The organism is Candidatus Protochlamydia naegleriophila, from assembly GCF_001499655.1.
Lineage (GTDB): Bacteria > Chlamydiota > Chlamydiia > Chlamydiales > Parachlamydiaceae > Protochlamydia > Protochlamydia naegleriophila.
This window is the reverse complement of the sequence record NZ_LN879502.1, coordinates 2364524-2422194: the sequence shown is the minus strand read 5'-3', so window position 1 is coordinate 2422194 and position 57671 is coordinate 2364524. Positions and strand designations below refer to the sequence as shown.

Here is a 57671-nt window from a genome sequence, read left to right as displayed (position 1 = left end):
GAGGAGGCTCAAAACGCTTAAAAGAGGAGCTTAAAGCAATCGATAGAAGACCAAATTGAAGAACAACCAAGAGGAGCGATCGTGATTACCTATCAAGAGTTTGAAAAGGTGGACATACGCGTAGGTACAATTATTCAAGCCGACCTATTTCCGCAGGCTCGTAAACCTGCTTATCAGCTGCGCATTGATTTTGGCGAGAAGATTGGGATCAAACGATCTTCCGCACAAATAACGCAGCACTATCAACTGCAAGAGCTCATCGGCAAGCAAGTTTTAGCCGTTGTCAATTTTGCTCCTAAGCAAATTGGCCCTTTTGTATCTGAAGTCTTAGTATTGGGATTAAGCGATCCGATCGGGCAGATTGTACTAATTGCGCCTGACAAGCAAGTTCCAAATGGTGGAAAACTCCATTGATTTTAATGGTAGGAGAGCCTTAGATGAAAAAAAGAGCTCTTTTACCCATTCTTTGCTTGCTATCAGGGGGCCGCTTTTGTATGAAATTCTTTTGTCTCTTAAATAAATTTCCTTTTATGTAAACGATTCTCTCATAACCTTTGTCAAAGGAAGATACCATCATGAACATTGCGAGCTTTCCATTGTATGGCACCTCTATCTGGTCTTTAACCGAAGAGGAAAGGATCCATCTCGAGTCAGTCGAAAAAAGCAGCCCTAGCACCTCTCATATAGATGAAGCCGATGAAATGGAGTGTATTTTTACTGCTCTGCCCTTTGCAGACAGCGATAGTGATGTTGATATAGAGGAAGTTTTGCCGAACGAAGAGGATTATTCAGGAAAAGGCAAGCTTAGCCAATCCTCAGTCATGTCTACGGCTGGTTTTAAAGAGTGGCTGCATACTTCCTGGCATTCGATTGATGGGGCTAATCCAGAAGCAACAAAAGAGGCCGAAACCATTGATTTCTCCACTTGCCAAGAATTTACCGAGTCGAAGCGCAAATACCGGAAGATCACGTATCATAAGATGTCGCAGCCTTATGCTGCTAACCTATTTCGTTCCGAGTCTTCTAAATTCTGAGATGGTTAAATTTTTAAAAGAAAACTTACTAAAAAACGGAGCGTTTCGCTACTGTAAGCCTATGGGTTATTCCCCTGAGTATTGGATTTGCGCTTGGAAAATGCAGCGCTAAATCCAATACTCAGGTCATTTGAAGCTCTTTCGCACTGATCACGAGAGGGGGCTTAATCCTCTGAGTCCTAGATGGTGGAGATGAAGTCAATTATGGCTACGGATAAAGACGATACAGGCAAACAGGGAGATGTTAAGCTAGTATTCTCTCCTTGGTATTACAGTAAATTTTTCAAGTATGCCTTTGGAACCTTGCTCGTTTTAACCATCATTTTGATCTTCTACCACGTTGCCTCCATCTTGACGCCGATTGTCAATTTTATGTCGTCTCTATTTATTCCGATCGTCTTCTCTTTTCTTTTTTACTATTTGTTGCGGCCCATTGTTCATTTTTTTGAAAAATTCAAAATCTCCCGCTTCTTTAGCATTTTGATTACCTATGTCTTAATCGGCATTGCCTTAGTCGTTTTTTTTGCTTACCTCTTCCCTATTCTAGCCGCGCAGATTGCAGCGATTGCCAATACGTCTGTTACGACGCTTGAAAAGTTTAAGAACTCTTCCCAATCCATTGTTCTTTGGACGGGTTTGAAATTTAATTTAGAAGGAGAGATTCAGCAAAGGCTGCTCAATTTGATTCAGCATGGAACAGCTATTTTGAGCCAAAACCTTTTAGACATTGTGGGGTATATCACCCGCATTGCAACCATTTTAGCCGTTATTCCCTTCATTGTCTTTTATTTGCTAAAAGACGATCACCTATTTGCAAAAGGCTTTATGCAACATCTTCCCGGAGATTTTGGGGAGGAGGTTCACAAAATATTGGGTAACATTGATGAGACATTGTCCAACTATATCAATGGACTCGTTTTGATTTCTTTTAGTGTAGGATCCATGTTGTTTGCCGGCTACATGATCATCGGCTTAAAGTATGCCCTCATCCTTTCCATCATGGCTTTGATTCTTACATCGATTCCCTACTTAGGCCCTTTTTTGGCCATCACACCTGCCATGCTGATCGGTTTATCAGAGAGTCCTGCCATGACCCTAAAGGTCATTGCGGTGTTCATCATTGTGCAGCAAATTGAATCAAATATTATTTCCCCTCAAATCATGGGACAGCGGCTCAAAATCCACCCTCTTACCCTCATTCTGTTGCTATTGGCTGCCGGCTCTTTATACGGTTTGATTGGATTGCTGCTAGCCACTCCTTTTTATGCCATTTTCAAGGTCTTGGCAGAGAATTTGTATAAAATCTATCTACTGCGGTACACAAGAATACAAGCGAAATTATCTAATCCTTAAGGAGTTGTTATGATTGCGAATGTTTCAAAGACAAGAGAGGTTATTCTGGCTTCTCGTCCCGTTGGAATGCCAAGCGAAGCCAATTTTAGTTTGAAAGAAGAGCCAATTAGAGAGCCTCTTGAGGGTGAGGTGTTGATCAAGACGCTGTATCTATCGGTCGATCCATATATGCGTGGCCGCATGAGGGAAGGAGCTTCTTACATCACTCCATTTCAACTCAATCAACCCTTGAAGGGAGGTGGCGTTGGGCGGGTGGAAAAGTCGAGGAGCCATCTTCTAAAAGAAGGAGATATTGTCACGGGCTTTTTTCCCTGGGCTGACTACGTCACCTTGCCTGAAGATGGGCTTCGCAAGATTGATCCTCAGCAGGCGCCCATTAGTACGGCTTTAGGGATTCTTGGCATGCCGGGTCTAACGGCGTATTTCGGCTTGTTTGACATTGGTAAGCCCAAAGAAGGGGAGACAGTTGTTATTTCTGGCGCTGCGGGGGCGGTTGGGTCGGTTGCAGCTCAATTGGCTAAAATAAAAAGATGCCGGGTTGTGGGCATTGCGGGAGGCGGCCAAAAGGTCCGCTATCTGAAAGACGTACTGCATCTTGATGCCGTCATCGATTACAAAGCCGAAGACATGGGATCTGCTCTCAGAGCGAGCTGTCCTAATGGGATTGATGTTTATTTTGACAATGTAGGAGGAGCTACGACCGATCATGTGCTCAATCACATCAATAAACATGCACGCATAGTGCTTTGTGGGCAAATCTCTACGTATAATGCTGACAAACCGGAGCTCGGTCCTCGGAATTTATTGACGCTGATTACTCACAGCGCCTTGATGCAAGGCTTTATTGTTTCGGACTTTGCAGCGCGCTTTACAGAAGGCCTTATCAAGCTTGGAAATTGGTTAAATGAGGGGGAGTTGCGCTACGAAGAAACGGTCATAGATGGATTGGAGAATCTTCCCAAGGCTTTCATGGGGCTGTTTAAAGGAGAAAATCTAGGCAAGCAGCTTGTGAAAGTTGACTGAATTGTTCAACTCGCGATCGCGTGCAAATCTGCAATCGCGTGAAGCTTCGCAAAATAGATATGCATGATCAGTCCGATTGCATAGTCCCACAGCTTGCATAGGAGATGATATTGGCCTCGTTCATTTTCTTGCGAACAACTAATTCGTTTTTTCGAGTTCCGCCAATACTTTTTTCTCTAGCTCTTGTGGTGATTTAAATTTGGGCATGAGGATTTTGCGCACCAAAGTATCTTTGCCTTTATGCTTTTCAATCGTCAAAGAGAGCTTTTCCTGTTTGAGCAGAGTAAATCCTTGGCGTGAGGCAAAGACTCTGATTCGTGTGAGATGATAGAGCCAAAGGGCAGGTTCAGGAGCCGCGCCAAAGCGATCCTGTACTTCGGCCCAAATGGCATCGACCTCTTCGAATGAAAAAGCTTCGCCAAGGCGTTGGTAGATTTCCATTCGGAGGCTTACCTCATTGACATACTCTTCTGGCAGGCGTGCGTCGACGGCAAATTCAATTTTAATATCGCTGATGATGCTTGGAATCTTGCCTTGCAAGGCTTGAATGGTTCGCTTGAGCATTTTGCAATAGAGGTGGAAACCAATAGATGACACATGCCCCGACTGTTCCAATCCTAAAATATCTCCAGCGCCTCTAATCTCCAAATCGCGCATGGCAACTTTCATTCCTCCACCATAGCCGCTTGCTTCTGCCAAGGCTTGCAGACGTTTGCGGCTAAGCTCTGGCAAGACCCTTAAATTGGGGACGAGAAAGTAGGCATAGGCTCTTCGATTCCATCTGCCGACACGCCCTCTTAATTGATAGAGTGCTGCCAGCCCGAAGTGGTCGGCCCTATCGATTAAAATGGTGTTGGCATTGGGAATGTCGACTCCATTTTCCACAATGGTGGTGGCGATTAAAATATCGGCCTGTCCGCTTTTAAAGGCATGAAAAGTGGCATCAATTTCATCAGCATGCATCTGCCCATGAGCGACTAAAATCTTTGCTTGCGGAAGAAGTCCTTTAATGCGTGCGCTCACGGTATGAATCGATTCGACCCTATTATGGATGACGAACGCTTGGCCGTCACGGGAAAGCTCCCGCAAGAGCGCATTTTGAATGGTCTGATCGGTCGGTTCGGTGATGATCGTCTTGATTGGAAGGCGGTCCTGAGGCGGTGTATTGATGACCGACATGTCTCTTGCACCAATCAGCGACATGTAAAGCGTACGCGGAATAGGCGTAGCAGATAGTGTCAGGCAGTCGACGCCAACCTTGACTTTTTTGAGATGTTCCTTGGCTTTGACTCCAAAGCGCTGCTCTTCGTCGATGATGACAAGGCCTAAATCTTTAAATTTGACGTCCTCGCTGATGATGCGGTGGGTACCAATGACAATGTCGATAGAGCCGTTGGCAACCCCTTCTAGCGTTTCCCTGATTTGCTTTGGGGACCTAAATCGGGATAGAACGCCAATATTGAGCGGAAAATTTGCCATCCGATCGATAAAGTTGTCGAAGTGCTGCATGGCCAAAACGGTTGTGGGGACTAAGACAGCAACTTGTTTGCCTCCATCCGTTACCGCTTTAAAAGCGGCGCGCATGGCAACTTCTGTCTTGCCATAGCCTACATCGCCGCAGATGAGCCGATCCATGGCCTTATTTGACATCATATCTTGCTTAATGCTTTCTATGGCTGCCAATTGATCTTCTGTTTCTACAAAAGGGAATTCATCCTCAAAAGTTTGGAAGTCGGCTGTGTCTTCTGGATAAGTAAAGCCTTCTTTGATAGCTCTCTCTGCATAGTTTTTGAGAAGCTCAGAGGCGTAGCCCAAAATGGCTCTTTCAGTGTTTTCTTTAGTCTTTTTCCAGCGAGTGCTTCCAAGAGTGTGGAGCTTGGGTATTTCTTCATTGGCTCCAATGTATTTGGTGATGAAGTGAGCCTGGTTGAAAGGGACATAAAGCTTGGCATTTTCGGCATATTCGATCGTAAAAAATTCGCTTGGAATGCCTAAATGATTGGGCCTTTTTTCCATCCCCAAATAGCGGCCAATCCCATTATTGAGGTGGACAACCATTTCACCTGGAGTGAGATCATACGTTTCAGAAGGCGAGGTGTGGTAGGTGCTGCGAAGTTTTTGCCTGCGGATTTTATAACGGTGAGTCAGCTCAGCCAGCGGCAGGACCACGATGTCTTGATCTTGAACAACAAAGCCGCTCGATAAATAGCCGATTTGGTAAGAGGTGTGCTTGGGCAAATGAATAGAGGCTGCTTTGAGACGCTCATGCAAGTTGGATTCTTCCAGTTCGCTTGCGCATAAAAAGAGGAGCTGACAGGTATCATGGGGCAGGGAAGAAAGGCGAAAAAGAATTTCATCACTGCTTGGCTCCCCTTCTTCTTGTGAGAAGAGATAGTCTCCAATTGTGTTAAAGGGATGGCGCCAACGCTTAACGTTCCATTCGCGGTTAAACATGTGGAAGCTAAGCTGATGAAAAGGTGTTTTTTGCGAATAATAACCTTGGCTTTTGGCATCGATTTGCCGCACTTCACTGAGCTCTTCGATCGGCTTTTGAGACCAGAAAAGCTTTTGAAAAGAGGCTAGCTGATTTAGAAAGTCTTCAATAGAACTGAAAAACTTATTATGAGCCCCTAAACTAATTAAAGAAGCATAGCGGTCTTCTAAAGCCAGAAGATCGTCGAAAACCACTATCGTTTGAGGCCCAAGATAGTCCAAAATGGAGGCTTGCTCGGCCGATTGATTGAGAAGCTCTAACTCTACAGCGGGTGCAATATCGATCTTTTCGACCGTTTTGACCGACTTTTGCCCTACCGGATCGTAAATGCGCATCGATTCCAGATCATCCCCCCAAAATTCCAGGCGGTAAGGATCGGGCGAGGAGACAGGGAAGATATCGATGATCCCCCCGCGCACGGCAAATTCCCCCTTGTCCGAGGCGATAAACTTGCGTTGATATCCCATCTGCAAAAGTTTGTGAATCAATCCTTCAAAAGTTGGGCTTTGACCGGGCTTGAGCGTTAGGTATAAGTCTTGAAAAGAAGCAGGCGAAATGAGCCTTTGCAAGCATGCTTGCAAGCTTGTCAAAATGATGTGGGGCTCGGAAGACGTTTGAATCTCTTTCAATAGCTTATAGCGCTCCCCCACGATGTCAGGACTTGGCGGAATGTTTTCAGAGGGGAGCGTTTCCCATGAGGGAAAGTCGACGACTGGACGATTGGTAAAGAAAGCAAAATCGTGAAAAAGACGGCTCTCTTCCTGGCTCGCTCCAGTCAGAATTAAAATATGCTTGCCCGTGGTTTGCTGGGCAACAGCTGCAACTAAAGATTTAGGTGCGTTCCATAATTCTTCGACCAAGATAATGTCGTTGGAATGTTGAAGGGCTTGTTCGAGTGCCAAGAGGCGCTCGTTTTTTAAAATGCTTTGAAGAACCATGTGTCAAACTGTGTTGGGCTATCTTAAAAATGATCAACTGGTGTTTACAAGGCTATAACCCCACAGTTCAGATAAGAAAGTATGTGAGAGAGGCAATAGTACTTAAACGTTAAAGGACAGGCTCTTGTAAAACCATACGCAAGACTAAAGCTTTTTGCTTTCTTAGACAAGCATTCACGCAAGAGGAGGCGAGAAGAGAGCTTTTAGGAAAAATGACTAAACTGACAAAGAGGCTGCCGTAATCAATTTTTTCTTCCGCTTTTCTCTTTAGATTGTATGAAGTATCGTATGAGATAAATCAATGATATTTTGACCCGGCTTAAAAACTTCATTGAAGAGTTTATAAGTCCGCTCGTGTTCTTTTGTGATCTTTCCTTCCTCGTACTCTTTTTGAATTAATTCGGGCTTCATGAGATTATGGTGCAGCCTGACGACCAGATGGCAAAAACTTTTTTTATTGATGTAAACGTCTTTTCCTTCACTATCAGTTGTCTTAAAACTAATGCCTATAATAGAAAGAAACCAGCCAGTCAGCCGACCATATTCTTTCATGCCAAGACCTTTTCTTTCTTTTCCATCTGCGAAAATAGTCTGTTTCATCATCTCTTCGGTTTGATTTACACCGATATATAGACGATCTCCCGTATGCAAGCTTGTAACTGTCATAGTAAACTCTCATTTAATTAATAAATTAACTTTATTATTTTTAATTTAATTTAATTTTGTTTAATTTTTATTAAATAAAGTGTTTGTTTTATGTAATTCTACTAATCCTAATAAGGGGAAGGGAAAGAGCGAGTGCTTTACGGCCAAAAGCATGGGGAATAATGAACTTGATCTCACTCTTTTAAAACGGTATGTTGGTCATGACGTTTAAAGAGGAGTCACCCATGAAGCAACAACACCTATTGATTTGTTTGAGTATAGCGACTTGTTTAATCGCTACAAGCGGTCATGCCAAGGATATTGACGACACTTCCAAATTGACTGTCAGGGGAGAGGCGACGATCTATAAGCCAGCCGATCAAGTCGAGTTGAACGTTTCGGTTGTCACGCAAGATCCCGACTCTAAAAAGGCGGTGCAAGCCAATAATGAGAAAATGCGCAAGGTTATCGACCAGTTAGATGGGAGCGGCCTTACCTCTAAGGAATATCAAACCGGGCAGTTTAACATTCAGCCCATTTATCACTATCCAAGTCCCAAAGAAGATTCGAAAGAAGGGCCGACCATTACTCATTATGAAGTGACTAACACCATCAAAATTAAAACGCAGAAGCTCGATTTGATTGAGAAAATCATTGGTGTTGCCGTGCAATCGGGTGCCAACCGTCTCAATCAGATCAATTTTGATCTGGCCGATCCCCAACAATTTCGCGATGAAGTGATTCAGCTGGCTGCCAGGCATGCTTTTGCCGATGCCAATTCGCTCGCACAGGCGGCGCAGGTGCGCTTAGTTCGCGTGTTAGATCTAGCCCTCGATTCCAATCAGCATTATCCGGTGCCCCGGATGATGATGGCCAAGGCCGAGTATGCGGCTGGTTCTTACGATGCACCCATTGAAGCGGGGCAGGTCGAATTGAAGGCTAGCGTCAATGTCGTCTTTGAGATTGATGGGAAAAAATAAGTGCAGAAATCTATAAATATTAGAATTGATTGCTAAGTTGGTGGGTCCGTAAGGCAGGCTTAAAAGGTTAAGCCTGCCTGTAAAACTAGTGGTTGGAGACTTTTTCAGTTAAAAAGTCTTTGGCTCTTTGCAGGGCTTCTGGCAATTTCAGAGGATTTTTTCCTCCTCCTTGTGCAGCTTGCTGCTTGCCGCCGCCGCTACCCTCAACGAGAGGCATCACGGTCTTGATGATATCGTGCGCCGACAGGCCTTGCTTGACCCAGTCGTCGCTCACTTTAACCATGATTTGGCACTTGTCTGGCAGAGCAGTTCCTAAGACAATGACGCTGGATGGCAACTTCTCGGCCACTAGATCTATGCAGAGGCGCAGCTCTTCGATGGAAAGAGGCGCTTCTGCGACTAGGAAGGAGAGCTCTCCTTTCTTCTCGGCTTGGGAAGCCAGGTTCTCAGCTAAAATGTTGAGCTGCCCTTTTTTGGCTTCTTTCAATTCATTGGTGAATTGCTTATTTTCTTCTAACAACTTTTCCAGGCGCTCTTGAATCTGATGGATTGGCGCTTTTAAGATTTGGGCGAGTTTGAGCAGAGAGTCTTCGTCTTGGCGCTGCAAAAGAGCTGCTTCAGCCCCAGTCACGGCTTCAATACGGCGAACACCAGCAGCGATGCTGCTTTCTTTGGCGATGCGGAAGAGTCCGATAGTGCCGACAGCCGATGTATGGGTTCCGCCGCAAAGCTCTTTCGAAAAGTCAATATCGATGACGCGAACGCTAGAGCCGTACTTTTCACCGAAAAATTGTTTAATGTCATCTCGCTTTTGGGCTTCGTCATAGCGGATATCATACACTTTGACAGGTAGATTTTCACGAATTTTTTCGTTGACCAGGTCTTCGATTTGTCGAATCTCTTCTAAAGAAAGGGCTTTATGATGGCTGAAGTCAAAGCGGAGGCGCAGAGGATCGACGACTGAACCGGCCTGTTTGACGTGTTCGCCAAGCACGCGATGCAAAGCCCAATGAAGCAGGTGGGTTGCCGTGTGATTATTGGCAATCTTTTGACGGCGGTTGCGATCAATCGATGCTGTGACAGTCTCTCCGACCACCAACGTTCCCTTTTCGAGCTTGCCTTTGTGTGCAACCAATCCCTTGTAGGGGGCTACGCAGTCTTGAACGATGAACGTTTGCTGCGGACCTTCTAAACGCCCTGTATCGCCAACTTGTCCACCCATTTCTGCGTAAAAAGGTGTATCTGTTAAGAAAACAAGCCCTTCTTGCCCCTCTTGCATCTCTTGAACGAATTCGCCATCGACGACGAGGCCGATAATGGATCCTTCGGCAGAGTCATGGATATAGCCAGAAAACTTGGTCTCTCCATACTGCTTGACGAAATCTGCGTAGACGTTTTCGCCAGCCATTTGATGGATGACCTTATGCACATTGCGAGAGCGCTGCTTGGCTTCTTCTTCTAACTGAAGGTAGCGCGGCTCATCGATTGTCAGCTCGGAGTCTTTTGCGATTAGGAGAATTTCCTCGATAGGCAGACCATAAGTGTCTTTGAGCTTAAAGGCATCATCACCCGAGATGATGTGATCAGATTGCTGGGATTTCTCGATGATCTGGCTGAGGATGTTACCCCCTCTTTTCAGAGTACGGATAAAGGCCTCTTCTTCGAGCGTTAAAATCTCTGCTATGCGTTCTTGTCCTTTAACAAGCTCTGGATAGTCGCTTCCCATGGTCGATACGAGCTGGGGAAGAACCTCTGCTAAGAAAGGCTTTTCCATTTTTAGCAAACGTCCGTAACGGACGGCACGTCTTAAGACTTTTCTTAATACATAGCCACGATCGACGTTGCTAGGCTGGACGCCATCGGCGATAGCAAAAGAGAGGCAGCGTAAGTGATCGGCAATGACGCGAAACGCTGCTGCATTGGCCTCTTGGGGGTGATAAGCAATACCCGAAATCTGTTCCACTTGAGCGATGATGCTGCGCAAGATATCGGTTTCAAAAACGCTGTTCACACCCATTCTAAGATTGACGACTCGTTCTAATCCGGCGCCTGTATCTATCGATGGCTTGGGAAGAGGTTCTTGAATGCCTGACGGCTGCCTGTTGTATTGCATGAATACAAGGTTCCAAAACTCTAAAAAGCGCTCGCCTGATGCATCTTCAATCGGTTTGGTGGCTGATCCGAACTGAGAGCCCCTGTCATATAATAGCTCTGAGCATGGACCACACGGGCCTGTATCGCCCATGGCCCAGAAGTTTTCTTTCTCACCAAAACGGGTAATGCGCTCTGCTGGAACATATTGTGTCCACAACTCAAAGGCTTCGTCATCGTCTCTAAATACAGTTGGCCAGATGCGATCGGCTTCGAATCCAAACACCTGTGTGGAAACTTCCCAGGCAAATTGGATGGCTTGCGCCTTAAAGTAGTCGCCAAAGGAAAAGTTCCCCAACATTTCGAAAAAGGTCAGGTGGCGGCTCGTATGGCCAACGTTTTCCAAGTCGTTATGTTTTCCACCCACACGGATGCACTTTTGACTAGTCGTTGCTCGATTGTAATCGCGATGACTCTTGCCGAGGAAAACATCTTTAAATTGATTCATGCCCGCATTGTTGAATAAAAGGGTAGGATCGTCGTGCGGGACGACGGAAGATGAAGAAATAATTGCATGATGATTTTTTTTAAAATAATCTAAAAACTGACGGCGAATGGTTTGTGTTAACATAATCGTCCATTTAAAAAAACGTTAAAGCAATAACCTAATTTAATCTGTTGCAAGCTAAAATTCAATAAGATTCATGGCGAAATAGCTCTTGATTCGAATCTCGATTCTCTACAGTAAAAAGACGATTTTGCAGTGGTCTTATCAAAAAATGTAAATAAGTTTATGCTTTCTTAATCTATAAAGTTTATACTTTTGTTTTATTATACTTAAATAAGTGGAAGTGTTTATGATAGGGCAAATAATTGATTACATTAATCCCTTTTCCAATAGCTATCATGCTTGTCAAGCATTTAAAGAATTAAATGGTAAACAAAAGATTATTACGATTGCTTTGACAGCGATAGCAACAATTGTTTCTGCAGGCATTGGAACGGCCGCTGCTTTTCGTGCATTGGTTGGCCGCTTTAAGGAGATTCAAAAAGATCATTCGCCTGAAACGCAAGCGGTTCATGAAGTTACCCAGAAGATTCTTTCTCCGGAGGTTTCTCATTCTTCTGATCCGGAAGTTGAGCCATCCTCAGTCACTTCTTCATCGCACACGTCAGAAAAAAAAGAATCAAATTCTGAAAATCCTATTCTTAAACCCCTTGATAATCCAGCAGAGGCACTTGATAATCCAATAGAGATAGACGACGATGACTTAACTGAAGAGTCTTATGTCTATTCAGATGGAGATGAGTATGATAATACTCTAGATGACGAAGAGCTTGACGACCTTGACGACTATGACTATTCATATGATGAAGAAAGCTTAATAGTAGATGAAGCAGATTTGAAGGATATAGACGGAGAAGACGATATTGCGAGGGATCCCCAAGTGAAAATCTCTACTCAAGCACAAAAACTTATGTCAAAGCGTACCATTCTTTGCCGTGAAAAACTTGGCCTTTTTTTAGCTGAAAAGAATCGAGAAATTTTTGAGGTGCCAGACGAGAGCGGAGAGATACTAGACACAGACACCGGAGACTGTTTCTATGCAGCCTTTGCAGCGGGCATTGGTCATCAACTTGGCAAAGTGGTAACTGTGCAAGACATTCGTCGCATTGTTAGCGAAGAGCTTAAAAAACTTCATGCTGAAAATAGTGATAATTGGGTGAGAAAAACCTTAGAAAGCAGCTTTGGCGAGCTTGATACCTATGAATCCTATCTCAATTTCATTCATGAAGATGCTGAAACCGCCTTAAAGAATAACCGACGCCTATTTGGGGGAAAGAAAGAATTGATGGCTTACTGTTATGTCAATATTATAAGGTCAACTTATGTGTCACCGAAATAATTCCTATGACTGATTTTCCAGAAACTCTAGAAGATATCGTTGTCGGAGATATGAATTATCCAAGCAATGAAACCAAGACATTTGATACGACAATTTATATGGCCCTGTATCCAGGTCATTTTTTAGGCCTCATTCCGTCCCCTACCTAAACCTGTGCTTGTGAACCCTGGATGTAAAAAAATGCCCTGCAACTGAGGGCATTAATCTAGCTTTTTGCTTAAGGGTGATGGAAAATTTGCCCTTCTATTATTGTATAGGCCGGCCATCCCTTTAAGGTAATCTCTAGCGAACGGCCATTCTGCATTTTTTGAATGGTGCGCTCTTGCTCCAGATTGACCAAGACTGCATCGTTGCGGCCATTTGGCAGATTGAAAATTTCGTTCACATTATAGCAAAGAGCTTGTACGAGTTTTTCGATGGCAATTTTGCCTGCATGAGCAGCTGTTAGGAGTTGCGGCAGCAAAAAGATGGGATTAGCAAAATCATAGGTTTCATTTTGAAAAATAATTTTGGAGGCTGGATTCTGATCGGCGACACTAAAACCGCTTCCGATGGATTCGATGACATTCGCATTTAACGCTTCCCATAATGCTGTGCTATCTTCTTCTTGGTTTGAAAAGAGATGGTGAGGTGTGGTTTCTGAATAGATTAACAACGATCTTTTTTTTCCTTCGCGAATCAGTTCCAGTTCATGCTTGTTTGAAACATTTAAAACGTACAGACGGGTATTTTGTCTTTCTGCATAATAAATCGCTTTTTCAAGCAGGCTCTCTTCTTCTTTGCTAGTGTCGGTGGAAGCGCTATTTTCGTTTTTTGCGTTAATAATAATCGGTAAGTCTTCCCAAGCAGCCATTTGAAATAAGCGGTCCCAGGCTGCATCCTTCTTTTTGAGCTGAGCGCTTCCCAAAAGCAATGCCACACCCTGCAATAATTTTTTAGCCAGGCCTAATTGCTCGGTCTCTGTAGGACTGCCCGTTGCATAAAACAGGCAATGGAGGGGAGCTGAAAGTGCCGCTAGCTCTTCATCGACAACTTTTCTTTTCTTTTGGAGGCTTTCATTTGTGGCATAGGGGATATTTTGCAACGGAATATCGATGGCAGTCGTGATTCCTCCTCTAAGGGCAGCTTGAGTGGCTGATTTCCATGCCTCTTGTTGAGGATCACCCAAGCTGATGTGGGGATCGACTAGGCCAGGCAGGAGGAGAAGCTGGCCATTGGCTTCGATGATTTCATCTCGGGATGAAGGCAGTGTAATCGTGGTGAGTTGTTCATCTAGCGTCTTGATGTTTTTGATCGTAATCATACTCTGTTCGCCCTCTCTCTTAGCTCTGTTCTGACTTAATGGATAGTAGTGATTTTTATAATTAAATAAAACTTTATGTTAAACGAGAGCATTTCACTCTTATTCTGCTGATCTTGTGAATTTAAGATGCAAAGATAAATGAAGTAAAGCTTCTCATCGCCTAAGGTACTGCAAAGTCGCTTTGCCAAGAATGGGGATAGGTTAATTTTCTTAAGTAACTGGTAATCAGGCGCTCTCTGAATTCTTATTATTTTTATTCCGTTACCCACAGTTTGCTAGGCGCTCACTATGGGCTTTAAAATCAGTCGGCCTAAAAGGCTTCTTACAATCTATCTATCTATCTATCTATCTATCTAACTATCTATCTATCTAAGTCCGCTTTTGTTAACGTCTAAGGTAAACTGAACGCGTGTTAGACCGACTGATCTTAGAGTCTAAAGTGACGCAAGAAACTGTGGGGATAAGAGATAAAAACAATGAGAGATCGGAGAGCGACTAGTTGCTATTTAATCATACAAATAGATTATTGGATTCACAGTGCTGGAGACCTTAAGGTTACATATGTGAATCACTGCGTGTGAGCGTCAAGCCATTCTTCGGCTCGCTTCATGAAGTTTGTAAACTGCCCCATGATTCTTAGAATAGGTCCTTCTGGCATATCTGCAGAAGGAGTAGAGGGGAGGTGGATGGCTTGGCCTGCCCATGGAGGATAGCGCGCCGGAGGAAGTGCCGGAATAAATTGCAGTCCCTGTCCAAAATTGATGCGGGGTTCGGCTATTTTTCCATTGGGAAGAATTGTGTCGACTGTTCTGAAAATGGCTTGTTGGATAGGTGCCCAGTTGTCGATGGCTACTTGAGCCGTTTGTTGGGCAGCATCTTGCAATCGAGACAAGATGACTGTTGTTGGATAGCGTGCCTCCAATTTTGTCAGGATACGGTCGGCTAGTTTGCGCCTTTTGGCGATTTCTTCTCTAAGCCAAGCTTGATTATCTCCTAATTGATTGAGATACCGTTCCCAGTCTCCAATCAGTTCGGTACAAGCGTCAAATTTTGCTTGAGGATCCCCATTTGCAAGCAAATAGGTGTCTCTTAAACACATGCTCATTTGAAAGGCCTCTTTTAAAACTTGCAAAGCACAAGAAAATACTTTTAAGAGCCTTTGCAAAAATCCCATGACTTCAATGTCAATAAAGAGCCGAAAAGAAGGAGATAAATAGGGGGTTTTTTGAGAATCTGGCCTTACCTGGATGGGGTGGTAGATTGGAAAGCGTTGAAAAAGGAAGTCGTTTAACTGCCGGTAGCTGCTATGAAGCTGTTGATACTGGTGAAGGAGGTCTTCTGCACACTTGGCTACCAACGCAACTTTAATGGCATACGACCCAAGTCGTGTGTAATCACTAGCTAAATGCAGGGCGGCCCCATAGACGGCGGGATGCCCCCTCCCTTCGGCTTCTGCCTGTTTAAACAGGCGATGGTTTTTGATTGCACGATAATACAGATGGACTTTCCCGAATAAATCGACAATTTCCTCTAAAAAATACGGGATGGGATAGTGGTGGTGAGCCTCTTCGTAGGTTGTCTCTTTGATGGCTTGAAAGACATTGTCCATGAGAGAGAATCTCGGATTAAAAAGTAATAATAATTATTAGGTTAACTTGGAAATACAATTAAAATTATTATTTGTCATTTGTATTTCTAAGAAATTTAAAGCTGACACGCCTTTTGCACATTGGAATCTGAGTTGCAAATGAGTAGGTCAGCGATGAGCTTCAATTAGGAGGCTGTGCGGCAAGGAGTTTTTCTTGCCACTTTTTAAGGATTAGGGCTACAGTGGTCGTGAATAGAAATAAAATATCGCGAAAATTGGTTTTCAAGTTTGCTCAAAAGCCTATTTTTAAGGTATTTTTTGTGTCAAAATCTATCAATCATTTAAGCCATGGTGAAAATTATGAGCAGTCAAACGTCAGAGTTCAAACCCACAGAGACTTCCCTCAAGAAGAATAAAACGATGGATCCTGAGCTCAAGCAAATCATGGCTAAAATAGCCAATACTATCCGCGGTCTTTCTATGGATGCGGTTCAAAAAGCTGATTCTGGCCATCCAGGATTGCCTATGGGATGTGCTGAGCTTGGTGCTTATCTGTATGGATACTATCTCAAACAAAATCCCAAAGATTCGAAATGGTTAAACCGCGATCGGTTTATTTTATCGGCAGGCCATGGATCTATGTGGCTCTATTCATGCCTCCATTTGGCCGGCTATAAAATCTCTTTGGATGATATCAAGCACTTTCGCCAGCTTCATTCGCCAACTCCCGGCCATCCGGAATCTTTCATGACAGATGGCGTTGAAACGACTACAGGTCCTTTAGGGCAAGGGGTTGGCAATGCAGTAGGACAAGCTCTTGGATTCAAGTTGCTGGCGGCTAAATTCAACACTGAAAAACAGAAGATTTTCAATAACAAGGTCTTTGTATTGATGGGCGATGGCTGCGTGATGGAAGGCGTGTCCGCAGAGGTTTCTTCATTGGCCGGGCATCTCAAACTCGACAATTTGGTCGCTATCTATGACGCCAACCACATTACTTTGGATGGTCCCTTGGCTGAGAGCTGTTCGGAAGATACAAAAGCTCGCTACCGTGCCTATGGTTGGGATGTGTATGAAATTGATGGAAATGATTTGGATGCCATCGACGCTGTTTTCACGCAAATCAGACAGCATCAAGAGCGTCCTTGCTTGGTTATTGCTCACACAATCATTGGAAAAGGGGCTCCCAATAAGGCAGGTACTTATAAGGTTCATGGCTCGCCTTTAGGGCCGGAAGAGATCAAAGCCGCCAAAGAAGCTCTTGGCATTCCTCAAGATGAATTTTACATTCCTCAGGCCGTTATTAATTACTTCCAAAATAAGCTTCCGCAAGATGCTCAAGAAGAAGATAAATGGAAGCAGACATTTGAGGCGTGGGCACGTGACAATCCGGAGAAATTGAAAGAGCTGGAAACCATGCTGCATAACAAGCTCCCCGATGATCTTGAAAGTAAGTTGAAGCAGCTTGCCATTAAGGCTCCCATTGCAGGCCGCAAGGCATCCCAAGAAGCAATCAATCTTCTGGCTGATATGCTCCCTCAGCTCTATGGAGGTTCTGCAGATCTATCGACATCTGACATGACGATGATGAAGAAGTTTCCTCTTGTAGCGCCAGGTCAGTTTCAAGGACGCAACATTAAATATGGTGTTCGTGAATTTGGAATGGCTACCATGGCAACTGGGCTCTATCAAACAGGAATGATTATTCCATATATTGGAACGTTCTTGACCTTCTCGGATTATATGCGCAATGCCATCCGCTTAGCAGCCTTGCAGAATGCACATGTGATTTACCAATTTACACATGACTCCATTTTCCTTGGCGAAGATGGCCCGACTCACCAACCAGTGGAGCATTATGCGGCTTTAAGAGCAATTCCGCAGCTCCAGGTGATCCGTCCAGCTGACACACATGAGGTGAAAATGGCTTGGATTGCGGCTCTTCAATATAAGGGTCCAACGGCTCTCATTTTATCTCGCCAGAACTTGCCAGATCTGGCTGAAACCGATGTGTCATATGCAGATGGCGTTGGGCGGGGAGCCTATATTGTGAAGCAGGAGAAGGGGAAACCCGATTTTACTTTGATTGCTACAGGATCTGAGCTTAGCTTGGCCATGAATGTTGCCGATACTTTAGAGAGACTGGGCAAGCATGTGCGTGTGATTTCAATGCCTTGCTGGGATTTATTCGAAAAGCAGTCGATCGAATACAAAGATAGCTTATTTGGTGGAGACATTGGTCGCCGCGTCAGCATCGAAGCAGGGGTTGATTTAGGATGGCATAAGTATATTGGCCGCGATGGTGTCGCCATCTGCATGGAACGCTTCGGTGCTTCGGCCCCAGCTGGCGTTTTAGCAAAGGAATATGGCTTTACTGTCGAAGATATTCTCGAACGTATCTTATAACGCAATTGAGGCTCATCCTTGGCAAGCATTCCTTGCCGAGGATGAAGCATCCACTCTTACATAGGATTGATTTATGCCGCTTAGTGATACTCTCATGACTACCCATGCCAACGTCTCCGCTAAATCCCATTCCCACTCATTTAATGACCTTCTTATCCGTGCGCTTGAGTGCCGTAATGAGTCGAGACCGCCTGTCTGGCTTATGAGGCAAGCTGGGCGCCATCTGGCTTCTTACCGTGCTTTGAGGCAAAAATATTCTTTTCTGGAAATGTGCCATCATCCTGACTTGATTGCAGAGGTGACGCTTTTACCAATCAAAGCCTATAGCGTTGACGCGGCCATTTTATTCTCAGATATTTTGGTCGTTCCAGAGGCTTTACAGGTGGGTGTTAGATTTGAAGATCAGGTGGGGCCGATCATTGAAAGACCCATCACACATACAGGTGAGATAGCAGCGCTTCCGGAGCCTCACGATCTCTCTGCCTTAAGCTTTGTCCAAGAGGGGATTAAACGTTTAAAGCCGCAACTAAATGTTCCTTTAATTGGTTTTTGCGGCGCTCCTTTTACTGTGGCAAGTTACATGATTGAAGGGAAAACGAGCCGTGACTTTAAAAAAACCAAGCGGTGGATGCTTAATGATCCCAAAGGGTTTCATCAGCTGCTTCGCAAAATTGCCGATTGGTCCATTGCTTATCTCAATTTGCAAATCGATGCCGGGGTTGAAGCCTTGCAAATTTTTGATTCTTGGGCGAACACTTTGGCTTACCGTCAATTTCAAGAGTTTTCTTTGGGTTATTTGGATTACATTTTAAAAGGGTTGAAAACACCGGTTCCAGTGATCTTATTTTGCAGAGGGTCGTCTGTCTTTGCTCCCCAATTGGCATCTATTCAGCCACGGGGCATCGGATTGGACTGGAACTGCAGCCTATCCTACATGCGCCGCTTAATTCCTTCTTCTATAGCTCTTCAAGGGAATTTAGATCCCGATCTCCTGTATGCCCCCCTTCCCAAAATTAAGGAAGAGGTCAACGGGCTGCTCGATGAAATGGAAGGCGACAAGGGTTTTATTTTTAATTTAGGTCACGGAATTTTTCCTGATGTTTCCGAAGAGGCTGTGCGTACATTAGTAGAATGTATACAAAGCAGGGGATAGAAAAAGATGGTACGCCCTAAGCAAATTGTGATTTTAGGTGCCGGTATTAGTGGACTGACCACTGCCTGGTTTTTGAAGCAATTTTTAGACGAAGCTGTCCGAATTACTGTCGTTGAAAAAAGCTGCCGGGCAGGGGGATGGATTGAATCGCTCCGTCTACAAGAATTTCTATTTGAACAAGGCCCAAGAAGCTGCCGCACAAAGGGAAACGGAAGGGAAACGTTGCGGCTTGTGGAAGAGTTGGGGCTGCAAGATCAGATCATTGCTGCCCACCCCTCTGCAAGAAGCCGCTTCGTTTACCATCAAAAGAGCCTTCATTCTCTTCCCAGCCATCCTTTGGCCATGCCATTTAATCCTTTAATGAAAGGATGGTTAAAGGCCTGCTGGCGCGATTGGACCTCTCCCAAATCGGCTGAAGAAGATGAGAGCCTGTATGCCTTTTTCAGCCGCCGCTTGGGGAGCGATTGGTGCAACCGCCTCATCGATCCCTTTATATCGGGTATTTATGCGGGAGATAGCCGCAAATTGTCGATCCAAAGCTGTTTTCCAGTTCTATGGCAATGGGAACAGGAGCATGGCTCACTCTTAAAAGGAGCGTGGCGCCATCCTAGGCGGCCGCCATCTGAGAGTGCTTTTGTATCGAAATGGGAAAAAGAGCCGATTTTTTCTTTTAAACAAGGGATGGAAAGGCTGACTAATGAACTAGCAAAGCAGCTAGAGGAGATAATTCGCTTCTCTTGCGAACCTAAGGCGATTCAATTCACCTCTAAAGAGGTGCGCATCACTTTGACAAGCGGCGAGCAGATCGAAGCCGATCATGTTATCTCGGCCATTCCGGCCCTTTCTTTAGCTCCTTTGCTCGCCAGCCACTCAACGCTCGCTGAACAGCTCCAAGCAATTCCTTATGCGACACTCATGGTCGTCAATTTGGGGTACCGCAAAAAAATCCTGAAATCCGATGGATTTGGCTATCTGATCCCTTCGCAAGAAAAAGAAGCTATTTTGGGATGCGTCTTTGATTCTTGCGTCTTTCCCCAGCAAAATGCATGCGAAGAGGAGACCCGATTGACAGTCATGATAGGCGGAACAAGGTATCCTGAAGTCGAAACCTATAGCGAAAAGCGAGGAAAAGAAATTGCTTTAGAAGCAATGCAGAATCACCTGGGAATCGATGCCGAACCGGATGTCGCTTACGTAAGGCTTGCCCGTCAGGCAATTCCTCAATACGAAGTAGGACATCAGCACCTGCTATCCTCGCTGCGCCGCCAACTGGCCTCTCTGCAACGCCTTACCCTGACGGGGAATTCTTTTGACGGAGTGTCGGTCAATGATCGCGTGGCTCAAGCACGCATTCTTGCCGAAGACTTTGCCCGCTCTTCCTCTTAAATAATCCGTCTTTGTTTTTAGCATTCGATAATGTTAATTGCTAGATTTTAAAGGATCTGTTAGAATAGAGTTTGTCCTTTGAGAGAGATTTAGTTGAAATGGCTGGATTAGAAGGGCGTTATATTGGTTGAACTCGCAAAAGCGGGGGAGGCCAAAACCAATCAATGCCGGTTGGCATCAATTCCAACTCCTTGCACGACTTTCATTTTTCACGTCTTTTTTTTGCAAAAATATAGACATGCAATCTAAATTTGAAAAACGCAGTCAGCGGAGCATTTACTTCGTGTAGTTCAAAATTAGGGTTTATGAAAGCGTTGATTTTTCTAAATCCTGACTTTGAACTAGACGCTGTATAGACACAAATACTTCGATATTTTCTTAAAATCTAAAGTGAGTTCGACATGTTTGATAAATTCACTAATCGTGCAAAACAGGTTATTAAGTTAGCCAAAAAAGAAGCGCAGCGCCTTAATCACAACTACCTGGGCACCGAACATGTCCTTTTAGGTCTACTCAAGCTAGGTCAAGGAGTCGCTGTTAATGTTTTGCGAAACCTCAACATTGATTTTGAAACCGTCCGCAGCGAGGTCGAAAAATTAGTCGGCTATGGTCCTGAAATTCAAGTCTATGGCGATCCTGCCTTGACAGGAAAAGTAAAAAAAGTTTTTGAGTTTGCAAACGAAGAAGCAGCTAACTTGAATCACAATTACGTTGGAACAGAACACCTTTTACTAGGTCTGTTGAGGCAAACGGATGGTGTTGCAGCTCAGGTGCTTGAGAATTTGAATGTGAATTTAAAGGAAGTGCGTAAAGAGGTTTTAAAAGAGCTTGAAACCTTCAACTTGCAACTTCCTCCCATTAGCGGATCGGGAGTGGGTCCGACAGGGCAGCAACCAGGTGCTCAGGGCAAGCAGCCCTATGACAAAGTGGCGCCAGCTGGCGCAAACGATAAGATGCCTGCGTTAAAGGCTTATGGGCATGATTTGACCGAGATGTGTCGAGAAGGGAAAATGGATCCGGTGATCGGCCGGAAGGACGAGATCGAACGCCTCATCTTGATCTTATGTCGTCGTCGCAAAAACAACCCGGTTTTAGTTGGTGAAGCAGGTGTTGGTAAGACAGCGATTGTTGAGGGATTGGCCCAAGCGATAGTTAAAGGGGATGTTCCAGACGCGCTTCGCAAGAAGAAGTTGATCACACTCGATTTGGCTTTGATGATTGCAGGTACGAAGTATCGAGGCCAGTTTGAAGAGCGTATTAAAGCTGTCATGGATGAGATCAAGAAGAATGGAAACGTTTTACTATTCATCGATGAGCTGCATACGATTGTTGGGGCAGGAGCCGCCGAAGGGGCAATCGACGCTTCCAATATTTTAAAGCCGGCTCTTTCAAGAGGGGAGCTTCAATGTATTGGGGCGACGACCATCGACGAATATCGCAAGCACATCGAAAAAGATGCGGCTCTAGAGCGACGCTTTCAAAAGATCTTGATTGCACCACCAAGCGTGGAAGACACGATTGAAATTCTCAATGGTTTGAAGCCTGAATACGAAAAGCACCATAAGGTCATTTTCACTAATCAGGCGATTCGAGCAGCGGCTATTTTATCCGATCGCTACATCCATGGCCGTTTCTTGCCAGATAAAGCGATCGACCTCATTGATGAAGCGGGTGCGAAGATGCGCATTTCGATGATGAATCAGCCGCAAGATATCAGCAAATTTGAGGCAGAAATAGAGTCGACTCGCCTTGCTAAGGAGGAATCGATCAGCAAGCAAGAGTATGAAAAAGCGGCTAAATTGCGCGATCGGGAAAAAACCTTGCGCGAGCAGCTACAACAGATTCGTGCGGAATGGGAAATCAATAAAGAAGAGCATGAAGTCATTGTCGAAGATGAAGATGTGGCGAGTGTCATCGCAAGGCAAACCGGAATTCCATTGAATCGCCTCACAGAAGGGGAACTGCAAAAAGTTCTCAAGATGGAAGAGATTCTCAAAGAGGGGATCATTGGGCAAGAGGATGCGATCAAAACGGTTTGTCGCGCAATTAGACGCAGCCGTGCAGATATTAAAGATCCCAATCGCCCCATTGGAGCCTTCCTTTTCTTGGGGCCGACAGGGGTTGGTAAAACGCTTTTAGCACGTCTTTTGGCCACGAACATGTTTGGTGGTGAAGATGCTCTGATTCAAGTCGACATGTCGGAATACATGGAGAAATTTGCCGTCAGCCGTATGACGGGATCTCCTCCAGGCTATGTTGGTCACGAAGAGGGCGGTCAGTTGACAGAGCAGGTTCGCCAACGTCCTTATTCGGTGGTCTTGTTCGACGAGATTGAGAAGGCCCACCCCGATGTGATGGATCTTCTCCTCCAAATTTTGGAAGAGGGGCGTTTGACGGACTCGTTCGGTAGAAAGGTCGATTTCCGCAATACGATCATCATCATGACCTCTAATTTGGGAGCCGATCTCATCAAGAAGAGTACGGAAATTGGATTTGGTGCAGCTGAAAGTTCGCTCGATTATGCTCATATCAAGGAGAAAATCGAAAGCGAAGTGAAGAAGCGCTTTAAACCAGAGTTCCTCAATCGCTTGAATGACATTGTCATCTTCCATCCGCTTAATCGCGACAATCTCTTGCATGTCATCTCATTGGAGATCAATAAGTTGCAGAAACGGTTATCTCGACGAGAAACATTCATCGAGCTTGATGAGACTGCTAAAAACTTCTTGGTTGACAAAGGATTCCAAGTGGAAATGGGAGCTCGTCCATTGAGACGAACCATTGAGCAGTATTTGGAAGATCCTTTGGCAGAGAAGATGCTGATGAATCCAAATGAAGGGCGAAGATGTCGTGTCACGGTTGAAAATGGCGAAATTGTTTTCATCGACGACGAAGTTTTCCCTTTGCATGGCAAGACCAAGACAGCCGCGGGTTCTACTTAAGCGTTTAAAAAAGGGCAGCTTAGCTGCCCTTTTTTTATTGCTTTTGCCACAAGGAAATTTGCTAGTTTTAACCATACAAGCGGTTGTTGAGTATGTCTGAGATGCCAGAGCCTTACCGCTCCATTCAAACCTTGCCCTTTGACGACCATGGCTGGTTCGTCAATGAGGCTCAGCTGCAGATTTGCTTGAGCGTGAAGCCCGCCCGTACGATCATTGAAGTGGGATCATGGCTTGGCAAGTCGACCCGCTTTATTGCCTCATTCATTCCTGAAGATGGACGCGTGTATGCCATCGACACCTGGCTTGGATCTGAAGAAAGTGTTCATCTGAATGATTCCCGCTTGCCCCATCTTTATCAGCTCTTTTTATCAAATGTCAAACAGGCTGGTTTGACCCATAAAATTATTCCCATTCGCATGGAATCTTTAGAAGCGGCTAAAGGATTGGACGTGCAGGCTGATCTCATCTATTTAGATGCGGCACATGACACTGAAAGCGTTTATCAAGATATTTTGGCCTGGTATCCCCATCTAGCGGTAGAAGGCATTTTTTGCGGAGATGACTGGGATTGGGAGTCGGTGCGTATCGGCGTGATTAAAGCCGCCGGCAGGCTGCAAAAAAAAGTAAATTATTATGCTCACTTCTGGTGGCTTGAATAGCGGTCCAAATGAATCGTTTCAGACTAGCGATTCATTTGTTAAGGCTCGCTTTGAGCTTATTGATGTTACACATCACTTCTCTAGCTTTGTCCAGATTGTTCGGAGTCCCGAGCCCTTTATAATGGCGATTGGCCAGCAATGTCTGGTAGGTGACAGAGTAGGGAGTTAATTGAACAGCCTTCTCTATGCACTTGAAAGCTTCTTCAGTGGACTGTTGGCACACTGTTCCTGCATCGTAAAAGCGGGAAAGGTGATAAAAAGAATCTGCATTGCCCGATTTTGCTGCTTGCAGATGCCAATAAAAGGCTTGGTATTCATTTTTCTTGAAAAATTTTCTAACGACTTCATCCGTGATCTTGAAACTAGGATGTTCAGCACCAACCTGATAAATAAGAGCAATTTTGAATCCATCTTCACTGCGCTTGGACAAATTCGGGTCATGCGCAGCGATAAAGCTCAAAAACCACTCTTTGGCCGATTGTCGTAGCAGGTCGTGAAGAGAGCAAATGTAGTTGAACTTTACCCTACTCAGTAGCGACTGGCTGTCTGAGCAGACTTTTTTAATGTTGGGATTAATGCGATTCAGCTGGGGGCCTTCTGACAACTGCTTGACATCTAATGAATCCTTCACATTATCAACTGAAGCGATCGGTAAAGAGTAAAAAGCAACCGAACTAATCTCGCTTCTCGTGAGCCCTGACTGGGTCTTATCGTTAACGTAATATTGCCTAACAAAACTGCAACCATCCATTAAAGAGGTATGTCCGAGCGTATCGGTTGCGATGGCTATGATATAGTTCAGCGTTTGTTGATGGCTGTCTTCAACCAGCTCGGTAAAAGAAGCTTGTGTGAAATAGTCGGTCGTATCCAAATCAACTTCAGTCACTGATTTAAAAGGAATGTCTAGTTCTACGAAAAATCCCTTGTTAATCGAAACGGATGAATTGACCATGTGACCGCCTTTTAAAATTTACACTACTAAATTATGCTAATTATTCAAAAAAGTCAACTCAATTTCATTAGTTAATCTCAATTTTAATTCAATTTACTCTGTAAAAGTAAATAAAGTTTATGTTTATTCTCACCGTTTTGTCATCGCATTTCAATGACTCCTACAATTATTTAAGAAGCTCTTTTTTCCTTTTTTTATTGGTTTTTTAGGTCTAACTATTTGATGATCAGCTGTTAATCTATTTTTATGAATGCTTGAATTTATATGTAATTAACAATCAGTTTAATTTTTGTTAATAGTTCTATTGTATGATTTTTTTATATATTAATAATTATTCGTTAATGTTCGAATTGATATCTTCCTGATTAATTTAGCTTTGATTAAATATTAAATAATTGTGAGATGATTTTAATAATATGAGCAACCCATCTTTAGATTTATTATCTTCACAGCCCCTTGATGTTAGTTTGAATAGGGTTGAGGAGTCAAGCACATTTACAACGCTAGAGTCATTAGACTCCTTGCGAGTAGATGATTTACATGAAATCATACTAGAAAGTCACATGGCTTCTTCTTCCAGGCCTTCTCTTTATACAATAGAAAAGGAAAAAATGGTTGAAGCGAGCGATTACCATTTTGACTTTCTCAACGACAAGAGGCCATCTCTTGCATTAGCATCGCCTAATGCAGATTTGAGAGAGGCAGCTGACAGTTTATCTGTACAGTTGAAAGAAAAGATTGAGCAGACTATTGCTGCAAGATCTCTCAAAGTATTTAGAAAGACATTTCCCGATTTTTCAGAATTGGGCCAAAGCAATTTAAGGCCAAACGGCCTTTCGGTTTCAGAAGAGAGCGAATTGAAGATCAGCATCGCACGCTTTCAGGAGGGGTATCAAAAACTGATGGCTGACATGGAGGATTTTGATAATCAGTTTTGGATAAACCTTATTGAGAATGAAAGCGATCGTCAAGGCCTCAGGAGCTTTTGGAAGCACATGAGTGCAAAATACAATGGGAACTTGAAAGAGTTTGACCAGATCGTCCATAAGGCCTTATTCGGAAAGACTATTATAGGGTTATTCTGTAAGGATGAGAAGAATAAAATTACGTGTGTCACAAAGACACGAGAGCAACTCATTCAGCATTTTTCTGACATGCAGCAGCAGCGCGCGCAGAAGTTTGAAAAACTGTGTGAACAATGGATGCAGTCGACTAATAATGAAATTCTTTTAAAAAAGTTCGTGAAGCTAGAGGCTGAATCGATCCATTCTTTATTCGAAGAGTTGAGAAGTCAGCACCATTTGCACAGTTTATCTCGCTTTCAACGCCTCATGAACTGTCATTCGCAATTTATCAATGGGATGACCTATTTGTTCCAAGCGATTGAAAAGCGTTGTGTAGATAAAGAAGCGATTAGAGGAGTCGTTTCTGAAATGATTTCCAATGCCAGTAAAGATCCGACTAAAGAAAAAAGTGCGACATCGACCGGCTTTTATCGCGATATTCAAGGGAGAGCCAGTGATAAAACACTTTCGAAGGCAGATCATGCTTTTAATGCTAAGATGGGCTTAATCTTCAAAAAGGCTTTAAGAACTAGTCTGTTTATAGAAAGAGCTGATGCGCATACCATGCCTTTTCCTGCAGTGTTCTCATGGAGTCCGGAAAAGCTGGAGCAAAAACTTAAGAGCCATTCGATTAGCGTCAACTCAGGATTGACAAAAAAGCGTTTGACAAAAGAGGCTTATAGCGAAAGGGATAAAAAGCTGATTGTACAAGAGGCTGTCGATCGATTAGGAGTAGACCTGAAAAGCGATACAGGCCAGTTCATTTGGGAAGCCATGATCATCATCGTAGAGTTGGGATTGAGAGAAGCTTCGGAAACTGAGCTGTTTCCTGTTTTTATTAACAAAAATTTAGATGGCTTATCAGAAGTTAAGCTCGCAGACAAAGAGCTGTTGAAAACCATTTCTGTTCAGACATCTCCGCTAGAGAGCGATTATAAGGTTATGCTTGGCAAGAGCTTAAATCACCTTCTCGATTTAAAAAGAGAGGTGGAGCCGACTGAGGTGTTTGAGGCCAATAAAGGCTATATGAGGCAGATTTTACACTGCCTCAAGTATCGCATCAACGAGTTGACTTCGAAGACATCCGTCGGGGCAATGAGCCTGGATAAAATGTATGAATTGCGTTTAATTTGCGATATTTGGGCTGTCTTGAATCAAGTTGAAGCCGAATATGGGCAACCAATCGATTCGTCGATTCAAGTAGACTGGAAGCAACTTCAGCAATGGAGCAAAGTCACGGTCTAACCTCATGCGTGCTGGCACCTTTCTCCCAAGAAGCGTGCGGCACGCGCCTCCCCCCTCTTTCCCCAAAAATGCTTGCCAAATCGATTCTAGAAACGCCTGCTAGCGTTTACAATCACGTCTAAAAGTCCATTTATACATTGTCATCAAGAAGATGCAATACTTCAGAGCCGCTTCAATAAAGGTCTTCTATTATTAAACAAGTTTTTTCAAATTAAAACTTCTTTTTTGATTTTAATTTGCATGGAATTAACAATCGATTTAAATGTGGTTAATAATGTTTTGTTAGAATTTAAATTTAATTAATAAAAAATAAAATCATTTTAGTGAGTTGATTGTAATTATGAATATTTTACCTTTGTCTTTAACAGCGGCTCATGTCGATGCCGAGTTTGAAGTGCTCGATAGTTTGGAGTCTTTAGACGTTGAAAACTTGCATGAAGTTATTTTAACTAGCCATATTAATGCTTCCAAGGCCAGACCCTCTCTTTATACAGAGGAAAAAATGGAGATGGTGGGGCCAAGTGATTATCACTTCGATTTTCTTAACAGTAAAAGACCGGAGATTGCCCGGCTTTCTTCCAATGAAGAACTGAAAGGAGTGGCTGATCAATTATCTGTGCGGTTGAAAGAAAGAATTGAGCAATCGGTGCATGCAAGGACGTTCAAAGTTTTAAAAAAGATATTTCCCGATTTGTCAGAATTGCGTCAAAGCAACATGAATCCTGATGGGTTGACGCTGGAAGAGGAAGCTAAATTGACGACATGCATTGAGCGTTTTCAAGATGGATATCAAACCATCTTAGACGAAGTAAAGGAATGCGATGACAAATTTTGGGAGACAGTTCTACCAACTGAAGAAGATTGTATTGGAATTAAGGAATTCTGGGTGAAAATGGTTTCAGAGTATAAAGGTGACGAGGCAGAGTTTAGGAAAAAGATTCAGCAGGCTTTATTCAAGGTGTCGGATTTATTCCATAAAAATAAGATGGATAATAAGGCTCAGCTTGCCCTGCAGTTGAATAAAAAATTGGTAGATCATTTTTTTGCAATGAAGCAGCAGCGCAAGGAAAAATTTCAAGAACTTTGCGAACAATGGGAGAAGTCGACCAATGATAAGATTCTATTGGATAAATTCATCCAGCTAGAGACTGAATCTGTTGAGGCTTTATTTGAGGAGTTGAGGAATCAGCACCATTTGCATAGTTTATCTCGCTTCCAAAATCTCATGAGCTGTCATTCGCAGTTTGTCAATGGAATGAACTATCTTTTTCAAGCGATTGAAAGGCGCGGCGATAGGGCAGAAGCGATCAAAAATATTGTCTCTGAAATGCTTCTCAATGCAAGTAAAGATCCTGCGAAACAAAAAAATGAATCAACAGCGACTGCGTACTATCGCGATGTACAAGGAGCAGCTATCGATAAAACATTGTCGAAAGCAGATGAGAGTTTCAATACCAAGATGGCCTTAGTCTTTAAAAAAGCGATAAGGAATTATCAGTTTATTCGAAGAGCTGATGCCCACACAATGCCTTTTCCTGCGGCTTTTTCTTGGAATATGGATAAGTTGGAGCAAAAATTTAAGAGTCATTCTTTTACTTTAGACCCATCATTGGCAAAAAAGCGTGTGTCAAAAGAAGCTTTCCGCGAAAGCGACAAGAAGCTGATTGTTCAAGAGGCTATTGATCGATTGGGGCTCGATATGCAGAGCGATACGGGTCAATTTGTTTGGGAGTCTATGAGCTTAATCGTTGGGCTGGCTTTGAGAGAGGCCTCAGAGACTCAGCTGTTTCCGGTCTTCATCAACTCGAGTTTAGACGGCTTGTCAGAAACTAAATTGGCAGACAAAGAATTTTTGAAATCTATTTCAAGTTCTACAAAACTTCCTGAAAGTGACTATAAAGTCATCCTAGGGCAAAATTTAAATCAGCTGCTCGATTTGGAAAAACAGGTTGACGAGGTTGAAGTGTTTAATGCCAATAAGGGGTATATGAGCCAGATTTTAAACTGTCTCAAGTACCGCATCAACCAAGTTTCAAAGCAGCCTGTTGACATGATTACTTTAGATGAGCTGTATGAAATGCGCTTAATTTGCGATATTTGGTCGGTCCTTGAGCAAGTTGAAAAGCAATATGGGCAAACCATCGACCCGTCTATTCAGTTAGACTGGAAGCAACTCCAGCAGTGGAGTGAAATCACAGCCTAATCTGATTAGAGATGCCCTAGCGTGCTAGCAACGTTCTTTTAAGAATTTTGCGGCACGCGGCTTTCCCATTCCTTCACAAATGCCAGCAGCTTTTCTTTTGAAGGCTTAGATTGGAAAAATTCCAGCGCATTCGGCTGGCTGCTTAAATGAGCAATTTTGGCTAGCAAATGTAAGTGACGTTTGTCTTCACAGGCAAATAGGAAAAAGAGCGTGTGAACAGGCTTGCCATCCAAGGCTCCATAGTCGAGCGGCTTGTCTAAAAAGACAACAATAACCGCATCATGATGGGCATTTAAAAGCGAATCTCTTGTGTGTGGAACGGCAATTCCATTATTGAGCGCCGTTGGCATCATATTTTCGCGGTCTAGGAGTAAATCGGTCATGACATCAGCATCAACATGAAGGTTTTTTGCTGTTTTTTTCATGGTTGAGCGAATGATTTCTTCCTTCGTTTCACCAGATAGGTGATGCAAAACATCTCCCTTGTGAATGGCTCTAAATAAGCTGAATTGCTTACTACCGCCCATGGCTTTTTTCTCTGGAAGGATGAGCTCGGCCTCTTTTTTTTGAGTAAAAGGAGAGGTGCCATGCGTTTTGTCTAGCTTATGGGTCATCACCCAATTTTCAATTTCTGTGCGCGAAAAATAGTAGTGCTGATTAATGCGATAGGTAGGAATTTTCCTGTCAGAAATCCAGCGGCGAATCGTAGTTTCTGAAACATTCAAAAGATCAGCAACATCTTTAATTTTTAAATCCATACCATACTCTCTAATAGCTTAAATGATAAAAAAGCAGAATTATTTTTTTTATTTTTGTAACACAAAATACCTGAAAATTTGCTTTTGGGCAACCGGAAATCTTTTTAACTGGTTGATTCAAGGGTTTAGCGAGGTTTAAAAAGTCAATTATCTCTTCTATTTAATAGACTTATGTATCAGCAAACGGTCTGAAATAATTCGATGATGGCATCGGGTTGGGTTAAAGAGAGAAGTTTTTTCGCCTCTCTTCATCTTTAATGGCATGGGTCAAATTAGATAGTAATTGAAGATATTCTGTTTGCTTATCATCGGGCCCTCCAATCATAAAAATCAAGCGAACGGGAGCCCCATCTAATGCATTCCATTCGACGGGCTTCTGTAAAATCCCAACGGCAATAAAAAATTGATCGTAAGAGGGGAGTTTGGCATGCGGAATGGCAGCACCCATTCCAATGCCTGTAGAAACGATTTTTTCTCTTTCTATGATGGCTTTATAGAATAACTCTTCATTCTTCAATTTATCGGCTTGATAAATGACGTGGACGAGCCGCTGTAAAGTTTCATCACGGCTGTCAGCGTTTAAAAAAACGACTAACCGAGGATCCATGTAGTGAGAAAGGGGCATTTTCATCATGATTTATCCATGTTGACTTGGCCTAACCTGTATGACCAAATCCCCCCATTCCACGCTGTGTTGTTGCTAGTTCGTTGGCGCGAATAAAATTGGCACGTAAAACTGGCGCTAAAACTAATTGGGCAATTCTCATGCCTGGCTCGATGATAAATGGCTTTGCGCCATGATTGATCAAAATGATTTTAACTTCTCCGCGATAGTCAGAATCGATTGTGCCGGGAGTATTTAAAACTGTAATCTGATGCTTGAGTGCTAAACCGCTTCTTGGACGAACTTGGATCTCGTAACCGGCTGGAATGGCAAAGCTCATGCCTGTTGGCACTAAAACAGATTGACCAGGAGCGACTTCTAAAGGTTCTTTTAAATAAGCTTTGACATCAGCGCCCGCGGCTTCAGATGTCATATAGAAGGGTAATAGCTCTTCATCTTCAATTATTGTAGGAATATCTAGGCTATTATGCTGTTGATTATGCATGCACACACTCGTTAATTTTTATTGGTGAGAGGATTTTTTTTGCTGGAACCTTGGGAAGAAAAGGCATCACCCTCTTCAGAGTTGCCTTTCAAGAAGTCTACTAATTCCGCCAGCTTTGACTTGAGTTCATGCCGCTTAATGATGCAGTCAATCATGCCATGTTTAAGTAAAAATTCTGATTTCTGAGCGCCGGGAGGGAGCTGTTGTCCAATAGTTTGCTCGATGACGCGTGGACCGGCAAAGCAAATGAGTGCATTGGGTTCTGCGACGATGATATCTCCAAGAGACGCAAAAGAGGCAGTTACTCCGCCTGTCGTGGGATTGGTTAACACAGAAATGTAGGGGATTTGCGCTTCATGCAACTTAGCTAAAGCACCCGACGTTTTGGCCATTTGCATCAAAGATAAGATCGATTCCTGCATGCGGGCCCCGCCTGAGGTCGAGACGATGATTAAAGGCAGCTGCTCTTGCAGTGCATGTTCAATCAAGCGGGTCAAGCGCTCTCCAACGACCGAGCCCATGGAACCGCCCATGAAGCTAAAGTCTAAAACGCCTAAGGCGATTTTATGCTTATCCAGATAGCATGTTCCCACAACCACAGCTTCATTGCTGCTAGATTTTTCCTGGGCATTGGCAAGGCGTTTGGGATAGGCTTCTGTATCAACAAATTTTAGGGTGTCGACTGGTTGGAGGTCATTAAAGAGGGGTTCAAATGTATCGGGATTACTCAAGCTCTTGATGCGGTCTTCTGTCGAAAGGCGATAGTGATAGTCACATTTGGGGCAACAATTGCTGTTTTGCTCCAACTCATTGGCATGTATGAGTTCATTGCAATGAGTGCATTTCAACCAGCCACTAAACCCATCTTTTTTTGTCGTTTGGATTTTAATTTTTGGTTTATCACGAGAAAATAATCCCATCTAAATCTCAATTGATTAAGTTTTTGACACAGCTTTAATACGCAAAAATCGATCGTGAGGGTTTGCGTACAACTCACGTTTTAGGCCGATAAGCAAAATTAGGTCTTTAACTCTCTTTACCTTAAAAAGGCGTAGATGAACGATTGGATCTTTTGCGTAAAGTGAGTTTTTAATGAAAAACAAGAAATATTTCACCAAAACAAAATAATATTAATGGACAGTATGGAATAATACAAGTGCTTTTCTAACTCATCGTCTTTTCTCTTAACGAGTTCATAAATTTTAAAAGAGCACTTCAAAAAATAAGTGGCTAGCAAGCTTGGATGGAAGATACAGGCTAATGAAGCAGAAGGGAAAAAGAGAAAGAATGGTAAGGTCCAAGGACCTTACCATTAGACGCTGATTTATTTTGCCTTGGCGTTTTGATAGCGTTCGGCAACGTTCTTCCAATTGACAATGCTCCAAATATTTTTAACGTAGTCTGCTCGTACGTTTTTATACTGCAAATAGTAAGCATGCTCCCATACGTCGATACCAAGAAGAGGAACTAGGCCTTTGGTCGATAAAGGGTCTTGATTGTCACAAGTGGAGATCGCTAAACGCGTAGTGGCTTTATCGTAGCCGAGCCAGCCCCAGCCGGAACCTTGGATGGCAACAGACTTGGCGCTTAGCTGATCGATTAGCGTCTGCAACGATCCAAACTCTTGATTAATAGCCTCTGCCAAATCGCCTTCAGGAGCTTCTCCGCCTCCCTGGTCTTTTGGTGCTAGATTGGTCCAAAAAATAGAATGGTTGACATTGCCACCACCATTAAATTTAATGGCAGACTGCAGCGCAATCATAGCGCCTAGATCTCTTTTTTGCTCGGCTTCAGCATACTGTTCTAATGCTTTATTCAAGTTGTTTACATAGGTTTGGTGGTGCTTTGTGTAATGCAGTGTCATAATCTCAGCACTAATGACTGGCTCTAGGGCTCCAAAATCATAAGGTAGAGGAGGGAGTTGGTAAGGTTGGCTCATATAGACTCCATGTTAAAGTTTTTTTATTCTTATCGCCATTTTGAACAAAAAAGACTAATTAAGCAAGCCTTGGGCATTGAGGGATTTTTCTGAACCTAACGAAACGAGAAAATTGGGAAATGCTCAAGCGGGGCCTAACGATTGCGCGAAGAGGTGAAGAGACGGGATATTACAGGTGTTTGATACTGCGAAGAACGGTATAACCCCCTCTGCATGTCTTTGCCCCTGTCTCTGCCCTATTAACCTAAGTGCTCATGTAAGCATTTTTTTGTGATGGGGCCGATGGGAGTCAAAAGCTTGCTTGCAGGCAGCGAACCAAAAACGTCCAAGAAAGCATGGATTGTTGAGGGGCTCGTAAATACAATTTCTTCAAATTGATCTAAATGAGGCAAAGTGGGTGGTCGCAAGGGTAGTGTATCGTATAAGGGGCATGCTAAGAAACGGATGCATTGCTCTTGGAGAAAAAGAGGGATGATTGGGCGGGCCTGTGCCGAGTGGGGCCAAAAAATGAAGGCTTTTTCCAGCTTGAGCTCTTGGAGTTCGGCAACCACCCCTTCAGCCGTTTCATCTTTTGCAATGATGGGCTCTATATTTTGGGCCCGCAAATGAAAAGCTGTGATCTTTCCAACCGCAATGGTCGTCTTCGCTTGGCAATCGGCTAGAGAGAAACCCATTTGCTGAAGATAGGCCTGCAAAATGGGAATGGTTGTTTTGGATGTGATGATGAGATGAGTATAAGAGTGAAAAGCGGAGAAAGCCGATTGCAAAGAGGGGTCGGTTAGGGGGCGGGGGATAATTTGAATCAGCGGACAATGGGTAATCTGTCCAGTTCCTTGATAATGGCTTGGATCGAGACCCGTATACAAAACCTGTTTAAGGGGCGCCATTTCTATCGGCTATGGCTGAACGGATATCTAGGCAGCTAAAGAGCGTTTTCATGGCATGGTCGTCTTTGCGCGAAAGTATCGCCAGTTGCCCTTGACCCTCCGTCGTTGTTCCAGGCAGACGGATGCGATTTAGATGGGTGAGGCCAAGGCGTATGAGGGCTGCTTCTGCCACGACGACTCCATCGGCTTCCCTTGATTCAAGCTTAGTTAGGCGCTTATCGATCGTTCCTCTCAGGTCGCAAAAAGCTAGGTCATTTCGCAATAGCTTGACACACTCTTCTCTTCGTATGGAAGAGGTTGCAATGCGAGCTTGTGGTGGCAGAGTTGCCAATGTGTCTCCATCACGCATAACGAGTACATCGGCTGGATCGACACCCTTAGTCAGGCAGATCAATTCGAGCCCATGAGGAAGCGGGCTTGGAAGGTCCTTAGCCGAATGGACGCCTATGCGGCAATGGCCGGCAAGGACAGCTTCGTCAATTTCTTTTGTAAAGAAGTCTGTTTTGGCAAGAGTTCTCAAAGAGGTGGCAAGGTCTTGGTCACCAGTCGTTGAAAAATAGTGCATGTCGAAATGGATTGTTGGATGATACATGTGTAAGGCCTCTAATACCTCTTTGACCTGGGCTCTCGAAAGAGGGGAGGAGCGGGCTCCAACAGGGATGTTGTGAGAAGCAGAGAGATTATTTGAGCAGCGCATCGACAGCCTCCTCGACAAATTCAACGCCTTGGATAGTGATTTTTTGACGAATATCTTCGGCTATTCCTTTTACATTGCGCTTGGGAATAATACAACGTTTAAATCCCATGTGAATGGCTTCTTTTAAGCGACTCTCTATCCGTGGCACGCTGCGTACCTCTCCGCCAAGTCCTACTTCTCCAACAACCGTTGTTTCTGGATCGATGATCAGGTTGCGCATGGATGAGGCTGAAGCTAGTAAAAGGCCAAGGTCGATTGCGGGTTCCGTGATGCGCAAGCCGCCGGCTACCGAAACAAAGACATCGCATTTGTGAAGCTGGTAACCCATTCGCTTTTCTAATACGGCGAGCAGGAGGGCAAGGCGATTTTGATCTAGTCCAGTGCAGCGTCTCGAAGGGGTGCTGAAAACTGTTTCTGTGACAAGTGCTTGTACTTCGATCAAAATGGGGCGTGATCCCTCGAGTGTTGGAATAATGACGGATCCAATGCTTTCCTTTCTCCTTTCTTCGAGAAAGATCTCAGAGGGATTGGGTACTTCGACAAGACCGGAGTGTTTCATTTGGAAAACGGCAATTTCATCGGTTGGACCAAAGCGGTTTTTCACGACGCGAATCATGCGATAGTGGTGCTGTTTGTCCCCTTCGAAGTACAGGACCGTGTCAACCAAGTGTTCCAATACACGGGGGCCTGCAATTTCACCCGATTTGGTAACATGCCCGATCAAGAAAGTAGAAATGCCTCGGCCTTTAGCTAAATGCATGAATTCGGTCGTTGTTTCTCTTACCTGGGAGACAGAGCCGGGGGCAGAGGTGATCTCGCTCTTGTAAACGATTTGAATCGAATCGACGATCAACACGTCAGGGTTGAGTTGATCGATTTGCGACTTAATGAGTGAGAAATTGGTTTCACAAAGGAGAAAAAGATTATCCGTTTGAATGCCAAGTCTACTTGCACGCAAGGAGGTTTGATCGACCGATTCTTCCCCGCAAATATATAAGACCACCAGTCCTTGCTGCGCGAGAGCATAGGAGAGCTGAAGGAGCAGCGTCGATTTTCCAATGCCCGGATCACCGCCAACCAGCGTTAGGGAGCCTGGAACGATTCCTCCGCCAAACAGGCGGTCGCATTCGCCAATGCGTGTGAGGATGCGAGGGGTCTCTTGTAGCTTAACTTCTTTCAGTTTAATGGGACGGCTAGGAGCCACGGCTTGAGCCTCAAAGCGGCGCGGTAAAGAGGAGAGTTCTAATTCCTCTTGGAAGGTATTCCATTGATGGCAAGAGGGGCATTGTCCCAGCCATTTTAGCTGTTTATGTCCGCAGTCTGAGCAGAACCAAACGCTCTTTTGTTTGGCCATGAAGAGGCACTCCTTAAGGAAAAAGTTCTGGGAGATTGAATCGAGACAGAGCATCGGCTGCAGCGGCTTGTTGCGCCTCTTTTTTGGAGGCTCCCATGCCGCGGCCAAGTTCTTGCTGCTGGATTAAGACTGAGATTTGAAAGACCTTGCTATGATCGGGCCCCGATTCTTGTAAGACATTGTACAGGGGGGTCTGCTGATATTTCTTTTGGCAATAGTCTTGCAGAATGGCTTTCCAATTGCGCAAAGGAGTAGCCAAAATCATTTCGATCTGTTTAGTAAAGTTTTTGAATAAGAAATGTCGAGCAGCTTCAATGCCCCCATCTAAATAAATCGCGCCAATGATGGCTTCAAAAAGATCGGCTAAAATGGATTCCCGGCCGCGCCCATCATTCATCCGCTCACCCTTGCCAAGCAATAGATAATTGCCGATGTTTAGTGCTTGAATGTAGTTGACGCATGAGCTTGCCTCGACCAATCTTGAACGAAGATAGGAGAGCTGCCCTTCAGGAGTCGAGGGGAGATGTCGGTAGAGATAATCGGAAATAAGCATCCCTAAAACAGAATCGCCTAGAAATTCGAGGCGTTCGTTATGCTGAGTTATATCCCGATTTTCATTAATAAAGGAGCGATGAACAAAAGCTAAGGCAAGTAAAGAATGGTCTTTAAATGCATAGCCTAGTTTTGCCTCGATGGCAGAAGCGTGTTGAATTAATTGTTCGATCTGATTCATATAAAGTATTCTAGGCAACAATCCATTTTTCTGCTAGCCTTATAGTCAACTATCTATACGAAACTCCTGAAAATTCGACTTTTACGATTTATAACGAGATAGCTAAAAAATTGATTTTGGGATCAAGCCCAGCTCTTCCCATTCCAGATGATGTCAACACCCTCTTAGTTAGCATCTTCTAAGACCTAAACTATTAATTAATTGCATTGTTGGTGTTATGAAATTTGCCATTGCGAAAGAACATAGAGATTTTTTTCAAAAACAAGGAATCATTGAATTCGAAGATTTCTTATCTTCCGATCAATTGAAATTATTCAATCAGGCCGTGGATCAAGCTCTAGCAGAACGGCTTTCAATGCCAGTCGAACGACTAAAACTGCTTCCATCGGAAAGTTTTTTCGCCCAAGGCAGGGATTTGTCTCGCGCAAATGAAGCCTTAAGAAAATATGTGTGCCAGGCTCGATTTGCAGAAATTGCTTCTGAATTGATCGAAAAAAAACCGTTACGCCTTGGATACGATCAACTCTTTCCAGCTCGCTATCAAGCAAAATTTGGTCCTGAGCAAACACAAAAAGTCTATACTCAATTTATCGAGCAAACAACGGATCTGGAAACGATCAGCTGCTTGCAAGGTGTTGTTTGTGGGTTGATGTTGTGCCTTGGAGCAACAGGGCAATCAATCCCAGAAGAAACGGTGCCTGTAGAGGGCATTGACATCTATCCGAGTCAGCCTGGACGCGCGATCTATTTTAATCCCCAAGCTGCCGTCAATCTTCACAATTTATATGCCCACCCGGGCCAGCGCTTTTACCTGATCGTTTATACGCAGATGACAGCACACTATCAGTTGCAAACGCGCGATCCTCATACGCACACATTGAAGCACCTGGGGTATGTCTTCAATGACAAGCTTAACGACCGACTCAACCCAATTGTCTATCGTTAAGAGAAAGTCAAATATGATCAGGTTGCTTTGCCGCCATAAAATCTGGAAAGTTGCAAAAAAATAGTATTGCGAGCAATTTTTGCAACTTTTAGGCAATTTTAGTAGACAAATCAACCGATCCAATTTTGTAGCTAGCCCACTAAGGAGTAAAACATGCAATGGCAGGTCATCGATTCTGGACGTTTACCTCCAGCTGCTATCATGGAAAAAGATGCCGACTTGTTGCGGCATCTTCAGCCGTCTAGCCAACCCTGCCTCCATTTGTATGAGTGGAGTCGTCCTTGCTTGACTTATGGTTATTTTACCGATCCCGCCCGCTATTTAGAGCCATCGGCGTTGAACCACCATCAACTCGACATGGCCCGCCGTCCCACTGGGGGAGGGATTATCTTTCATTTAACCGATCTCGCCTTTTCATTGCTTATTCCCTCTTCCTATCCCGGATTATCAGTTAATACTTTAGATAACTATGCCTTGATTAATCGACGCATTGCAAAGGCCGTCCAGCAATTTACGAGCCACTCGCTTAAGCCAATCCTTTTGGCAGAAGAGCCGGCATGCGAAGCAGATTGCCATGGATTTTGTATGGCCAAGCCGACTCAATATGATCTGATTATTCAAGGTAGAAAAGTAGGGGGAGCGGCTCAACGCCGTACTAAGCTAGGTCTGCTGCATCAAGGGAGCCTGTCCCTTGCTTTGCCTCCCATCGCCCTTTTACAAGACGTGCTTAAAAATGAACAGAGCGTAGTTTCAGCCATGCAGCAACACAGCTTTTGCCTGCTTCAAGATGGATGGACGGATCAAGAACTATGCGAGGCGCGTCTCATACTCAAAGAACTCATTAAAGCCGCTGTGATGGCTACTTAGGGCGTGATCTATTTTGCGGAAGAGGGCATGTGTTGAATCGCATTCAAATGACCCGCCAGCAGAAGAACAGCCAAAGCACTCAAGACAATTGTTCCTGTCTGATTAATTAGCTTGAGATGACGCCAAGCAGCTATAGCGATTGCATTCACTGCTAGGTGAGTGAAAGTGTACATTTTCATCTTGTTTTGCGGCGATAATCCTAAAGGTTGAGAAACCATATTTAAGATGATGCAATCCGCTACTGTCCAAGCAGCCAATGCTAACGCAGGTATTTTTGGGTCGACCTTAAAGACGACTCCATACGCATAACCAAATAAGATATCAACTGCTGCAGCATAGGGCAGCTTACCTAAAGATGGTGTTGCAGGAATGTGATTTGATGTAGTCATAATTATTAAATTATTAAATTATTAAATTATTAAATTATTAAATTATTAAATTATTAAATTATTAAATTATTAAATTATTATATAATTATTTTGAATTAAAATAAATAATAATTATATATCAATTAAAAAATACAATTAGCATAATTGTATTTTTTAATTGATATATAGTTGTTTTTCTCTATCAATCTTTGGTGAATTGTTTTAATCTGCAATCAGCCGCTCTCCCAGTTCTCATTATTTTCATCCCCGTTACCTATAGTTCCTTGCATCACTGTAGGCTCTAAAATCAATCGGTCTAAAGGCCTCTAACTCTCATTTTACTTTATAGACGTTAACAAAAAGAGTGGCTTGGGTAGGAAAAATCAGATTCGATTGATTGCAAATTATTTGCGAAAGTTAGCTTTACCCTATTAGCTCTGAGAGTGGCTAATCGAGAATGACCTGACCTTAATTTTGATTACAGGAATGTTGAATTGGCTAGCGTCTTGATGGTTTGGAGGTCGATTTTGCCTGATCCAAGTAAAGGCAGTGCATTGACGTGGATAAAGTGATCCTGTTTTGGAATGAATAGGTTGGGTAAGCCTAAAGAGTTTAAGCGTTTGAGAAGAGGGGGAATCTGGTCGGGAAGAAGGGTATGTACGACTACTAGGAGTTCTCCTCTTTGAGGATCGGGTACGGCTGTGACAGCAAACGAAAGTTCTTCTTTATCGGCAGCCAAGTGCAGGGCTTCTTCGATCTTCCCGTGGGGAATCATTTCTCCTCCAATTTTGCTGAAACGAGAAAGGCGGTCCCTGATTGTTAAATAGCCTGTTTCATCCATACTAGCCAGGTCATTTGTCAGATACCATCCCTCTTTTATCACTTCTTTGGTCAGATCTTCTCTTCCGAGATAGCCTAGCATGACGTTGGGTCCTTTAATGAGAAGCAGCCCAAGTTGATTTGCTGGGAGCTCTTCAAAGGTTTCGGGATCAACAATACGGGTTAAGACGCCAGGAATGGCTTGTCCAACGGTGCCAGCCTTTGCGCCTGTTTGATAAATCCCTCTGTAGCTTGAATCTAGGGTGTTGGTTGCGATGACTGGCGAGCATTCTGTGGCGCCATATCCTTCAATGGGGCGGATGCCGAACCGCTCTTCAAAAGCAAGTAGTAGAGATAGAGGGAGCTTTTCTGCTCCTGTCAATATGCAATGGACGGAACAGAATTGTTCGGGAGGCATTCGCCTCAAATACGTTTTTAAAAAGGAGGGGGTTGTCATGACGATATTGATGCGATGCTGTTCGATCAAATCGCCAATTTTCAAGGTGTCAAAGGGATCGTGGTGTAAAATGGATCCAAAGCAATGATTGAATCCAAGCCACATGTGCATATAGCCGAAGGCGTGAAATAAAGGGAGGATGCTCAATAATTTGTCTTGGCAGCTCTTAGATGGTGTGACCTGGGCTACGCCTTCGACATTTGCGGTAACATTGAAATGGGTAAGAGAGACACCTTTAGGTGCTCCAGTCGATCCACTCGTAAAGATAATGGTCAAAAGATCGTCAGCCGTAACGGCTTGTTTAGCTCCGCAGGCTTTTTCCAACCATTTAATAGGCGCGAATAGGCCCAAAAGGTGAGCTTGCACTTTTTCCAGGAGGGAGAATGAAGCTGAGAGGTCTTCTATGAAAAGATAGGTTTTGTCAGGAATTGGGATATGCGAGATCTTTTTTATCCAAAGACGGCTCGTGATAATTGTTGTAATGCCCGCTTGATTAAGAGCCGAAGAAAAGCTGGCTGTACCGCTTGTGTAATTGAGGTTGACAATAGGGCGTCCAGAAAAAGTGCAGGCAAGGTTTATAATGTAGGCTGGCAGGCTAGTTGGGAGGAGAATTCCAAGAAAATGCGGCGTGGAGCCTAAGTGACGGGCCGTGAGAATGGCTCTTGTCAAAACGGTTAAGCGAGATAGGCAGGCATGCTTTTCGTCTGCTAGACACAGGCTCCAAGGCGACCGCCTCGCATTGCGGATGAAAAGGTGATGAATGGGGCGATAAAGTGGTTTTTCAGACATACAAGCTTCAAAACTTAGCTTTTCAATGGCTTGCCTAATTTCCCAAGCTGAATGCGATATAGTTAGGGGTTTTCCACATAAAATGCTCAATGTTCGAGAGAGCTGCCTCGGCCTCTTTAAAAAAAACATCCGTTTTTGAAAGATACAAAACCTCCCCACCTGCAATCTAAGTAAAGAGGAACTAGGAGGTAATTCGCACATTTTGACGCTTCTGCCAATGATTCTTGAAAGGCTTGAGTGAGTACTGCGCGGGTCGTATGCTTGGATAGAAAAAAACAAACGAGGTATCCGTGCCTAAGCTGCCGGCAAACTTCGGCAACCAATCCTTGTTGGGCAGCATGTTCGGGGACTTGGATAACGTGTAAAAAGCGAATAAAAACCTTCAGCCACCACTTTTGTCCGTCACTTTCATTGATAACGAATCGAATGGGACGCTCAATGACCAGCCATAAAAGAAACGCCTCTAACCCCGTTAGATGATTGCTAAGCAGTAATGCGGGCCCCTGCTGAGGGATATTTTCTAATCCCTTTATATTTAAACGATAAAGAGCTTGAAGTAGCAAGATTCCTGCTTGATATTTAATTGTTTTGCGATGATATAACAAATAAATACCAGAAAATAGGAGAATTGAACTAACGAGCCATAGTAATGAGTCCATCTGCTTAAGCAGGCCTTTCGCCCGAGCTATCGACATCAATTTGAGACTGATCGGTGTAATGGATGAGCCAGTAGGCCAGCCCTAAGGCAGCAATGACTCCGGCTATTCCCCAAAGATGTGCAGGGCTTGTTTCCTTATAATCTAAAATGATCACTTTTCGGGCTATCGCCATCAGAGCTGTTGCGACAACCAAGCGAAGATGGCTCATATCCTTGCGTAGATATAAAATGATATTGAGAAAGATTTCGATGGCGATTAATACGACTAAAAAGGCTCCAAATGTTGTCAAGACCTCCTCAATATTGACGAGTAAAAAAGGAGGATTGAGAGCTTTTTGATAAATAATATAGGTGACGTCGATGACTGACCAAATAATGACGAGCGCCATCAAGCAGGCGAGTAGCTTGATGCTGATCAAAATGAGCACTTGCAGTCCTCTAACCAGACGACTATCGACCTCGAGTGGAAAATTTGTGTGGTGTTTTGTCATCATGCCTCCGTTTTTCTCTGTGAGCCCATTCTTGTTATCTACCTTTAAAACTGTATAACGCTGTAAATAATTTTAAACAAGGTAAGAGGAGGCGGCAGACCAAATCCGGTTGCCTGCAAATGACCTTTTGAAAAATCTAATGGCATGGCAAGGGATTTTGCGTACAGGGGTTGCCTTGTGTAACCCGCTAGATTTATAGGCCCTCAAGCGGTTTAAGCTAATTGCGCTATGGCGTGCAGTGGAGGTTGGAAATGATTTAAAATGCTTTTTGCAATGCCCTGGATGATTACAATGAGAGGAATTAAAGGGCAAATGAGGCTGCTGATGATTTTGAAGTAATACCAGCGCCTATCATTGATGATGCTTTCAGCTGCTGGGTTGATGACTGCGTCTAAAATGCCTTGAAAGCGTGCAATGTCAACCTCAGGAAATTGCCGATCTCTCAACAGCCTTGCCGTTTGCTCTTGCAAAAAGCGCATGCCCAAAACTGGGAAGAGAGCAAAATCAAGGCCTTTATAAATACCTTTCATGTAGCTTTGCGAAACATCTATCAATCCTCCAACAGGTTCGCCATCGAAGAGATACACCTTGTTACTGCCATCGGCTGCAAAGCGAATGTTATGTAGATGCATATCGGTCAGATGAGTATGTTTGATCACAAGGCAAACTTGGCGAAGGATTTCTTTGAGCTCTTCCGGACTGCTGCGAGCAAGGTCTATATAGCGTTGCAAACTCGCTTCTTCGCTTAGGATGGGAACTTTTTTTGAAATGACAACGTACTTGTCGCGCAGAGATGCATTGTCTGGGCTATGGGGAATTCTCAATAAATATTCTTTACACGCTTCGATGCGGTCAAGCTGAAATTGTTTGATGCATGTCCGCGCCCGTTTCATGACGACAACACGCAGTGGATTAAGTGCGTCGTTTGGGGCACAAACGAATTGAGGTGTGCTTGAAAAACTCTTACGGCTCAATGGGAAAAACCAAGAGGGAATATTGCGGGCATACGCCACTCGCATGATTTTGCGGTTGTCGTCTCCCCAATTATAAACGAAATTTTGCTTGATGAGCCAGTCAGGCGCTGTGGGGTGCTCAAGAACGATGCTAGTCGACGTATGCGATCCTGTATGAATCGTAAAATCTTTCCTGATCAATTCCTCCCTAATCATTTCAGTCATGCTTGGATCCACTAAAGCGTCCGCAACCGTGAATTTAAAAGGAGATAAATCTTCTCCTTCAAAGAAAGTCTCGTCCGGGAAGTTCTCTTCGGCAAATGGTAGATTTTCTTCAAAAATTTGCGTGATGCGCGCTGCAATTTCAGCATGACGTTGCGTGAAGGAATAGGTCTGCATCTGGGCTTCTAAATCAACTTCCGGATCCTGATAGTAGGATCGATCACCCTGATAGAAAGCTTGAAAGTGATCAGATACTTGACTAATGACATTGAACATGCAAATGACCTAATATAATAAAAATATTTTAATTAAAAACAATATGATACTTTATTTTTAATTTTTAATGCTATCGAATTTTGTGTTATTGTAGTTTTGTTTTTTTTTGTTTTTAGTTAACTGATTTTGTTTGTATCTGTTTAGATCTATTCTATTTTTCTTGCGGAGTGAGATTTAGGGAGGAGGGTGTGGCATTTAGAGAGCATCCTCTTTGAGGGGAAAACCCGGTTCTTGGGGTTAAAAAGGTTTTGTGGGAAAGATTGTTTTTGATAAGATGGATGGTCCTAATAAAGAACTCTTTCTGTGTCCAATGGGACGGCAAATTGCTAAAGGGAAAGATATTTTTTAGAAACTGATCTGTAAGCTCATCCTCTATTATTCACATCTCAGACAGTTAGAAAGTCATTTGAAAGAGCCACACCCAATGATGAGTTGGTTGGGAAGTACTAGGCTGATAAGGCAAAGTTAGATTTAAATCTGGAGTTTTTTACCCATGCTCGACTTTTTTCGCAGATATCAACGCTATTTTTTCTTTGTTATTACCATTGTTATTATCATTTCATTTTCCTTTTTTGGTACCTATAGCACGCTTGGTTCAAATACATGGCGTGAGCAGTTAGCTTTTAAAGCGGTAGACGGGCGGGAAGTGACTCGCTCAGATGTCGATGAGATGGCCATGTTTTTGGGGACTGACAATGAGGATAAACGACTGTATGGTGGTGCATGGGGACCCAATTTCCTCAATGATGGTGTCATCCGTAAAGAGTTTTTTGAAACTGGCTTGGCACAAGAGCTTGTGCAGGCTTATCAAGAAGAGATGCGCGAGCCTCTCAATAAACGCTTAGAGAAAGAGAAAAAGTTTGCTCTTTATACTCATCCGCAAGCGCGTTTTTTAAGTGCAGAGAATGCCTGGAGTTATTTTGCTCCTGACCTGATGACGCATTTAAACGTTTTGCAAACTGCAAAAGATGATTCTGATGCGGAAGCTTTCGATAGCCGTGTGAAGTTGTTTTTGGCAGAGAAAAAATTTCCTTCTCCGATGCTCAAACAGGTCTTGCGTTATCAAGAAAAGCAATATAGTTGGTTGGCTCCCGATCAGGAACTTGATCGTTTAGACTTGTCATTATTTGGTTACCATACAATAGAAGATTGGTTTACTCCTCATTTTACGCGCCTAGTCAGTGAGTTCATCATCAATGCCTCAATTTTAGCAGAAGCGCAAGGGTATGAGGTGTCAAAAGCAGAAGCGATGGCAGATTTGATTCGCAACACGCAATTAAGCTACCAGCAAAATCAAAATAATCCTTCATTGGGCGTCGCTTCTCCGGAAGAATATTTCAACGAGCAGTTGAGACTGCTGAATATGGATCAAGCGCGAGCCATCAAAATCTGGAGACAAGTCCTCTTGTTCCGTCGCTATTTTGAAGATGCCGGCCACTCAGCCCTAGTCGATACTTTGGCGTACCAAAAGTTCAATGATTTTTCTCACGAGAGTGTCACAGCAGACCTCTACCGCCTTCCCTCTGCTTTGAGACTCTCTAATTACGATGCATTGCAAAAATTCGAGATTTATTTGGCGGCTGTTGGTAAAGGAGACCGTAAAGATCCTTTGGCATTGCCTCAAGAGTTTTTGAGTGTGGCAGAAGTCGAGCGTGTTCACCCCGAGCTCGTACAAAAGCGTTATGTTTTAGAAGTTGCGCAAGCAGCGCAAAAGAATTTGCAAGCCCGCATTGCTCTAAAAGAGTTATGGAACTGGGAAGTTGACGATCAGAATTGGACTGCTCTTAAGACTCAATTCCCGGAGCTTGGCTTAAAGTCTGGTAAGACTCGTGAAGAGCGTTTTGAAGCCTTGGATGGCTTAGATAGTGTTACTCGTTCAAAGGTTGATGCATTTGCTAGAACAGCCATTGTTCGTTCTCATCCAGAATGGATTGCTCAGGCTTTAGCTGCTGCGGAACCACAAAAAATGGTCGTTGGTTTGCGAACAATGGGTGGAAAAACTCCTTTTAGCGGACTCGATAAAAAAGAACAGCGCCAAGACTTGATCAAATTATTGGATCAAGCCACCTTAGATGCTGCTCCAGCAGAGCATTCTTTGTTGCAAGCCTACACAGCAGATAATCAAGTCTATTACCGCATTCGCGTGATTGAGAGAGCTGCCCAACCAGAGATTTTGACATTTGCTGAAGCCGCTACTGATGGAACATTAGATGATGTTCGCACGCAAATATTGGAAAAATACTACATTGCTATTCGCGAGCAAAATCCATCACTTTATCAAAGAGAAAATAAAGACTGGAAAGCATTTAAAAATGTGCGTGACAATGTAGCTGATCAATATTTTAGCAAGGTGCTGACAGCTTTACAGCCAATACAAAAAGCTCTCCTTGCTGGCGAAAAAGAGCCAGCAACTTGGAGTAAAGATCAAGCAGCGTCACTGCGTTTCCATGCTTCTTTACAGCAAGCTAAAGCAAAAATGGAAAAAGATCCTTCACAAGCTGCTGTATTGGCTCGTAAGCCTGCTACAAAAGAGGCTGATACGCTTGGAAACCGCTTGCCGCTTAAAGATCAATGGTTGCTAGAGCAAACAACTGTTACTCTGAGCCGCCAAGACCGCATCGATGCAGTCAACGCACAAGAGGCTTTTGAGCTTCCTGTTGCTGGCTGGTCTGCTTTGAATGCACCAGTGAATGGAGATTTAGCCTTTTTCCAAGTCAAGGAAAGAGGGGAAGATACAGCTAAAAAAGAAATTGCCGTTGCCGAGCAAGTTAAGCAAGCACAAGCCTTGCTTTCTGCCGATGCTCAGCGCGTTTTGATGCAGCATGCCTTAGAAAAAATTAAGGAAAAAAATGCGATTTCTTTGAGCTACCTCCAAACTCCACAAGAGCTTCCAGCTAATCAGCCAGAAGCTATTTCATCTGATAACTAAATCCCAAAGCAAGCCGAGTATTTATAAATACTCGGCTTGCTTTCTTAAATTGTTACTCACTTATGTTTGAAAACACCCCTTTTTCCCTCAACCCCCTTGAATTCTTTGGATTGGCATGCGACTGCCGCTATCTGACCAAGAAAGATCAAGCCCCTTCTTTTTCGACACATCTTTTGCCTGATACGACTCGTTTGAGTCATGAATATGGTTTTGCAAAAGTGGCGATGGGATGGCATGAAGAAGGTCTTTCGTTACAGATCCAAGTGGATCAAGCATTCACAAGAGCGGCATATCCAGATTTCCTTCGTGGCGACAGCGTTGAGTTATTCGTCGATACCAGAGATTTGAAATCGGCTGGTTTCAATACCCGTTTCTGCCATCATTTTTTCTTTCTTCCCCAGGCTGTAGATGGCCATCTTTGTGGAGAGGTCACTCACTTTAGAACAGAAGATAATCATCCGCTATGTGATCCACAAGCTCTTCAGACTCAAACGCAATTGGGCAGAGACTCTTATAAGATGAAAATTTTTATTCCCACTCAATGCCTATATGGTTATGATCCTAGGCAATTTGATCGTTTGGGCTTTACCTATCGCATCAACCGAGTCGGAGGGCAGTCACAGCACTTTTCTGTCGTCTCCCAAGATTTCCAGGTGGACCAACAGCCCTCTTTGTGGGGTTCAATAAGGCTTGTAACATGAAAACTGCTTTGTATAGCCGGCACTGTGATTTGAAAGCAAAAATAGTCGATTTTGCTGGTTGGGAAATGCCCATTCAGTATAGAGGGATTTTAGCTGAGCATCAAACAGTGAGGCAAGCAGTTGGATTATTCGATGTCTCGCATATGGGACGGATCAAAGTTAGTGGAAAAGATGCCGAGCGTTTTTTGGATTATCTGTCGACCAATCGCATCACGGGCAAAGCTCCCAATAGCGCTACTTACGCTGTTTGGTGCCACCAAAATGGCGGATGTGTCGATGATGTTATCATCTATCGCATAGATGCCACCCATTTTTTTGTCATCGTCAATGCAAGCAATCGCCAGAAAGATTTAGAGCATCTGCAGCAACAGTCAAAAGGATTTGAGGTTGCCATCGAAAGCTGCTTTGAGGATGGCGCTATCATCGCACTGCAAGGACCGAAGGCTCACGATTTGATGAGCATTTTTTTTCCTCAGGCCTCGAACTTAAAACCCATGAGTTTTATTGAAGTCGAGGAACTTGGGCGCCCGCTGGTTTTATCTCGTACAGGTTATACAGGAGCCGGTGGATTTGAGCTTTATGGATCCAATGACCAGATTGTTTCACTTTGGGACCGTTTGTTAGCTAAAGGAGGGATCTTTGGTATCGAGCCAATTGGGCTAGGTGCCCGCGATACACTGCGTTTAGAAATGGGATTTGCCCTATATGGGCATGAGCTGTCCGATGTCATTGCTCCAAGCGAAAGCGTATCGGCTTGGACCATCAAGTGGGATAAGCCAGACTTTGCAGGCAAAGAGGCTTTAGTTCGGCTGCAATCAAACCCATCGAAGCGATCTGCTTATGGAGTCAAGCTATTAAACCCTGGCATCGCAAGGCAGGGATATGCAGTATTCAAAGAAGGGGTCCGTATTGGAGAAGTCACATCAGGTTCTTTGGCTCCTACTTTGAATCAAGCAATCGCGCTCATATTAGTCGACTCTCCATTGCAAATCGGAGAGCTTGTCGACATTCAAATTCGTCAAACGATATGCCACGCAGAAGTGGTTCAATTGCCTTTTGTGAGGAAAAACGCATGAAGTATACAGATTCGCATGAATGGATTATTTTGGAAACGGCTGAATTGGCACGCATAGGTGTCACCAACTATGCTCAAAAAGAGTTAGGAGACATTGTTTATGTTGAATTGCCGTCAGTTGGCAAAACAGTCAATGCAGGCCAGGAAGTTGTTGTTTTGGAATCGACCAAAGCAGCCGCCGATGTTTATTCACCAGTCAGCGGTGAAATTGTAGAGATCAATCCAAATTTATCGAGCCAGCCAGAACTGATCAATCAATCTCCTGAACAAAATGGATGGTTGCTAAAAGTACGCTTGTCGAATCCTTCTGAGCTAGATCTTCTCATGGATCAAACTACCTATCAAGCGATGTTGAACGGAGCTTAAATGGATTTTATTTCAAATAAGACTCCCCAAATTGAGGCAATGCTGGCTGAGATAGGTATTCAGAAGATTGAAGAATTATTTGCATCCATTCCAGCGTCTTTAATCATAAAGCCTCCAGCCATTGATGACGGCTTATCTGAGTATGAAGGCCTTCGCTTGATGGAGGATCTGGCTGCTCGCAACACTTTCTCCTCTTTTGATAGCTATCTTGGAGCTGGTGCCTATGAACATCACGTACCGGCTTTGGTTGGAGCTGTCTGCAGCAAATCTGAGTTTTTGACGGCTTATACTCCTTACCAGGCGGAAGCCTCGCAAGGCATGCTTCAGATTATCTTTGAATTTCAATCAGCCATTTGTGCGCTAACTGGAATGGATGTTGCTAATGCATCTGTCTACGATGGTGCATCAGCTTGTGCAGAAGCGATGCTTATGGCTTTGCGCCACAGCAAAGGGCGTTCAAAACTATTGATTGCCGACACACTGCATCCGCACTATAAGGGTGTGATTGAGCAGTATCTCAAGAGTCAAAATTGCCAGATTGAATTCATCCCCTATTCCCATGAAGGAATTTTAGACGAAGCCTTTTTAAAGGCCCACCTTGATGAGCAGACGGCTGCTGTTATCGTTCAATCACCCAACTTTTGTGGAACTTTGGAAGATGTTAAGCGCATCTCGGCAGCAGCGAAAGAAAAAGGTGCTTTATCCATCTTGTGCGCCAATCCAATCGCTTACGGGCTATTTGCTTCTGCTGCCGAACAAGGGGCCGATATTGCCGTTGGCGACTGCCAGCCCTTAGGACTCTCCCTTTCATTTGGAGGGCCTTATGCGGGCTATATGGCTTGCAGGCAAGAGCTTGTCAGACAATTGCCGGGACGTATTGTGGGCGAAACAGTAGATACTCAAGGAAGGCGCGGCTTTGTCTTGACTCTTCAGGCCCGAGAGCAGCACATAAGAAGGGAAAAGGCGACGTCTAATATTTGCACGAATCAAGCGTTAGCTGCGCTCGCAAGCTTAGTCGCAATCTTATGGTATGGCAAAGAGGGGATGAAGGCGTTAGCCTTAACCAATTATCAGCGGACGGCTTATTTAAAGCAGCAGTTGAGCCAGCTGCCTGGCATTAAAGTGTGGAATCGCGTGCCTTCCTTTAATGAATTTGTGGTTGATTTCAAACGTCCTGTGACTCAAGTTGTCGAGCATTTTAGGCAGGCTGGAATTGAGCCTGGAATTGAGCTGAGACGTTATTTCCCGGCTTTAGAGACTTGCCTTCTCCTTGCTGTGACCGAAACGAAAAGCCAGGAGCAGCTTGATCGATTTGTACGGGCGGCAAAAGAGTTAGTTTAAACTTAGCTTGCTACCTGTGAGGGTAGTCATATTCGAAATGATTTCTATCTAGAAGTTTGCACCTAGGTTTTGAAAATGGGGGCAATATTTCTCGAATATGGCCGCTCATTTTTGCAAGCTCTTAGACAAAAAACATTCGAATCCGACCCATGCATAGCAAGTGGTTTTTTTTACTCAAGAAGTGGTGTGAATGCTTATGACAAAAACGATTTTTGAGAAAACTCAGCCTGAACAACATGCTTACAGCCTGCCAAAGAACACGCAGGCTTTTCAAGCCTTTCAGCCGCCTCAGGCCTATTTGCGTCAAACAAACCTTCCCTTGCCAGAGGTGTCCGAGATCGATCTTACACGACACTTTGCCGGTTTGGCAAAGCGCAACATGGGAATTGACACTCATTTTTATCCCCTCGGCAGCTGTACCATGAAGCTTAATCCGCGCATTAATGAATGGTGCGCGAGTTTGCCCGGTTTTACTCGTACCCATCCGCTTGCACCCGATCAAATGGTACAAGGTAATTTACAGATTATCGTAGAGCTTATACAGCTCTTATGCGAAGTGAGCGGCATGACGGCCGGATCGCTCGTGCCCAATGCCGGCGCTCAGGGTGAATTTGCTGGGATCCAAATGATTGCAGCTTATCATCAAGAGCAGGGAGATTTTGAGCGGGACGAGCTACTTATTCCCGACAATGCCCATGGAACGAATCCCGCCACTGCGACAATGGCAGGATTTAAGACGATTCCGATTAAAACTAATGCTCAAGGGGACTTAGATCTTGAGCATCTAAAGAGCCTGGTTTCGCATAAGACAGCCGGGTTAATGCTCACCAATCCCAATACACTCGGGCTCTTCAGCTCGGTTATTAAAGATATTGCCGCTATTGTTCACCAAGCTGGCGGTTTTCTCTACTACGATGGAGCCAATCTCAACTCTATTTTAAATGTGGCCCGTCCAGGCGACATGGGATTCGATGTCATGCACATCAATTTGCATAAAACCTTTTCAACCCCGCATGGAGGGGGAGGGCCAGGATCTGGACCCATTCTTTGCAACGATCGCTTAAAACCCTTTTTACCTGTTCCTCAAGTCGAAAAAGTAGGTAAAGAGTACCAAATGAAGTGGCATGCGACTTTAAGCATGGGGCAATTGGCTTCTTTTCACGGCAATTTTGCCATTTATCTAAGGGCTTATCTCTATGCCAAACTACATGGTCACTACGGCTTAAGACGCATAGCCGAAGTAGCGGTCCTCAATGCCAATTATCTCAAGCATAAGATTCAAAAGCTCTTTACAGTTCCTTTTTCAGAGTTTTGCATGCATGAGTTTGTCGTGCAGGCCGATAACTATTTGGATAAGGGAATCAAGGCGCTCGACATTGCCAAGCGACTATTGGACTATGGCGTGCACGCTCCAACAGTTTATTTTCCATTGATTATCAAAGAGTGCATGTTGATCGAACCAACCGAAAGTGAATCGAAAGATACTTTGGATCACTTTGTTGCCATTTTAGCGCAGATAGTGGAAGAAATTCATCGCGATCCATCGATTGTGAAGACAGCACCTCATCATCAATCTGTCAGCCGCTTGGATGAGGTATTAGCTGCCAAAAAGCCCATACTGAAACATAGCAGCTAAAGTGCGGGCTTTAATCTTCTACTTTTTGAGAGTTTTTAAGAGCCTTTACTGCGCGTAATGTACAAATACTTGATCATCATGCGGACCAAGTAAATGCTCAAGGATAGAGTGGCAAAGATAAATAATCCCAAATAGATGAACTCGATGGGATTTTTGTAAGAAAGAGTAAATAGGTTTGAGCCCATTTCAGAATTGATTAGGACTGATCCTGAGAGAACGAGGAACAAGTAGAGCCCAAAAAAGAGGCATCCCAGCCCGACAGTCATCCACATTTTTTCCTTGAAATCTCTAAACAAGGGGCGAATGTGGTATTTTTTTCCTCTAATGATTTGAATGAAATAACATGTACTCTTGTAAATCATGCAAAGAGTCGCAATCAGCCCGAGCCCAAGACCGAGCCATTGCAGGGAATCCAAAGACAGTGCGAACATGCGATTAATCCGGGGTATGCCACGCTTTCATTTTTTGAATCCCTAATCTAGGACATTCTTTATTTTACTGCCTATACAAAAAAATAGGCTTCAAGCAGACTTAGCGTAATACCTTAATCCATTTGCTAAGGGAAGCAAGACTCCTGTTGCAGAGGCAATGTTTGTGACACTCGGTTCATTCCAAGCTGTCACTGCCAAATGAAAGAAAATGGGAATAGCTGCAAAATGGGCCGCTGCAGCGAGGATTTCCAATTCGGCTGTGCTGGCCAAATTAAGGGGCAAATATTTAGGCAAATAATAGAAAGCGAAAGGAATTTGCAACAGTGCAACGAGTCCAACAATCTTTCTTAGGGAAGGAGACTCTAGCTGCTCTTTTAGCTTGTCAAGGCTTTGATAAGCCACAAAACTCACAAGCGCCACCGAACCTAGATAAAAGGCTCCTGTTTCTGCAGGAAAATTTGTAAAAAAGAAGGTCCCGGCATAGCCGCAAATAGAGGCAAGTGTCGTCATTGCGATGGTTTGGACTGCATGAGAGCGAATCTCTTCGTTGTAGAACAGTGTTTGATTAACAGATTTGATGATGTTCATTATTGAGCCGCTTTTTGCCTTATCTTCATTCCACCTCCACACCCTGCTCCTTTTTAGATGCATTGAGTATGAAATATCTCAATAGGCATATCAAAAATAACACTTTTAAATCTAGTTTAAATTAATGAACCCTCCTTTATTTACAAAATGTTAAATTTATTTTAATGGTTTGTTGATAACCTTTTGTTTTTAATAGATTTTAAGAAGTTTTAATCTCTTGAAGTTTGGGTTTATCTGGTGAGGAAAAATGTTAATGTCCAATCAGTCTTTCGTGGAGATAGCTGAGATTACCCCAAGCGAATCCTGCCAGCAGGCCGCCGACGCTGCAGACTAGACTTGCCTTAGCCTGCCAGTCATAGGTTTCCTCTTGTTTTGTGCAAAATGTGCTGCTTGCCAGATGGGCGATGCGCGAGTCGTGATCACGCCATTCAAGGCATTGGTAAGTCTTGACTTTCGTGGCGATCGTGCACATGAGAGTGAGGCCCAGCACCGATCCAACGGCCGTTGAGAGGCGAATATGTTCCCAATAGGAGTGATTGGTTTGGCAGCGAAGAAAGCAAAATCGTCTTTGCTGTTGTAATTCTTCGGGGCAGGTTTTAAGCCACTTATTGAAGCATTCAGCATGCCAAATGTGGCCGCACTTTAAACGAATTGTCGATTGTTCGGGTGTCTCACTAAAGTCCTCTAAGCAGACGCATTGATTGTCGAAGGTTTTGGTTTGAGTGGCAGGAGTCATGGAAACCTCTTAAAATATGTATTAAATAAGGCGTTCTTTTTTTTAAACTAAAACACTTTAGCTAACGAGCTCAAGAGATTAACAACTCAATAGTTGAGCTCATACGTGCGCTTTTTCAGCCAGGCAATAAGAGTGATCGGCGGCTATGCTCGAGCACTTTCGAAAGAGGATGAAAAGGATTGTACCGGCAACGATTCCTATGATGGCGCAGTTTAGAAAGGGGATGCCGCGAACAAAATATTTTTTTGGAAAACGCTTGAAGTCGGCTTCAGTCGGGCATCGGCTTGGGCAGAGCCTCTTTTCCTCTATTAATTGCCTGGAGATTGTTTTTGACCAGTTGGTCATGCAGCCAAGATGCCAGGTATGCCCGCACGTTAAAGTGATGGTATCGTCTTCTGATTCAATTGCATCCATGCAAAAGCAGATTCTTATATCTGCAGCATTTTCTGTTGGTGACACGGTGTCTCCTCTCACTAATCATTAACTAATTGTCTGATTATCTGTTTTGGTTTAAAAAGGGTAGTTAAATTCATTTGCCGCGTATGTCATTGATTATGAAAGAAGATTTATTTGAAGACCAAAGGACCAATCTCCGGCTTTGTGAAGGAGCGATGTGGTTGCCGGGATTTGCCAAATCAAGAGAGGCCTTCCTGCATACAGCTTTGCAAAGCATTGTAAAGCAGGCTCCATTTCGCAACATGTTCACACCAGGTGGCTTCCGCATGTCGGTTGCCATGACTAATTGTGGAAAGCTTGGCTGGGTAACTGATCTTGCCGGCTACCGCTATGAAGAAAAAGATCCTGAAAGTGGGCTTTTTTGGCCTCCCATGCCACCCATATTTTTAGAGATGGCGCAAGCAGCGGCATTGAAGGCGGGCTTTCCTGCCTTCTTTCCTGACGCCTGCTTAATCAATTGTTATGAGCCAGGGGCCAAAATGTCGCTTCACCAGGATAAGAATGAGAGAGATTTGAGCGCGCCCATCGTCTCTATAACACTTGGATTACCGGCAACTTTTTTGTTTGGCGGCTTGAATCGGGCCGATCCGGTGCAGAGGCTCTTCTTGATTCATAGTGATGTGGTCGTATGGGGTGGTCCAGCAAGACTCTTCTATCACGGCATTATACCGCTTAAAAAGGGATATCATCCTTTTTGGGGATCGGCTCGCATCAATCTAACATTTCGAAAAGTGGCTTAATCTTTCATCTTTTCATTTTCATAAGATTATCGATCATTGCCAACAGCAACGGACCATATTTGTCTTTGATTTTTTCGCCTGTGTTTAAAATGTCTTTAATTTTGCCATGATCCCATAATCCGATTGATTCTTCGGGTGCGATTAAGATAGGAGCCAATTCTCTTTTATCTGCAAATGTATGCAAAAGCAGTTGGCCTCTTTGCAAATGAGTAAAGGAATAATTGATAAGATTGCAGTAATATTCAATGATTCCCTTCAATTTGGAAAATTTGCGTTGTGCAAAACCAATGATGGCCACTAAATCCAATTCATATTTAGAAGTGGCAAGAACAGGAACGGCCCCGGTATAAGTTCCTGTTACGAGTAATTTATTTTCCAACTCTAGAGGTGGCTGAAAAGGAAATAAGGCATTAGAGGAATAAAGCACATCAGATAATAACCCCTCTTCTAATACGACTCCTTCTCCCTTATGCCAATCGGTGGCTTGGACCAACGTTTTGATTTTTAAATGGGATAGTTTTTTTTGTTTAAAAATGGATCGATAACACTCCCGAATGCGCTCTACTTTGAGAAATGTATCCTTGAGGCCAAAATGAGAAAAGGCCGTAATTCCCATCAGAGTTAACACATTGATTAAACCAGAATAATTTACTTGAAGAATCGTCTTTTGGTTAAATAATTGAGACATGTGAGCGGTGATATCATCGGGCGAAAATCCCATTCCGAATAAAGCGCCCAGTACAGCTCCTCCTCCACAGCCCGCTAAAACATCAATTTGAATACCTCTCTCATTCAAAAAATTGAGTAGGGGTAAAGCTGCCAAAGATTGAATGCCTCCGCTTCCAATTACCATTCCAAATCTAATTTTTCGATTATTATCTATCATGGGAAATACCTTGTTAATAATTAAAAAATAAGAACTTGTGGATAAAATAGATTGCCAATGAGAAGGTCGTTGAATAAAAGAAGATGTTAACCAAGGTTCAAATCTTTTTTATTATATCATATAATAAATTTTTTAAACAATGTTCTTTGTATGTTTGAAATAACTAATTGCTTGCAATTTAAGAGAATTCTTCTATTGCTTGAATAATGGCTGCTTCATTTCTTAAAACTTCTTCCTTTGTCTTTTGATAGATATAGGGTAAATTCTCTATTTCCCAAATCTGTATGTTTTTCTCAAAAATGACGTCGATGAAAATGATTTTGTAGGTGGGAAGATTAAGGGTAGAAGCATTTTGGAGATTCAGGCAAAAAGCTTGAACTTTCTTTAAAAAATTGGAAAAGCCGAGCATGTAATTGAGTGACTCGGTTGTTTCCATGTCATGAAAATTCAAAGCAATGATGATGTCCATTTGATGTTGAATGGCTCCCATGAGAGGAAGGCTATCGGTAAATGCTCCATCAGCTAACCAATGGTCTTGCATGTATATGGGAGGAAAAAAGGGTAAAATGGCAGAGGAGGCATACACGCTGTCTGCGACAGAGCCTTGAGATAGACGCAAGGGTTCTCCTGTATGGACATCAGTGGCTTGTAAGATGGTTGGAATGGATAGGTCTTCTAGCTGTAAATCGCCATATAATTCGTGAAAAGTTTGACGCAAACGCGTGGAGCGCAGAAAGGCTTTAGATTCCTCCAATTGAGTAAAAGGAAAATGAAAGATGCTTGCCAAAGCCTGATAGTCTATTTGATTGAATAAATCTACTGTCAACTTTGCTGTGCCAAACTCTCTGACTTTATCCATTGGAAGAGAAGCTCCCCGTGCTGCCGCAATAATCGCTCCTCCGCTACATCCCACTAGTAAATTGAGGGGAATCTTAGCTCGGTCTAAAAATTCAAACAGCTCTATCGCCCCTAAAGATTTGATACCGCCACTACCAATCACAACAGCTATTTTTGGAGATTTCTTTACTTTCATACGCATCCAAATCTAGAGAATCGTTTATTTTTATTTTACCACAAGGAAATTTAAAAGAATAAAATTCATATAATATTTTTTTATTTTTTGTGCGATGTGGTATAATAAAAATAGTTTGTGATTTTAATGAGAGATTTATTGGCAGGTCTCTTTAATCATTTGTTTTTTTCTTTATTATTTAATGAAAGCACAATGTGTTTATTTATTATTGAAATAAGGGAGAAAAGTATGTCTATAGAAAATAGGGGACTACGATTCGAGGCGCCGGATTCAGATCATTGGTCGCTGGATGCTGTCCATTGTTCTGCTCCAGTGACTGCTTATCACGCTGAAAATCTCGTTGCGCACACAAAGGATGCGAACCGGCCAGGATTTGAAATATTTGGAATGCCGGTAGAGGGTTATGAATATGCTGTAGTTAATCGATTTCCTTATTATCGAGTAAAGTTTATCGGGTCCAAAAAGGGTCGTAAAAAGCTGCCTCCCCGGTGGCTTTTCAAATTGTGGTTATTTTTTCATCCTGAGATCAGGAAACGTTTCAAAATAGCTTCAAAGCTGCATGAAACGAAGCCTTGGAAAGAATATCTTAGGCGTTGGGAGAGAGAAATCAAGCCTGAGGCAATTAAAACCCATTTACACCTCCAGTCTATAGATCCTAAAGGGCTAGACGATAGCGATTTAATTGATCACATAAAAGAATGCGCGAAGAACGGAACTTTGCAGTACTGCCAGCATCATGCCTTGACGCCTTACGCGTATTATTCAATTGGAGATTACATGGCTCAAGTACAGGCATGGACTGGGCTTTCTTTTTTTCATTTGCTCGAAGCTTTGCATTACGATGATGAGTACATTCAAATAGGGGTTGATAAGGAATTTGAAGAGCTATTGAGAGAGCTTCGTGAAGACAAAGATGCAAGGCATATTCTTTATTCAGGTCAGACTTCTGAGGAAATTTTCGATCAGCTTAAGCACCATTCAGATAGGCTTCACCGGCTTTTGGGAAGCTGGCTTGACATGGTAGGGTACAGGATTGCATCCGGCTATGATATTGCAGATTTTTA

The 57671-nt window shown here is 43.6% G+C and carries 52 protein-coding genes (2 of these 52 running past the window's edge); 26 read left to right on the top strand and 26 right to left on the bottom strand.

Features of this window, described 5'->3' with window-relative positions:
- From PNK_RS10290 to PNK_RS10270, 5 genes are all read left to right on the top strand, one after another.
- On the top strand, window positions 1–21 hold the 3' portion of the coding sequence (locus PNK_RS10290) for a branched-chain amino acid transport system II carrier protein (protein WP_059061898.1). It extends 1107 nt beyond the left edge of the window; the window shows 21 of its 1128 coding nt (coding positions 1108–1128); its start codon lies off the left edge, out of view; it ends in the stop codon at window positions 19–21.
- A gap of 60 nt (window positions 22–81) precedes the next feature.
- Window positions 82–414, top strand: a complete 333-nt coding sequence (locus PNK_RS10285) for a tRNA-binding protein (RefSeq protein ID WP_231909244.1) — start codon at window positions 82–84, stop codon at window positions 412–414.
- A gap of 161 nt (window positions 415–575) precedes the next feature.
- Window positions 576–1034, top strand: coding sequence for a hypothetical protein (locus PNK_RS10280; RefSeq protein ID WP_059061896.1), 459 nt, complete (start codon window positions 576–578; stop codon window positions 1032–1034).
- Between the two features lie 204 nt (window positions 1035–1238).
- Window positions 1239–2387, top strand: coding sequence for an AI-2E family transporter (locus PNK_RS10275; RefSeq protein ID WP_158021790.1), 1149 nt, complete (start codon window positions 1239–1241; stop codon window positions 2385–2387).
- Between the two features lie 9 nt (window positions 2388–2396).
- The gene (locus PNK_RS10270) at window positions 2397–3410 is read left to right on the top strand and encodes an NADP-dependent oxidoreductase (RefSeq protein WP_059061895.1); all 1014 of its coding nucleotides are present in this window, start codon (window positions 2397–2399) and stop codon (window positions 3408–3410) included.
- Window positions 3411–3548: 138 nt separating this feature from the next.
- Here the strand turns inward: PNK_RS10270 and mfd are convergent, their stop codons facing one another.
- A complete protein-coding gene (gene mfd / locus PNK_RS10265) occupies window positions 3549–6842 on the bottom strand; it encodes a transcription-repair coupling factor (protein ID WP_059061894.1) in 3294 nt (1097 codons plus the stop codon).
- Window positions 6843–7109: 267 nt separating this feature from the next.
- Window positions 7110–7508: a hypothetical protein gene (locus PNK_RS10260; RefSeq protein WP_059061893.1), complete on the bottom strand. Its 399-nt coding sequence runs from the start codon at window positions 7506–7508 to the stop codon at window positions 7110–7112.
- A 224-nt stretch (window positions 7509–7732) separates the two neighbouring features.
- On the opposite strand from PNK_RS10260, the gene PNK_RS10255 reads away from it, so the two are divergent.
- A complete protein-coding gene (locus tag PNK_RS10255) occupies window positions 7733–8467 on the top strand; it encodes an SIMPL domain-containing protein (RefSeq protein WP_059061892.1) in 735 nt (244 codons plus the stop codon).
- 85 nt (window positions 8468–8552) lie between these two features.
- Here PNK_RS10255 and alaS read toward each other — a convergent pair whose 3' ends face one another.
- Window positions 8553–11189 (bottom strand): alanine--tRNA ligase, encoded by a 2637-nt coding sequence (gene alaS / locus PNK_RS10250; protein ID WP_059061891.1) that lies wholly within the window; start codon window positions 11187–11189, stop codon window positions 8553–8555.
- 226 nt (window positions 11190–11415) lie between these two features.
- Between alaS and PNK_RS10245 the strand changes: the two genes are divergently transcribed.
- Window positions 11416–12465 carry a hypothetical protein gene (locus PNK_RS10245; RefSeq protein ID WP_059061890.1) on the top strand — a complete coding sequence of 350 codons (1050 nt, stop codon included), beginning with the start codon at window positions 11416–11418 and terminating at the stop codon, window positions 12463–12465.
- Window positions 12466–12470: 5 nt separating this feature from the next.
- Window positions 12471–12614, top strand: a complete 144-nt coding sequence (locus PNK_RS13510; protein ID WP_158021789.1) for a hypothetical protein — start codon at window positions 12471–12473, stop codon at window positions 12612–12614.
- 68 nt (window positions 12615–12682) lie between these two features.
- On the opposite strand, the gene PNK_RS10240 is transcribed toward PNK_RS13510, so the two are convergent.
- Complete coding sequence (locus PNK_RS10240) at window positions 12683–13768, bottom strand: dihydroorotase (RefSeq protein ID WP_059061889.1); 1086 nt, start codon at window positions 13766–13768, stop codon at window positions 12683–12685.
- 568 nt (window positions 13769–14336) lie between these two features.
- On the bottom strand, window positions 14337–15377 hold the full coding sequence (locus tag PNK_RS10235) for a hypothetical protein (RefSeq protein ID WP_059061888.1): 1041 nt from the start codon (window positions 15375–15377) through the stop codon (window positions 14337–14339).
- Window positions 15378–15776: 399 nt separating this feature from the next.
- On the opposite strand from PNK_RS10235, the gene tkt reads away from it, so the two are divergent.
- The 5 genes from tkt (at window position 15777) to PNK_RS10210 (ending at window position 23902) form a co-directional block, all read left to right on the top strand.
- Window positions 15777–17762, top strand: a complete 1986-nt coding sequence (tkt, locus tag PNK_RS10230) for a transketolase (protein ID WP_158021826.1) — start codon at window positions 15777–15779, stop codon at window positions 17760–17762.
- Window positions 17763–17835: 73 nt separating this feature from the next.
- Window positions 17836–18915 carry a uroporphyrinogen decarboxylase gene (hemE, locus tag PNK_RS10225; RefSeq protein ID WP_173636866.1) on the top strand — a complete coding sequence of 360 codons (1080 nt, stop codon included), beginning with the start codon at window positions 17836–17838 and terminating at the stop codon, window positions 18913–18915.
- A gap of 6 nt (window positions 18916–18921) precedes the next feature.
- A complete protein-coding gene (gene hemG, locus PNK_RS10220; RefSeq protein WP_059061886.1) occupies window positions 18922–20301 on the top strand; it encodes a protoporphyrinogen oxidase in 1380 nt (459 codons plus the stop codon).
- Between the two features lie 401 nt (window positions 20302–20702).
- Window positions 20703–23243: an ATP-dependent Clp protease ATP-binding subunit gene (locus PNK_RS10215; protein WP_059061885.1), complete on the top strand. Its 2541-nt coding sequence runs from the start codon at window positions 20703–20705 to the stop codon at window positions 23241–23243.
- Between the two features lie 92 nt (window positions 23244–23335).
- Window positions 23336–23902 (top strand): class I SAM-dependent methyltransferase, encoded by a 567-nt coding sequence (locus tag PNK_RS10210; RefSeq protein WP_059061883.1) that lies wholly within the window; start codon window positions 23336–23338, stop codon window positions 23900–23902.
- A gap of 31 nt (window positions 23903–23933) precedes the next feature.
- On the opposite strand, the gene PNK_RS10205 is transcribed toward PNK_RS10210, so the two are convergent.
- Window positions 23934–24854 carry a tetratricopeptide repeat protein gene (locus PNK_RS10205; RefSeq protein WP_059061882.1) on the bottom strand — a complete coding sequence of 307 codons (921 nt, stop codon included), beginning with the start codon at window positions 24852–24854 and terminating at the stop codon, window positions 23934–23936.
- Window positions 24855–25270: 416 nt separating this feature from the next.
- Between PNK_RS10205 and PNK_RS10200 the strand changes: the two genes are divergently transcribed.
- The 3 genes from PNK_RS10200 to PNK_RS10195 all read left to right on the top strand — a co-directional run bounded on the left by PNK_RS10200 (window position 25271) and on the right by PNK_RS10195 (window position 29366).
- Entirely contained in the window at window positions 25271–27163 is a 1893-nt protein-coding gene (locus tag PNK_RS10200; protein WP_158021788.1) for a hypothetical protein, read from the top strand.
- On the top strand, window positions 27142–27285 hold the full coding sequence (locus tag PNK_RS13505; protein WP_158021787.1) for a hypothetical protein: 144 nt from the start codon (window positions 27142–27144) through the stop codon (window positions 27283–27285). Before PNK_RS10200 ends, PNK_RS13505 begins: the two co-directional genes overlap by 22 nt.
- A gap of 218 nt (window positions 27286–27503) precedes the next feature.
- Entirely contained in the window at window positions 27504–29366 is a 1863-nt protein-coding gene (locus PNK_RS10195; RefSeq protein WP_059061878.1) for a hypothetical protein, read from the top strand.
- 38 nt (window positions 29367–29404) lie between these two features.
- Here the strand turns inward: PNK_RS10195 and PNK_RS10190 are convergent, their stop codons facing one another.
- The 9 genes from PNK_RS10190 to rnc form a co-directional block, all read right to left on the bottom strand.
- On the bottom strand, window positions 29405–30124 hold the full coding sequence (locus tag PNK_RS10190) for a PTS sugar transporter subunit IIA (protein ID WP_032123835.1): 720 nt from the start codon (window positions 30122–30124) through the stop codon (window positions 29405–29407).
- A 220-nt stretch (window positions 30125–30344) separates the two neighbouring features.
- Entirely contained in the window at window positions 30345–30758 is a 414-nt protein-coding gene (locus PNK_RS10185; protein WP_231909243.1) for a PTS sugar transporter subunit IIA, read from the bottom strand.
- Between the two features lie 22 nt (window positions 30759–30780).
- Window positions 30781–31233: a dUTP diphosphatase gene (gene dut, locus PNK_RS10180; protein WP_059061875.1), complete on the bottom strand. Its 453-nt coding sequence runs from the start codon at window positions 31231–31233 to the stop codon at window positions 30781–30783.
- An 11-nt stretch (window positions 31234–31244) separates the two neighbouring features.
- Entirely contained in the window at window positions 31245–32153 is a 909-nt protein-coding gene (accD, locus tag PNK_RS10175) for an acetyl-CoA carboxylase, carboxyltransferase subunit beta (RefSeq protein WP_059061873.1), read from the bottom strand.
- A 404-nt stretch (window positions 32154–32557) separates the two neighbouring features.
- Entirely contained in the window at window positions 32558–33172 is a 615-nt protein-coding gene (locus PNK_RS10170; RefSeq protein WP_059061871.1) for a Fe-Mn family superoxide dismutase, read from the bottom strand.
- Between the two features lie 239 nt (window positions 33173–33411).
- A complete protein-coding gene (locus tag PNK_RS10165; RefSeq protein ID WP_059061869.1) occupies window positions 33412–34059 on the bottom strand; it encodes a uroporphyrinogen-III synthase in 648 nt (215 codons plus the stop codon).
- The gene (locus tag PNK_RS10160) at window positions 34046–34756 is read right to left on the bottom strand and encodes a hydroxymethylbilane synthase (RefSeq protein ID WP_059061867.1); all 711 of its coding nucleotides are present in this window, start codon (window positions 34754–34756) and stop codon (window positions 34046–34048) included. Before PNK_RS10160 ends, PNK_RS10165 begins: the two co-directional genes overlap by 14 nt.
- Window positions 34740–36110, bottom strand: a complete 1371-nt coding sequence (gene radA / locus PNK_RS10155) for a DNA repair protein RadA (protein WP_059061865.1) — start codon at window positions 36108–36110, stop codon at window positions 34740–34742. The genes PNK_RS10160 and radA overlap by 17 nt, the downstream gene beginning before the upstream one ends.
- Before the next feature lie 13 nt (window positions 36111–36123).
- On the bottom strand, window positions 36124–36843 hold the full coding sequence (rnc, locus tag PNK_RS10150) for a ribonuclease III (protein ID WP_032123841.1): 720 nt from the start codon (window positions 36841–36843) through the stop codon (window positions 36124–36126).
- 217 nt (window positions 36844–37060) lie between these two features.
- On the opposite strand from rnc, the gene PNK_RS10145 reads away from it, so the two are divergent.
- Window positions 37061–37789: a hypothetical protein gene (locus tag PNK_RS10145; protein WP_059061863.1), complete on the top strand. Its 729-nt coding sequence runs from the start codon at window positions 37061–37063 to the stop codon at window positions 37787–37789.
- A gap of 153 nt (window positions 37790–37942) precedes the next feature.
- Window positions 37943–38656, top strand: a complete 714-nt coding sequence (locus tag PNK_RS10140) for a lipoyl protein ligase domain-containing protein (protein WP_059061860.1) — start codon at window positions 37943–37945, stop codon at window positions 38654–38656.
- A gap of 8 nt (window positions 38657–38664) precedes the next feature.
- Here the strand turns inward: PNK_RS10140 and PNK_RS10135 are convergent, their stop codons facing one another.
- From PNK_RS10135 to PNK_RS10115, 5 genes are all read right to left on the bottom strand, one after another.
- The gene (locus tag PNK_RS10135; protein WP_032123844.1) at window positions 38665–39045 is read right to left on the bottom strand and encodes a hypothetical protein; all 381 of its coding nucleotides are present in this window, start codon (window positions 39043–39045) and stop codon (window positions 38665–38667) included.
- A gap of 457 nt (window positions 39046–39502) precedes the next feature.
- Window positions 39503–41089, bottom strand: coding sequence for an AMP-binding protein (locus PNK_RS10130; protein WP_158021786.1), 1587 nt, complete (start codon window positions 41087–41089; stop codon window positions 39503–39505).
- Between the two features lie 116 nt (window positions 41090–41205).
- Entirely contained in the window at window positions 41206–41652 is a 447-nt protein-coding gene (locus tag PNK_RS10125) for a 1-acyl-sn-glycerol-3-phosphate acyltransferase (protein WP_158021785.1), read from the bottom strand.
- Window positions 41653–41752: 100 nt separating this feature from the next.
- Window positions 41753–42241: a phosphate-starvation-inducible PsiE family protein gene (locus tag PNK_RS10120; RefSeq protein ID WP_059061855.1), complete on the bottom strand. Its 489-nt coding sequence runs from the start codon at window positions 42239–42241 to the stop codon at window positions 41753–41755.
- 209 nt (window positions 42242–42450) lie between these two features.
- Window positions 42451–43689, bottom strand: a complete 1239-nt coding sequence (locus PNK_RS10115) for a hypothetical protein (RefSeq protein WP_032123845.1) — start codon at window positions 43687–43689, stop codon at window positions 42451–42453.
- Window positions 43690–44182: 493 nt separating this feature from the next.
- Between PNK_RS10115 and PNK_RS10110 the strand changes: the two genes are divergently transcribed.
- The 6 genes from PNK_RS10110 (at window position 44183) to gcvPB (ending at window position 51737) form a co-directional block, all read left to right on the top strand.
- Window positions 44183–46618, top strand: a complete 2436-nt coding sequence (locus PNK_RS10110; RefSeq protein ID WP_059061854.1) for a SurA N-terminal domain-containing protein — start codon at window positions 44183–44185, stop codon at window positions 46616–46618.
- Between the two features lie 62 nt (window positions 46619–46680).
- Window positions 46681–47319, top strand: a complete 639-nt coding sequence (locus PNK_RS10105; protein WP_059061853.1) for a sugar-binding protein — start codon at window positions 46681–46683, stop codon at window positions 47317–47319.
- Window positions 47316–48395, top strand: a complete 1080-nt coding sequence (gcvT, locus tag PNK_RS10100) for a glycine cleavage system aminomethyltransferase GcvT (protein WP_059061850.1) — start codon at window positions 47316–47318, stop codon at window positions 48393–48395. Before PNK_RS10105 ends, gcvT begins: the two co-directional genes overlap by 4 nt.
- Window positions 48392–48760, top strand: a complete 369-nt coding sequence (gene gcvH, locus PNK_RS10095; RefSeq protein ID WP_032123848.1) for a glycine cleavage system protein GcvH — start codon at window positions 48392–48394, stop codon at window positions 48758–48760. The genes gcvT and gcvH overlap by 4 nt, the downstream gene beginning before the upstream one ends.
- Complete coding sequence (gene gcvPA, locus PNK_RS10090; protein ID WP_059061849.1) at window positions 48761–50101, top strand: aminomethyl-transferring glycine dehydrogenase subunit GcvPA; 1341 nt, start codon at window positions 48761–48763, stop codon at window positions 50099–50101.
- A gap of 196 nt (window positions 50102–50297) precedes the next feature.
- Entirely contained in the window at window positions 50298–51737 is a 1440-nt protein-coding gene (gene gcvPB / locus PNK_RS10085; RefSeq protein WP_079992958.1) for an aminomethyl-transferring glycine dehydrogenase subunit GcvPB, read from the top strand.
- Window positions 51738–51772: 35 nt separating this feature from the next.
- On the opposite strand, the gene PNK_RS10080 is transcribed toward gcvPB, so the two are convergent.
- The 4 genes from PNK_RS10080 to PNK_RS10065 all read right to left on the bottom strand — a co-directional run bounded on the left by PNK_RS10080 (window position 51773) and on the right by PNK_RS10065 (window position 53951).
- Window positions 51773–52168, bottom strand: a complete 396-nt coding sequence (locus tag PNK_RS10080) for a hypothetical protein (protein WP_032123851.1) — start codon at window positions 52166–52168, stop codon at window positions 51773–51775.
- A 90-nt stretch (window positions 52169–52258) separates the two neighbouring features.
- The gene (locus PNK_RS10075) at window positions 52259–52756 is read right to left on the bottom strand and encodes a hypothetical protein (protein ID WP_158021784.1); all 498 of its coding nucleotides are present in this window, start codon (window positions 52754–52756) and stop codon (window positions 52259–52261) included.
- Window positions 52757–53006: 250 nt separating this feature from the next.
- Window positions 53007–53492, bottom strand: a complete 486-nt coding sequence (locus tag PNK_RS10070; RefSeq protein ID WP_059061843.1) for an RING finger protein — start codon at window positions 53490–53492, stop codon at window positions 53007–53009.
- A 99-nt stretch (window positions 53493–53591) separates the two neighbouring features.
- Window positions 53592–53951, bottom strand: a complete 360-nt coding sequence (locus PNK_RS10065) for an RING finger protein (protein ID WP_059061841.1) — start codon at window positions 53949–53951, stop codon at window positions 53592–53594.
- Window positions 53952–54046: 95 nt separating this feature from the next.
- Between PNK_RS10065 and alkB the strand changes: the two genes are divergently transcribed.
- Window positions 54047–54688, top strand: coding sequence for a DNA oxidative demethylase AlkB (alkB, locus tag PNK_RS10060; RefSeq protein ID WP_059061839.1), 642 nt, complete (start codon window positions 54047–54049; stop codon window positions 54686–54688).
- Window positions 54689–54692: 4 nt separating this feature from the next.
- Here the strand turns inward: alkB and PNK_RS10055 are convergent, their stop codons facing one another.
- Window positions 54693–55574 carry a patatin-like phospholipase family protein gene (locus PNK_RS10055; RefSeq protein ID WP_032123855.1) on the bottom strand — a complete coding sequence of 294 codons (882 nt, stop codon included), beginning with the start codon at window positions 55572–55574 and terminating at the stop codon, window positions 54693–54695.
- A gap of 178 nt (window positions 55575–55752) precedes the next feature.
- On the bottom strand, window positions 55753–56607 hold the full coding sequence (locus PNK_RS10050) for a patatin-like phospholipase family protein (RefSeq protein WP_158021783.1): 855 nt from the start codon (window positions 56605–56607) through the stop codon (window positions 55753–55755).
- Between the two features lie 228 nt (window positions 56608–56835).
- Here PNK_RS10050 and PNK_RS10045 point away from each other — a divergent pair, with 228 nt between their 5' ends.
- Window positions 56836–57671: the start of a PEP-utilizing enzyme gene (locus tag PNK_RS10045; RefSeq protein ID WP_059061838.1), read on the top strand. 877 nt of this gene lie beyond the right edge of the window; 836 of the gene's 1713 nt are visible here — the first part of the coding sequence; the start codon lies at window positions 56836–56838; the stop codon falls past the right edge of the window.

What these genes read in the sequence shown, in the direction of transcription:
- PNK_RS10280 (WP_059061896.1), top strand. Translation starts at nt 576, where the DNA reads ATGAACATTGCGAGCTTTCCATTGTATGGCACCTCTATCTGGTCTTTA.
- PNK_RS10275 (WP_158021790.1), top strand. Translation starts at nt 1,239, where the DNA reads ATGGCTACGGATAAAGACGATACAGGCAAACAGGGAGATGTTAAGCTA.
- PNK_RS10270 (WP_059061895.1), top strand. Translation starts at nt 2,397, where the DNA reads ATGATTGCGAATGTTTCAAAGACAAGAGAGGTTATTCTGGCTTCTCGT.
- mfd (WP_059061894.1), bottom strand. Translation starts at nt 6,842, where the DNA reads ATGGTTCTTCAAAGCATTTTAAAAAACGAGCGCCTCTTGGCACTCGAA.
- PNK_RS10260 (WP_059061893.1), bottom strand. Translation starts at nt 7,508, where the DNA reads ATGACAGTTACAAGCTTGCATACGGGAGATCGTCTATATATCGGTGTA.
- PNK_RS10255 (WP_059061892.1), top strand. Translation starts at nt 7,733, where the DNA reads ATGAAGCAACAACACCTATTGATTTGTTTGAGTATAGCGACTTGTTTA.
- alaS (WP_059061891.1), bottom strand. Translation starts at nt 11,189, where the DNA reads ATGTTAACACAAACCATTCGCCGTCAGTTTTTAGATTATTTTAAAAAA.
- PNK_RS10245 (WP_059061890.1), top strand. Translation starts at nt 11,416, where the DNA reads ATGATAGGGCAAATAATTGATTACATTAATCCCTTTTCCAATAGCTAT.
- PNK_RS13510 (WP_158021789.1), top strand. Translation starts at nt 12,471, where the DNA reads ATGACTGATTTTCCAGAAACTCTAGAAGATATCGTTGTCGGAGATATG.
- PNK_RS10240 (WP_059061889.1), bottom strand. Translation starts at nt 13,768, where the DNA reads ATGATTACGATCAAAAACATCAAGACGCTAGATGAACAACTCACCACG.
- PNK_RS10235 (WP_059061888.1), bottom strand. Translation starts at nt 15,377, where the DNA reads ATGGACAATGTCTTTCAAGCCATCAAAGAGACAACCTACGAAGAGGCT.
- tkt (WP_158021826.1), top strand. Translation starts at nt 15,777, where the DNA reads ATGGATCCTGAGCTCAAGCAAATCATGGCTAAAATAGCCAATACTATC.
- hemE (WP_173636866.1), top strand. Translation starts at nt 17,836, where the DNA reads ATGCCGCTTAGTGATACTCTCATGACTACCCATGCCAACGTCTCCGCT.
- hemG (WP_059061886.1), top strand. Translation starts at nt 18,922, where the DNA reads ATGGTACGCCCTAAGCAAATTGTGATTTTAGGTGCCGGTATTAGTGGA.
- PNK_RS10215 (WP_059061885.1), top strand. Translation starts at nt 20,703, where the DNA reads ATGTTTGATAAATTCACTAATCGTGCAAAACAGGTTATTAAGTTAGCC.
- PNK_RS10210 (WP_059061883.1), top strand. Translation starts at nt 23,336, where the DNA reads ATGTCTGAGATGCCAGAGCCTTACCGCTCCATTCAAACCTTGCCCTTT.
- PNK_RS10205 (WP_059061882.1), bottom strand. Translation starts at nt 24,854, where the DNA reads ATGGTCAATTCATCCGTTTCGATTAACAAGGGATTTTTCGTAGAACTA.
- PNK_RS10200 (WP_158021788.1), top strand. Translation starts at nt 25,271, where the DNA reads ATGAGCAACCCATCTTTAGATTTATTATCTTCACAGCCCCTTGATGTT.
- PNK_RS13505 (WP_158021787.1), top strand. Translation starts at nt 27,142, where the DNA reads ATGGAGCAAAGTCACGGTCTAACCTCATGCGTGCTGGCACCTTTCTCC.
- PNK_RS10195 (WP_059061878.1), top strand. Translation starts at nt 27,504, where the DNA reads ATGAATATTTTACCTTTGTCTTTAACAGCGGCTCATGTCGATGCCGAG.
- PNK_RS10190 (WP_032123835.1), bottom strand. Translation starts at nt 30,124, where the DNA reads ATGGATTTAAAAATTAAAGATGTTGCTGATCTTTTGAATGTTTCAGAA.
- PNK_RS10185 (WP_231909243.1), bottom strand. Translation starts at nt 30,758, where the DNA reads ATGATGAAAATGCCCCTTTCTCACTACATGGATCCTCGGTTAGTCGTT.
- dut (WP_059061875.1), bottom strand. Translation starts at nt 31,233, where the DNA reads ATGCATAATCAACAGCATAATAGCCTAGATATTCCTACAATAATTGAA.
- accD (WP_059061873.1), bottom strand. Translation starts at nt 32,153, where the DNA reads ATGGGATTATTTTCTCGTGATAAACCAAAAATTAAAATCCAAACGACA.
- PNK_RS10170 (WP_059061871.1), bottom strand. Translation starts at nt 33,172, where the DNA reads ATGAGCCAACCTTACCAACTCCCTCCTCTACCTTATGATTTTGGAGCC.
- PNK_RS10165 (WP_059061869.1), bottom strand. Translation starts at nt 34,059, where the DNA reads ATGGCGCCCCTTAAACAGGTTTTGTATACGGGTCTCGATCCAAGCCAT.
- PNK_RS10160 (WP_059061867.1), bottom strand. Translation starts at nt 34,756, where the DNA reads ATGCGCTGCTCAAATAATCTCTCTGCTTCTCACAACATCCCTGTTGGA.
- radA (WP_059061865.1), bottom strand. Translation starts at nt 36,110, where the DNA reads ATGGCCAAACAAAAGAGCGTTTGGTTCTGCTCAGACTGCGGACATAAA.
- rnc (WP_032123841.1), bottom strand. Translation starts at nt 36,843, where the DNA reads ATGAATCAGATCGAACAATTAATTCAACACGCTTCTGCCATCGAGGCA.
- PNK_RS10145 (WP_059061863.1), top strand. Translation starts at nt 37,061, where the DNA reads ATGAAATTTGCCATTGCGAAAGAACATAGAGATTTTTTTCAAAAACAA.
- PNK_RS10140 (WP_059061860.1), top strand. Translation starts at nt 37,943, where the DNA reads ATGCAATGGCAGGTCATCGATTCTGGACGTTTACCTCCAGCTGCTATC.
- PNK_RS10135 (WP_032123844.1), bottom strand. Translation starts at nt 39,045, where the DNA reads ATGACTACATCAAATCACATTCCTGCAACACCATCTTTAGGTAAGCTG.
- PNK_RS10130 (WP_158021786.1), bottom strand. Translation starts at nt 41,089, where the DNA reads ATGTCTGAAAAACCACTTTATCGCCCCATTCATCACCTTTTCATCCGC.
- PNK_RS10120 (WP_059061855.1), bottom strand. Translation starts at nt 42,241, where the DNA reads ATGATGACAAAACACCACACAAATTTTCCACTCGAGGTCGATAGTCGT.
- PNK_RS10115 (WP_032123845.1), bottom strand. Translation starts at nt 43,689, where the DNA reads ATGTTCAATGTCATTAGTCAAGTATCTGATCACTTTCAAGCTTTCTAT.
- PNK_RS10110 (WP_059061854.1), top strand. Translation starts at nt 44,183, where the DNA reads ATGCTCGACTTTTTTCGCAGATATCAACGCTATTTTTTCTTTGTTATT.
- PNK_RS10105 (WP_059061853.1), top strand. Translation starts at nt 46,681, where the DNA reads ATGTTTGAAAACACCCCTTTTTCCCTCAACCCCCTTGAATTCTTTGGA.
- gcvT (WP_059061850.1), top strand. Translation starts at nt 47,316, where the DNA reads ATGAAAACTGCTTTGTATAGCCGGCACTGTGATTTGAAAGCAAAAATA.
- gcvH (WP_032123848.1), top strand. Translation starts at nt 48,392, where the DNA reads ATGAAGTATACAGATTCGCATGAATGGATTATTTTGGAAACGGCTGAA.
- gcvPA (WP_059061849.1), top strand. Translation starts at nt 48,761, where the DNA reads ATGGATTTTATTTCAAATAAGACTCCCCAAATTGAGGCAATGCTGGCT.
- gcvPB (WP_079992958.1), top strand. Translation starts at nt 50,298, where the DNA reads ATGACAAAAACGATTTTTGAGAAAACTCAGCCTGAACAACATGCTTAC.
- PNK_RS10080 (WP_032123851.1), bottom strand. Translation starts at nt 52,168, where the DNA reads ATGTTCGCACTGTCTTTGGATTCCCTGCAATGGCTCGGTCTTGGGCTC.
- PNK_RS10075 (WP_158021784.1), bottom strand. Translation starts at nt 52,756, where the DNA reads ATGAACATCATCAAATCTGTTAATCAAACACTGTTCTACAACGAAGAG.
- PNK_RS10070 (WP_059061843.1), bottom strand. Translation starts at nt 53,492, where the DNA reads ATGACTCCTGCCACTCAAACCAAAACCTTCGACAATCAATGCGTCTGC.
- alkB (WP_059061839.1), top strand. Translation starts at nt 54,047, where the DNA reads ATGAAAGAAGATTTATTTGAAGACCAAAGGACCAATCTCCGGCTTTGT.
- PNK_RS10055 (WP_032123855.1), bottom strand. Translation starts at nt 55,574, where the DNA reads ATGATAGATAATAATCGAAAAATTAGATTTGGAATGGTAATTGGAAGC.
- PNK_RS10050 (WP_158021783.1), bottom strand. Translation starts at nt 56,607, where the DNA reads ATGAAAGTAAAGAAATCTCCAAAAATAGCTGTTGTGATTGGTAGTGGC.